This window comes from Thalassobacillus devorans MSP14 (assembly GCF_000496835.1).
Classification (GTDB): Bacteria; Bacillota; Bacilli; order Bacillales; family Halobacillaceae; genus Thalassobacillus; species Thalassobacillus devorans_B.
Genome location: NZ_KI543238.1, coordinates 1 through 56,893 on the forward strand (window position 1 = coordinate 1; position 56,893 = coordinate 56,893).

At 42.0% G+C, this 56,893-nt stretch carries 58 protein-coding genes, 2 tRNA genes, 1 rRNA gene and 2 pseudogenes; 30 read left to right on the top strand and 33 right to left on the bottom strand.

From position 1 onward, the window contains the following. Positions 1-62: 62 nt before the first annotated feature. The 8 genes from rrf to tsaD all read left to right on the top strand — a co-directional run bounded on the left by rrf (position 63) and on the right by tsaD (position 4,516). A 5S ribosomal RNA gene (gene rrf, locus P855_RS0116155) occupies positions 63-176 on the top strand. A 190-nt stretch (positions 177-366) separates the two neighbouring features. Further along, a tRNA-Met gene (locus P855_RS0116160) sits at positions 367-443 on the top strand. 187 nt (positions 444-630) lie between these two features. Further along, positions 631-707: transfer RNA gene (locus P855_RS0116165), tRNA-Asp, on the top strand. A gap of 200 nt (positions 708-907) precedes the next feature. Beyond that, positions 908-1,891 (top strand): thiamine-phosphate kinase, encoded by a 984-nt coding sequence (gene thiL, locus P855_RS0116170; protein WP_028784545.1) that lies wholly within the window; start codon positions 908-910, stop codon positions 1,889-1,891. A 5-nt stretch (positions 1,892-1,896) separates the two neighbouring features. Continuing rightward, the gene (gene tsaE, locus P855_RS0116175; RefSeq protein WP_028784546.1) at positions 1,897-2,352 is read left to right on the top strand and encodes a tRNA (adenosine(37)-N6)-threonylcarbamoyltransferase complex ATPase subunit type 1 TsaE; all 456 of its coding nucleotides are present in this window, start codon (positions 1,897-1,899) and stop codon (positions 2,350-2,352) included. Further along, the gene (gene tsaB, locus P855_RS0116180) at positions 2,349-3,035 is read left to right on the top strand and encodes a tRNA (adenosine(37)-N6)-threonylcarbamoyltransferase complex dimerization subunit type 1 TsaB (RefSeq protein WP_028784547.1); all 687 of its coding nucleotides are present in this window, start codon (positions 2,349-2,351) and stop codon (positions 3,033-3,035) included. The genes tsaE and tsaB overlap by 4 nt, the downstream gene beginning before the upstream one ends. A gap of 1 nt (position 3,036) precedes the next feature. Further along, on the top strand, positions 3,037-3,495 hold the full coding sequence (gene rimI, locus P855_RS0116185) for a ribosomal protein S18-alanine N-acetyltransferase (protein WP_028784548.1): 459 nt from the start codon (positions 3,037-3,039) through the stop codon (positions 3,493-3,495). After that, a complete protein-coding gene (gene tsaD / locus P855_RS0116190) occupies positions 3,482-4,516 on the top strand; it encodes a tRNA (adenosine(37)-N6)-threonylcarbamoyltransferase complex transferase subunit TsaD (protein ID WP_028784549.1) in 1,035 nt (344 codons plus the stop codon). Before rimI ends, tsaD begins: the two co-directional genes overlap by 14 nt. Before the next feature lie 653 nt (positions 4,517-5,169). On the opposite strand, the gene P855_RS0116195 is transcribed toward tsaD, so the two are convergent. From P855_RS0116195 to P855_RS0116215, 4 genes are all read right to left on the bottom strand, one after another. Beyond that, a complete protein-coding gene (locus P855_RS0116195; protein WP_028784550.1) occupies positions 5,170-6,243 on the bottom strand; it encodes an NAD(P)H-dependent flavin oxidoreductase in 1,074 nt (357 codons plus the stop codon). A gap of 12 nt (positions 6,244-6,255) precedes the next feature. Further along, a complete protein-coding gene (locus P855_RS0116200; protein ID WP_028784551.1) occupies positions 6,256-7,650 on the bottom strand; it encodes a sensor histidine kinase in 1,395 nt (464 codons plus the stop codon). After that, entirely contained in the window at positions 7,628-8,338 is a 711-nt protein-coding gene (locus tag P855_RS0116205) for a response regulator transcription factor (protein ID WP_028784552.1), read from the bottom strand. Before P855_RS0116205 ends, P855_RS0116200 begins: the two co-directional genes overlap by 23 nt. Positions 8,339-8,492: 154 nt before the next feature. Continuing rightward, positions 8,493-10,424 (bottom strand): ABC-F family ATP-binding cassette domain-containing protein, encoded by a 1,932-nt coding sequence (locus tag P855_RS0116215; RefSeq protein WP_028784553.1) that lies wholly within the window; start codon positions 10,422-10,424, stop codon positions 8,493-8,495. Positions 10,425-10,591: 167 nt separating this feature from the next. Between P855_RS0116215 and moaC the strand changes: the two genes are divergently transcribed. The 3 genes from moaC (at position 10,592) to P855_RS0116230 (ending at position 13,312) form a co-directional block, all read left to right on the top strand. Next, a complete protein-coding gene (gene moaC / locus P855_RS0116220) occupies positions 10,592-11,086 on the top strand; it encodes a cyclic pyranopterin monophosphate synthase MoaC (protein WP_028784554.1) in 495 nt (164 codons plus the stop codon). 5 nt (positions 11,087-11,091) lie between these two features. Next, positions 11,092-11,751, top strand: a complete 660-nt coding sequence (locus tag P855_RS0116225; protein WP_028784555.1) for a redox-sensing transcriptional repressor Rex — start codon at positions 11,092-11,094, stop codon at positions 11,749-11,751. 142 nt (positions 11,752-11,893) lie between these two features. Beyond that, positions 11,894-13,312: an MDR family MFS transporter gene (locus tag P855_RS0116230; protein ID WP_028784556.1), complete on the top strand. Its 1,419-nt coding sequence runs from the start codon at positions 11,894-11,896 to the stop codon at positions 13,310-13,312. A 35-nt stretch (positions 13,313-13,347) separates the two neighbouring features. On the opposite strand, the gene P855_RS0116235 is transcribed toward P855_RS0116230, so the two are convergent. Genes P855_RS0116235 through P855_RS0116245 form a run of 3 tightly spaced genes read right to left on the bottom strand, consistent with a single transcriptional unit; the run spans position 13,348 to position 14,861 of the window. After that, on the bottom strand, positions 13,348-13,884 hold the full coding sequence (locus P855_RS0116235; RefSeq protein ID WP_037986369.1) for a GNAT family N-acetyltransferase: 537 nt from the start codon (positions 13,882-13,884) through the stop codon (positions 13,348-13,350). Positions 13,885-13,944: 60 nt separating this feature from the next. Further along, positions 13,945-14,145 carry a YdiK family protein gene (locus P855_RS0116240; protein ID WP_028784558.1) on the bottom strand — a complete coding sequence of 67 codons (201 nt, stop codon included), beginning with the start codon at positions 14,143-14,145 and terminating at the stop codon, positions 13,945-13,947. Continuing rightward, positions 14,142-14,861 (bottom strand): CPBP family intramembrane glutamic endopeptidase, encoded by a 720-nt coding sequence (locus P855_RS0116245; protein WP_037986372.1) that lies wholly within the window; start codon positions 14,859-14,861, stop codon positions 14,142-14,144. The genes P855_RS0116240 and P855_RS0116245 overlap by 4 nt, the downstream gene beginning before the upstream one ends. Before the next feature lie 252 nt (positions 14,862-15,113). Here P855_RS0116245 and groES point away from each other — a divergent pair, with 252 nt between their 5' ends. Then, positions 15,114-15,398, top strand: a complete 285-nt coding sequence (gene groES / locus P855_RS0116250; RefSeq protein WP_028784560.1) for a co-chaperone GroES — start codon at positions 15,114-15,116, stop codon at positions 15,396-15,398. Positions 15,399-15,454: 56 nt separating this feature from the next. Then, positions 15,455-17,092 carry a chaperonin GroEL gene (gene groL / locus P855_RS0116255; RefSeq protein ID WP_028784561.1) on the top strand — a complete coding sequence of 546 codons (1,638 nt, stop codon included), beginning with the start codon at positions 15,455-15,457 and terminating at the stop codon, positions 17,090-17,092. An 89-nt stretch (positions 17,093-17,181) separates the two neighbouring features. Here groL and P855_RS0116260 read toward each other — a convergent pair whose 3' ends face one another. The 10 genes from P855_RS0116260 to P855_RS0116310 all read right to left on the bottom strand — a co-directional run bounded on the left by P855_RS0116260 (position 17,182) and on the right by P855_RS0116310 (position 23,656). Then, positions 17,182-18,360 carry a tyrosine-type recombinase/integrase gene (locus P855_RS0116260; protein WP_028784562.1) on the bottom strand — a complete coding sequence of 393 codons (1,179 nt, stop codon included), beginning with the start codon at positions 18,358-18,360 and terminating at the stop codon, positions 17,182-17,184. Between the two features lie 2 nt (positions 18,361-18,362). Continuing rightward, on the bottom strand, positions 18,363-18,875 hold the full coding sequence (locus tag P855_RS0116265; protein ID WP_028784563.1) for an ImmA/IrrE family metallo-endopeptidase: 513 nt from the start codon (positions 18,873-18,875) through the stop codon (positions 18,363-18,365). A gap of 374 nt (positions 18,876-19,249) precedes the next feature. Then, positions 19,250-19,474: a hypothetical protein gene (locus P855_RS0116270; protein WP_028784564.1), complete on the bottom strand. Its 225-nt coding sequence runs from the start codon at positions 19,472-19,474 to the stop codon at positions 19,250-19,252. Positions 19,475-19,491: 17 nt separating this feature from the next. Continuing rightward, the gene (locus tag P855_RS0116275; protein ID WP_028784565.1) at positions 19,492-19,803 is read right to left on the bottom strand and encodes a hypothetical protein; all 312 of its coding nucleotides are present in this window, start codon (positions 19,801-19,803) and stop codon (positions 19,492-19,494) included. Between the two features lie 16 nt (positions 19,804-19,819). Further along, positions 19,820-20,014 carry an SHOCT domain-containing protein gene (locus P855_RS0116280; RefSeq protein ID WP_028784566.1) on the bottom strand — a complete coding sequence of 65 codons (195 nt, stop codon included), beginning with the start codon at positions 20,012-20,014 and terminating at the stop codon, positions 19,820-19,822. A gap of 34 nt (positions 20,015-20,048) precedes the next feature. After that, positions 20,049-20,441 (bottom strand): hypothetical protein, encoded by a 393-nt coding sequence (locus P855_RS0116285; RefSeq protein ID WP_028784567.1) that lies wholly within the window; start codon positions 20,439-20,441, stop codon positions 20,049-20,051. 28 nt (positions 20,442-20,469) lie between these two features. After that, entirely contained in the window at positions 20,470-20,664 is a 195-nt protein-coding gene (locus P855_RS21180) for an SHOCT domain-containing protein (RefSeq protein WP_051353281.1), read from the bottom strand. 82 nt (positions 20,665-20,746) lie between these two features. Beyond that, positions 20,747-20,980, bottom strand: coding sequence for an SHOCT domain-containing protein (locus P855_RS0116295; RefSeq protein WP_037986375.1), 234 nt, complete (start codon positions 20,978-20,980; stop codon positions 20,747-20,749). A gap of 615 nt (positions 20,981-21,595) precedes the next feature. Beyond that, on the bottom strand, positions 21,596-22,267 hold the full coding sequence (locus P855_RS0116305) for a response regulator transcription factor (protein WP_028784570.1): 672 nt from the start codon (positions 22,265-22,267) through the stop codon (positions 21,596-21,598). Positions 22,268-22,270: 3 nt separating this feature from the next. Beyond that, the gene (locus P855_RS0116310) at positions 22,271-23,656 is read right to left on the bottom strand and encodes a sensor histidine kinase (RefSeq protein ID WP_028784571.1); all 1,386 of its coding nucleotides are present in this window, start codon (positions 23,654-23,656) and stop codon (positions 22,271-22,273) included. Positions 23,657-23,970: 314 nt separating this feature from the next. Here P855_RS0116310 and P855_RS0116315 point away from each other — a divergent pair, with 314 nt between their 5' ends. Further along, a complete protein-coding gene (locus P855_RS0116315; protein WP_028784572.1) occupies positions 23,971-24,357 on the top strand; it encodes a DUF302 domain-containing protein in 387 nt (128 codons plus the stop codon). Positions 24,358-24,696: 339 nt separating this feature from the next. Here the strand turns inward: P855_RS0116315 and P855_RS0116320 are convergent, their stop codons facing one another. Continuing rightward, a complete protein-coding gene (locus tag P855_RS0116320; RefSeq protein ID WP_028784573.1) occupies positions 24,697-25,407 on the bottom strand; it encodes a hypothetical protein in 711 nt (236 codons plus the stop codon). Between the two features lie 267 nt (positions 25,408-25,674). On the opposite strand from P855_RS0116320, the gene asnB reads away from it, so the two are divergent. Further along, on the top strand, positions 25,675-27,561 hold the full coding sequence (gene asnB / locus P855_RS0116325; protein ID WP_028784574.1) for an asparagine synthase (glutamine-hydrolyzing): 1,887 nt from the start codon (positions 25,675-25,677) through the stop codon (positions 27,559-27,561). 106 nt (positions 27,562-27,667) lie between these two features. Here asnB and P855_RS0116330 read toward each other — a convergent pair whose 3' ends face one another. Further along, entirely contained in the window at positions 27,668-28,789 is a 1,122-nt protein-coding gene (locus tag P855_RS0116330) for an ArsR family transcriptional regulator (RefSeq protein ID WP_051353282.1), read from the bottom strand. A 139-nt stretch (positions 28,790-28,928) separates the two neighbouring features. Between P855_RS0116330 and P855_RS0116335 the strand changes: the two genes are divergently transcribed. Next, entirely contained in the window at positions 28,929-30,374 is a 1,446-nt protein-coding gene (locus P855_RS0116335) for an MATE family efflux transporter (protein WP_419177283.1), read from the top strand. A gap of 185 nt (positions 30,375-30,559) precedes the next feature. Continuing rightward, positions 30,560-30,940 carry a cupredoxin domain-containing protein gene (locus P855_RS0116340; protein WP_028784577.1) on the top strand — a complete coding sequence of 127 codons (381 nt, stop codon included), beginning with the start codon at positions 30,560-30,562 and terminating at the stop codon, positions 30,938-30,940. 253 nt (positions 30,941-31,193) lie between these two features. Here P855_RS0116340 and P855_RS22570 read toward each other — a convergent pair. Continuing rightward, positions 31,194-31,268: pseudogene (locus P855_RS22570) on the bottom strand (YjcZ family sporulation protein); the annotation flags it as partial. Positions 31,269-31,811: 543 nt separating this feature from the next. Between P855_RS22570 and resA the strand changes: the two are divergent. Further along, positions 31,812-32,363 (top strand): thiol-disulfide oxidoreductase ResA, encoded by a 552-nt coding sequence (resA, locus tag P855_RS0116350; protein WP_028784578.1) that lies wholly within the window; start codon positions 31,812-31,814, stop codon positions 32,361-32,363. Continuing rightward, positions 32,356-33,066 carry a cytochrome c biogenesis CcdA family protein gene (locus P855_RS0116355; protein WP_028784579.1) on the top strand — a complete coding sequence of 237 codons (711 nt, stop codon included), beginning with the start codon at positions 32,356-32,358 and terminating at the stop codon, positions 33,064-33,066. The genes resA and P855_RS0116355 overlap by 8 nt, the downstream gene beginning before the upstream one ends. Before the next feature lie 280 nt (positions 33,067-33,346). Here the strand turns inward: P855_RS0116355 and P855_RS21890 are convergent, their stop codons facing one another. Beyond that, positions 33,347-33,661 carry a four-helix bundle copper-binding protein gene (locus tag P855_RS21890; protein ID WP_084315764.1) on the bottom strand — a complete coding sequence of 105 codons (315 nt, stop codon included), beginning with the start codon at positions 33,659-33,661 and terminating at the stop codon, positions 33,347-33,349. 189 nt (positions 33,662-33,850) lie between these two features. On the opposite strand from P855_RS21890, the gene P855_RS0116360 reads away from it, so the two are divergent. After that, positions 33,851-34,510, top strand: a complete 660-nt coding sequence (locus tag P855_RS0116360) for a DUF4396 domain-containing protein (RefSeq protein WP_028784580.1) — start codon at positions 33,851-33,853, stop codon at positions 34,508-34,510. Between the two features lie 86 nt (positions 34,511-34,596). Next, positions 34,597-34,908: a hypothetical protein gene (locus P855_RS21590; RefSeq protein WP_051353283.1), complete on the top strand. Its 312-nt coding sequence runs from the start codon at positions 34,597-34,599 to the stop codon at positions 34,906-34,908. Positions 34,909-34,992: 84 nt separating this feature from the next. Here P855_RS21590 and lgt read toward each other — a convergent pair whose 3' ends face one another. From lgt to P855_RS0116395, 6 genes are all read right to left on the bottom strand, one after another. Further along, a complete protein-coding gene (lgt, locus tag P855_RS0116370) occupies positions 34,993-35,805 on the bottom strand; it encodes a prolipoprotein diacylglyceryl transferase (protein ID WP_028784581.1) in 813 nt (270 codons plus the stop codon). A 227-nt stretch (positions 35,806-36,032) separates the two neighbouring features. Continuing rightward, entirely contained in the window at positions 36,033-36,554 is a 522-nt protein-coding gene (locus P855_RS21190) for a potassium channel family protein (RefSeq protein ID WP_084315739.1), read from the bottom strand. A gap of 175 nt (positions 36,555-36,729) precedes the next feature. Continuing rightward, positions 36,730-37,830: a multicopper oxidase family protein gene (locus P855_RS0116380; protein WP_084315740.1), complete on the bottom strand. Its 1,101-nt coding sequence runs from the start codon at positions 37,828-37,830 to the stop codon at positions 36,730-36,732. A gap of 339 nt (positions 37,831-38,169) precedes the next feature. Continuing rightward, positions 38,170-38,847: a response regulator transcription factor gene (locus P855_RS0116385; protein ID WP_028784583.1), complete on the bottom strand. Its 678-nt coding sequence runs from the start codon at positions 38,845-38,847 to the stop codon at positions 38,170-38,172. Then, on the bottom strand, positions 38,822-40,231 hold the full coding sequence (locus P855_RS0116390) for a sensor histidine kinase (RefSeq protein WP_028784584.1): 1,410 nt from the start codon (positions 40,229-40,231) through the stop codon (positions 38,822-38,824). Before P855_RS0116390 ends, P855_RS0116385 begins: the two co-directional genes overlap by 26 nt. Positions 40,232-40,259: 28 nt before the next feature. Beyond that, positions 40,260-40,991, bottom strand: coding sequence for a sulfite exporter TauE/SafE family protein (locus tag P855_RS0116395; RefSeq protein WP_028784585.1), 732 nt, complete (start codon positions 40,989-40,991; stop codon positions 40,260-40,262). A 238-nt stretch (positions 40,992-41,229) separates the two neighbouring features. Here P855_RS0116395 and P855_RS0116400 point away from each other — a divergent pair, with 238 nt between their 5' ends. After that, a complete protein-coding gene (locus tag P855_RS0116400) occupies positions 41,230-42,222 on the top strand; it encodes a F510_1955 family glycosylhydrolase (RefSeq protein WP_028784586.1) in 993 nt (330 codons plus the stop codon). Between the two features lie 45 nt (positions 42,223-42,267). Next, on the top strand, positions 42,268-42,885 hold the full coding sequence (locus tag P855_RS0116405; RefSeq protein WP_028784587.1) for a class I SAM-dependent methyltransferase: 618 nt from the start codon (positions 42,268-42,270) through the stop codon (positions 42,883-42,885). Between the two features lie 160 nt (positions 42,886-43,045). Here the strand turns inward: P855_RS0116405 and P855_RS21195 are convergent, their stop codons facing one another. Next, the gene (locus P855_RS21195) at positions 43,046-44,578 is read right to left on the bottom strand and encodes a multicopper oxidase family protein (RefSeq protein WP_051353284.1); all 1,533 of its coding nucleotides are present in this window, start codon (positions 44,576-44,578) and stop codon (positions 43,046-43,048) included. A 383-nt stretch (positions 44,579-44,961) separates the two neighbouring features. On the opposite strand from P855_RS21195, the gene P855_RS0116415 reads away from it, so the two are divergent. Continuing rightward, positions 44,962-46,272: an APC family permease gene (locus P855_RS0116415; RefSeq protein WP_028784588.1), complete on the top strand. Its 1,311-nt coding sequence runs from the start codon at positions 44,962-44,964 to the stop codon at positions 46,270-46,272. 168 nt (positions 46,273-46,440) lie between these two features. On the opposite strand, the gene P855_RS0116420 is transcribed toward P855_RS0116415, so the two are convergent. Continuing rightward, positions 46,441-47,331 carry a plastocyanin/azurin family copper-binding protein gene (locus tag P855_RS0116420; protein WP_028784589.1) on the bottom strand — a complete coding sequence of 297 codons (891 nt, stop codon included), beginning with the start codon at positions 47,329-47,331 and terminating at the stop codon, positions 46,441-46,443. 276 nt (positions 47,332-47,607) lie between these two features. On the opposite strand from P855_RS0116420, the gene P855_RS0116425 reads away from it, so the two are divergent. Beyond that, positions 47,608-48,732, top strand: coding sequence for a cytochrome D1 domain-containing protein (locus P855_RS0116425; RefSeq protein ID WP_028784590.1), 1,125 nt, complete (start codon positions 47,608-47,610; stop codon positions 48,730-48,732). Positions 48,733-48,824: 92 nt separating this feature from the next. Then, a complete protein-coding gene (locus P855_RS0116430) occupies positions 48,825-49,154 on the top strand; it encodes a four-helix bundle copper-binding protein (RefSeq protein WP_028784591.1) in 330 nt (109 codons plus the stop codon). A 268-nt stretch (positions 49,155-49,422) separates the two neighbouring features. On the opposite strand, the gene P855_RS0116435 is transcribed toward P855_RS0116430, so the two are convergent. The 3 genes from P855_RS0116435 to P855_RS0116445 all read right to left on the bottom strand — a co-directional run bounded on the left by P855_RS0116435 (position 49,423) and on the right by P855_RS0116445 (position 53,115). Then, positions 49,423-51,570 (bottom strand): heavy metal translocating P-type ATPase, encoded by a 2,148-nt coding sequence (locus tag P855_RS0116435; RefSeq protein WP_037986379.1) that lies wholly within the window; start codon positions 51,568-51,570, stop codon positions 49,423-49,425. Between the two features lie 20 nt (positions 51,571-51,590). Next, positions 51,591-51,827 (bottom strand): SHOCT domain-containing protein, encoded by a 237-nt coding sequence (locus P855_RS0116440; protein ID WP_028784593.1) that lies wholly within the window; start codon positions 51,825-51,827, stop codon positions 51,591-51,593. Positions 51,828-51,990: 163 nt separating this feature from the next. Continuing rightward, positions 51,991-53,115, bottom strand: coding sequence for an MBL fold metallo-hydrolase (locus P855_RS0116445; protein WP_028784594.1), 1,125 nt, complete (start codon positions 53,113-53,115; stop codon positions 51,991-51,993). Positions 53,116-53,483: 368 nt separating this feature from the next. Between P855_RS0116445 and P855_RS22420 the strand changes: the two genes are divergently transcribed. The 3 genes and pseudogenes from P855_RS22420 to P855_RS21595 all read left to right on the top strand — a co-directional run bounded on the left by P855_RS22420 (position 53,484) and on the right by P855_RS21595 (position 54,675). Then, positions 53,484-53,654 carry a hypothetical protein gene (locus P855_RS22420; RefSeq protein ID WP_200865967.1) on the top strand — a complete coding sequence of 57 codons (171 nt, stop codon included), beginning with the start codon at positions 53,484-53,486 and terminating at the stop codon, positions 53,652-53,654. A gap of 36 nt (positions 53,655-53,690) precedes the next feature. After that, positions 53,691-53,965 (top strand): annotated as a pseudogene (locus P855_RS21200) (glutaredoxin family protein). Positions 53,966-54,252: 287 nt separating this feature from the next. After that, a complete protein-coding gene (locus P855_RS21595) occupies positions 54,253-54,675 on the top strand; it encodes a hypothetical protein (RefSeq protein WP_051353285.1) in 423 nt (140 codons plus the stop codon). Between the two features lie 46 nt (positions 54,676-54,721). Here P855_RS21595 and spoIIP read toward each other — a convergent pair whose 3' ends face one another. Continuing rightward, positions 54,722-55,885 carry a stage II sporulation protein P gene (gene spoIIP / locus P855_RS0116465; RefSeq protein ID WP_051353286.1) on the bottom strand — a complete coding sequence of 388 codons (1,164 nt, stop codon included), beginning with the start codon at positions 55,883-55,885 and terminating at the stop codon, positions 54,722-54,724. A gap of 454 nt (positions 55,886-56,339) precedes the next feature. Here spoIIP and P855_RS0116470 point away from each other — a divergent pair, with 454 nt between their 5' ends. Then, complete coding sequence (locus P855_RS0116470; RefSeq protein WP_028784596.1) at positions 56,340-56,858, top strand: hypothetical protein; 519 nt, start codon at positions 56,340-56,342, stop codon at positions 56,856-56,858. Positions 56,859-56,893: the final 35 nt, after the last annotated feature.

Sequence of the window (56,893 nt, forward strand, 5' to 3'; positions counted from 1 at the left end):
AAAAAACTCTTGCATTTTTAGCGGAAAGTTAATATAATTAATCTTGTCGCTAATATAAAAGGTCTAGTGGCGATGGCGGAGAGGTCACACCTGTTCCCATGCCGAACACAGCAGTTAAGTTCTCCAGCGCCGATGGTAGTCGGGTTTATCCCCGTGAGAGTAGGCCGCTGCTAGGCTGTCAATTTTATACTTATAGTAAGTGCTCAATGCATTTACACTATCGCGGGGTGGAGCAAAACCGTAAACTTCTTGGAACTACATCTGAGTAGGTTTTGTGAGGAGTGAAACTTCTCTGAATTCACTTTCAACACGACGAACAGTCGTACACTATTATCGTAGGTGCGCAAAATAACGCATTTACACTATCGCGGGGTGGAGCAGTCTGGTAGCTCGTCGGGCTCATAACCCGAAGGTCGCAAGTTCAAATCTTGCCCCCGCAACCAAATTATTTCAAGTCCCTACGTTGAATAATCTTCTTAGCTAGTTGAAAATCGTGTACTGCAAAGTGCAACCAATTTATTTTCACTTGCAACGTCGATTAAGCATCCTTGCCAGTGAAAGATAGTAGTACTGTAAGGTGCAACCAAATTATTTCAACTAAATTCACTTACATAATTGTTTTGATAAAATGGTCCGGTAGTTCAGTTGGTTAGAATGCCTGCCTGTCACGCAGGAGGTCGCGGGTTCGAGTCCCGTCCGGACCGCCATTATAAATTCGATATAATAAGCCTTAGGTAAATCCTAAGGCTTTTGTTGTGTCTTCATTTAATAGAAATATTTTTAAGGCTAATATATATGAAGTGCACTAACGCTTCGGCATTCGCATTTGTTAGGCATTTTTTTTACTTTGGACAAGTTATTGATATAATGAACTTATCTTTTTACGAACGTAGGAGGCTCGCTATCTATGGATGAATTTACTTTCATCGATTCCATCAAGCAGGAAGTTTATCACCAGCCATCTTTGTTGAAAGGCATTGGTGATGATGCAGCTGTGTTTCGAGCGAATAACCAGGATATTATCACAGCGGTAGATACCATGGTAGAGGGTGTGCATTTTTCCAGGGAGACCATGGACCCTTTCCATGTCGGTTATCGTGCTCTTGCGGTCAATATCAGTGACTTAGCTGCTATGGGGGCCGTTCCTGCCTTTTTTATGGTCTCCATCGTTATTCCCGATGAATGGTCTGCTGCTGAAATTGATGAGGTTTATTCGGGCATGAAACAGCTTGCTAAGGAATATCGGATGGATTTGATTGGCGGCGATACGGTGTCAGGAAAAGAGCTGGTCGTTTCTGTGACGGTATTTGGTCTTGTACCCCCTGGAAAAAGCAGGTATCGCAGTTCGGCTAAACCTGGGGATGTGTTATTTGTGACTGGCACATTGGGAGATGCACAGGCTGGATTGGAGTTATTATTAGGCAAGCATCATTTCGAAGATGAAGCAGCTGCCTATTTTATTGGTCGTCACAGGCAGCCGGAGCCACGTGTGGCGTTTGCTCTTCAGCTTCAGTCACTGGAGCGTGTTGCCCTGAACGATGTCAGTGATGGGATCGCCAGTGAGGCAAATGAGATAGCTGCAGCTTCCGGTGTCGATTTACATATCAATTATGAGGACTTGCCTAAAGTCGAATATTTGGGCAAGCTGGACAAAGCGATTTGTAAACCATGGGTGTTATCAGGAGGAGAAGACTTTGAGCTGCTTGGAACTGCCCCGGAAAAAGATTGGAAGGCCGTTCAACAGGCTGCAGAAGCTTCTGCCACACGCGTAACGAAAATAGGTACGGTATTAGAAACAAACGATGCAGGACCATTTGTATATCTATATGAAAAAAACAAAAAGTCACTGTTGACGAAATCAGGTTATATACATTTACGACAGGATAGGTGATAAGGGTGAAATCTTTTAAAATCACGTCAACTTCTGAGGAACAGACAATGAAGCTGGCCAGAAAGCTTGGCGAGCGGTTACAGGCTGGCGATGTATTGACCCTGGAAGGGGATTTAGGCGCTGGTAAAACCACGTTTACAAAAGGGCTGGGACAAGGACTTGATGTGAAACGGACGATCAACAGTCCGACGTTCACCATAGTAAAAGAATATGAGGGACGGCTTCCTCTTTATCATATTGATGCTTATCGTTTGGAGGATAGCGAAGAGGATATTGGTTTTGAAGAATATTTTCAGGGAGATGGGGTTACGGTAGTGGAATGGGCGCAGTTCATTCAGGAATACTTACCTGAAAGAAGGCTGGATCTCACTATCACATACCTCGATGAGAGCGGTCGATTCATTGAAGGGAAGACAGAGGACGCTTATTTGGAAAAGATATGCGAGGAGCTTTTTTTATGAACGTATTAGCCATGGATACATCTAATGAGATATTAGGAGTCGCTGTAGTAAAAGATGGAGAAACAGCTGGTGAACTGATTACTAATATAAAGAAAAATCATTCTGTTCGATTGATGCCGGCTATCGATCAATTGATGAAGGAAACAGCAATGACTCCTTCTGATTTGGATAGAATAGTTGTAGCAAAAGGACCGGGTTCCTATACCGGTGTTCGAATTGGTCTTACAACAGCCAAATCAATGGGTTGGGCATTGAATATCCCTGTAGTCGGCGTATCAAGCTTAGAAGTATTGGCTTATCAAGGAATGTTTTTCGATGGCTACATCTGTCCTTTCTTTGATGCCAGAAGAGGTTTAGTGTACACGGGTCTATATAATCAGGAGATGCAGCTTGTGAAAGCAGAAACGAATCTGCTGATGATAGACTGGCTGGAAGAGCTTAAAGCAAGTGATAAGCCTGTACTATTTTTAAGTCCGGAAATAGAAAGCCACCAGGAAGCCATAGAAGAGATAATGAACGATAAGGCGGTAATACCTCCTAAGACCTTGCATGTACCTCGTCCAAGTGCTCTGGCATTAGCAGGGAAGGACAAAGAGGCCGGTCCGCTGCACGCCCTGGTACCTAACTATTTGAGAATGGTAGAAGCAGAAGCGAAATGGCTGGAACAACAGGGGAAGAAGTAAGATGGAGAGCGTATCAATCAGGGAAATGAGTGCAGATGATATTGATCAGGTCTTACAGATAGAAGAAGCTTCCTTTGCTATCCCCTGGAAACGGGAAGCATTCGTCGGAGAAATCGAGCAGAATGAATATGCGGAATACTATGTGATTGCAGATGATAACGGCATATTCGGCTATTGTGGATTATGGATGATCATTGATGAAGCGCATATAACCAACATTGCGATTTTGCCGAGCTATCGTGGCAAAGGCTATGGTGCTTTATTGTTTAATCATGTCATCGAACAAGCCGTCAAGAGGGGCGCGATTATGCTATCACTCGAAGTTCGCATTTCTAATACGGGAGCACAGCATATGTATCGTAAATTCGGTTTAGTACCCGGTGGAATCCGGAAGCATTATTACACGGATAACGGAGAGGACGCATTAGTAATGTGGGTGAATTTTCATGATAACAGATAATTATATACTGGCAATTGAAACGAGTTGTGATGAAACAGCTGCTGCAATTGTGAAGAATGGCCGGGAATTGGTGGCGAACGTAGTCGCCTCTCAAATAGAAAGTCATAAGCGTTTCGGTGGAGTTGTTCCGGAAATAGCTTCCCGTCACCATATTGAGCAGATTACAATTATTCTGGAGGAAACATTGTCCCAGGCAGGGATGCAGCTGGATGACATGGATGCCATTGCAGTAACGGAGGGGCCGGGACTTGTCGGTGCCTTGCTTGTCGGTGTGAATACCGCTAAATCACTGGCGTTCGCTAAGGACAAGCCACTGGTTGGTGTCCATCATATTGCCGGACATATCTATGCTAATCGACTAGAGAAAGAGTTCGAGTTCCCATTATTGTCATTAGTGGTTTCCGGCGGACATACAGAATTGATCTTGATGAAAAATCACGGGTCTTTTGAAGTCATCGGGGAAACAAGAGATGACGCTGCCGGTGAGGCTTACGATAAAGTTGCCAGAACGCTGAAGCTTCCTTATCCAGGAGGACCGCATATCGACCGTCTTGCTCAAGAGGGAGAAGAGACCATTGATTTTCCTCGTGCCTGGCTCGAAGAAGGTTCCTACGATTTTAGTTTCAGTGGCCTGAAATCAGCAGTTATCAACAAGCTCCACAATGCCAAGCAAAAAGGGGAAACGTTAGAAGAAAAAAATGTAGCAGCAAGCTTCCAGGCCAGTGTGGTGGATGTGTTATCCACAAAAACTTACCAGGCTGCCAGGAAACACAATGTGAAGCAGGTGATAGTGGCTGGTGGAGTAGCTGCCAACCAGGGGCTTAGAGCCGCATTGAAACGCAAGTTTGAGGGGGAAGATATTGAATTATTGATTCCTCCGTTAAAACTGTGCACAGATAATGCAGCCATGATTGCTGCAGCAGGTGCGGTCGCATATCAACAAGGCCATCGTGCCGGGTGGGATTTGAATGCTGATCCCTCGTTAAGCCTCGAACGCTATGCGAAAAGGTCGCTTAAATAATAGCAAGGAGACTCCCCTCGATACGGGGAGTTTTTTTGTTGTCTTTGAAATTATAAAATTTTGTGATTGTGAATATCTGTTGCAGCAGGCTACATCCAGCTCCGATGCATAGCTTAAGCTTGTCGGGGGTGAGCAAGTTCTCAGAATAATTTGTGTATAACTTCTTGTGGAAAACAAACAAGTTACACACAGATGCATAAATATACTGTGGATAATCATGGTTTATTTCCTGCTCTATAAGATTTGATTATACCTGTGTAATTTGTGGATAATTTCGCTTTGTTCTGTGGATAATGTGAGTAAACCTGTGCAAAAGTATTAAAATAGCTATTTACCTGTGAATAACTATGTGGATGGTGTGAGCTTTTGAAGAGGCTGCATGTATAAAAGAAACGTCTGCTGCTTTGCAGTCGTTTCTTTTGTTATAACTCTATTTTTGATTGGTATTGCCACTATTATCATCGTTGACTAGTTCATGGTTGTCATTGAGTTCACCTCTCATCCTTGTCGTTAGTTTTATTGTAGATAGAGAGGTGAAAGATCAACTGAGACAAATATCACGAAAAAATGGTCTTCATATCTTCTTTATAAGTTAGCCATGAAGTAGTCATAATTAGGCATAAAAAACTGCCATGAGCTGCTCATGGCAGTTTTTATAAAAGTGATCGTTTGCTTTGTATTTTTATGTCTTCGACCAATTGTTTTATTAATTGTCCGGCAGATATTTCTTGACTGAGTGAGGCGCTTTGGCCTGCCCAGAGTGACATGAATTCAGGCCGGTTCCGGTTCCCGGCTGCTTTCCTTATTTCTTTTGTCAATGTATTCATTACTGGGTAGGCGGGAAGGTTGTGTTCATACAGGCGTAAGTAACGAATGAATGCATTTTCGATGCCCCTGGCAGGTTTACCGCTGAAAGCGGTGGTGATAACTGTATCATCACCGTCACTTTTTAGTATCGCTTTTTTATGCGCAGGTTTAGCACCACTTTCCCGTATAGTTAAAAAAGCCGTCCCCATCTGTACGCCTTCAGCTCCAAGCACGGTCGCGGCCAGTATGCCTCGTGCATCCATGATGCCGCCTGCGGCAATGACGGGGAGAGACACGGTATCCACTACTCGTGGAACTAATGACATCGTACCTACGGAGGATTGTTCAAATGAAGCGTCAAATGTCCCTCGATGTCCGCCTGCTTCACTTCCCTGGGCAACCACCATATCCATCCCTGCCTGCTCGTTGAGCACTGCTTCCTTCACTGTTGTAGCAGTACCGATCAAGCGGATGTCATAGGATTTCAAGCGGTGGATAGTGGCTTCAGAAGGTATTCCAAACGTAAAACTGCAAACCGGTATCTCTTCTGCAATGATGACATCGATTTGTTTTTGAAAAGTCCCCGATGAGTGGCTAGCCTTTTTCGTGGGTGGAACCTCCAATTCCCGGTGGAAGGGTTGTAATATCTCATTTGCAGCATCAATCTCGGATTCCATAACACGGACATCCTCCGGTACAAAAATATTTACCCCGAACGGTTTTGCTGTAAGCTGTTTTGTGGAGCGTATCGCTTGCTTCAGGTCTTCTTCACTCATGTATCCGGCACCAATTGTGCCCAATCCCCCTGCATTGGAAACAGCAGCGACCAATTCAGGAGTAGTGACACCCCCTGCCATTCCGGCTTGAATGATAGGGTGATCGATATTTAGTAAGGATCTCACATTATTTTTTTCCCGCATCGTATCTTCCTCCTAGGTAGTGGATGTTCCCTTGTCTTTAGGGAGTTGTACGATTATTTTTGTGCCTTTTCCTGCTGTGCTTTGTACGTTGATTTGCCCGTGATGTGCCTGGACGAGGGCTTTTACGATTGCCAGACCGATACCTGCGCCTCCCGTCTTACGGGCACGTGATTTCTCCGCCCGGTAGAACCGGTCGAATATATATGGGAGATCTTCGGGCTCTATTCCGATGCCATTATCTGCTACTGTGATGTATACATTATCTTCCGTTTCGTTTGCTTTAATAGTAATAGTCCCATTTTCCGGTGTATACCGTACCGCATTGGATACAAGGTTCAACATAATTTGCCAGAACCTGTCTTTATCGCCTTGGAAATAGATCGGCTTTTCCGGTACCTGTAAATCGAGATGAAGGTGCTTTTGTTTCGCGTCTACATAGAAGTGGTCATAGATATATCCTAGTGTTTGATTAGCATTCAATTTTTCATGTTTTAAGGTCATATCAGGATTTTCCGCTTCCAGCAGTTTTTCGAGGTCATTGACCATTCTGACCAGACGCATCAATTCATTATGGGTGTTTGCCAATCGCTCCTGTGTCGGCTGCCAGATGCCGTCCTGAAATGCTTCGATCTGTGTTTTTAAAATGGTGATTGGAGTACGAAGTTCATGGGCAATGTCTGCGGTGAATTGTTTTCTTATTACTTGTTGACTATTTAGCCGGTCAGCCAGTACATTGTAAGCATCGGCTACTTGCTGGATTTCTTCGGTGAGTTTTCCTCTCGTGACCCGAACGGTCATATCATTGTTGCTCAATGCCTGGACGGCATCCTTGACCCGCCGCAAACCTGCCGTCAATTGATTGCTGAACAAAAAACTCAGCCCGAAGGATAGACCGAATATGCCGAGTGCTGAAACAGCAATATATTTATTGATCCTTGTCTTAAATTGGAATTCGCCTCTTTCATAGCCGCGGTGGTAATTGACTTCGATAGTACCTATTTTTTCACCAGCATACGTCAATTCCTTTGTTTCCTGGGTATAATCCATATCCTGGTAATTTTGAGTGTTGTTTTGTTCCGCTTTCAGCGTGGCAATTTCGCGTATAAGATCCGTAGAGTCGAGGACAAGTTCGCCATTGCTGTCATAGATCCGATAGAATAAGCTTTCGGTCATTGCCTGGTAGGGAAGCATCGAAACAACACTTTCACCGGTGATTTTGCCTTGTTGTGCGTATTCATTTTCCAGGAAACTGGTCACTCTGTTTACTTCTGTTGCCCGTTTGTCATCCAAGTAATCACTGAAGCAATCCTCAAAAGCATATTTGAAGGCTCCACTGATAAAAACAACACCGATTAAAGATATAGCAATGAATGCAGTTAAGGTTCTAGCGCGCAGGGTTCGGAACATCTGCTTTCCCTCCAAATCGATACCCGGTACCAAAAACGGTTTGAATATATGTCGGGTGTTTTGTATCTTCCTCGATTTTTTTACGGATGTTTTTGATATGGACATCTATATTTCGTTCATAGCCTTCAAAGTAGCCGGCATCCTGAATCGCCTTCAATAATTCTGCACGCGTGAAGGCATAGCTGGGCCGGTTGGCCATTTGTGTGATCAATTGAAATTCAATCGGTGTCAATGTCACCGGTTCATTATGGATATAAACGAGTTTTTGGGCAGGGCAGATGGCCAATTCTCCGTTATTGAATGACAAAGAATCTTCGACTAAGTGGGAGCCTGTCCTTTTTAAAATTGCCTTCATACGAACGATGACTTCTCTGGGGCTGAAAGGTTTGACAATATAGTCGTCTGCTCCGATTTCGATTCCATGGATCCGGTCATTTTCCTGTCCTTTAGCAGTCACCATCATCATTGGCACGTCAGACGTGTCACGAATTTTTTCGCAGACCGTTTCCCCGCTGAGGTCCGGCAGCATTAGATCTAATACAATGAAATGAGGGTGGACATGATGAAACTGCTCTAAGGCCTCCTGTCCATTTTCAGCTAAATAAACATCATAGCCCTCTTTCTGCATATAAGCTTCTAAAACTTCCAGTATCATAGGCTCATCATCGACAATAAGCACCTTTAGCATAACCAACACTCCTGTTCTATTACATACCTTAAGCTTACCATAGGAGGTATTAGTAATTGGAAACTATTTTTCAAAAGATAATAGGAAAAAAGGAAGAAACGGGTAAAAAAATAGCTTTGCTGATTTTAACAATCAGCAAAGCTATTACAAATATTCATTCCGTATGAAGTTCTTCCCATTCTTCCATCAATTGCTCCAGCCGCGTGTTCAATTGTTCATTGGCTGACGTCAATTCTAATGATTTTTCATGATCCTGATAGATATCAGGATCGCATAGAAGTTCCTCGTTGTTTTCAATACCAGCTTCAATTTCCGCAATTTCAGTTTCGATCTCTTCAATCCGCCGCTGCCGTTTCCGTGCTTCGCGCTTTTCAGCCTTGTCCTGATGGAAGGTTGTTTTATTGTCTGGAACGGGCTGTGTTTCTTGCTGACGCTCCTGGGTTTCCAGCTGTTCCAGCTCATATTCCTCTTGTTTTTTACTTTTATAATAATCGTAATCACCAAGGAACATCCGGGAATCCTGTGGTGTCATTTCAAAAATCTGGGTGGCGATTTTATTAATAAAATAACGGTCGTGGGAGACGAACAGGATCGTTCCCGGGAAGTCTACCAGTGCCGCTTCCAATACTTCTTTACTGTCCAAGTCAAGATGGTTGGTCGGCTCATCCAGAATCAGCAGATTGGCTTCCTGCATCATCAGTTTAGCCAGGGCAAGACGGGCTTTTTGGCCGCCACTTAAGGAAGATACAGGCTTTAAGATATCTTCACCAGTAAATAAGAAGTTTCCGAGAATCGTCCGGATATCTTTTTCATTTTTCGTCGGATAATCATCCCAGAGTTCATTCAGGACGGTTTTAGTAGAATTCAGTTTTGTTTGTTCCTGGTCATAATAACCTACTTGAACATTCGTACCGATTTGTATCGTCCCCTGATGAACTTTCAAGTCGCCTATAATCGTTTTAAGGAGTGTCGTTTTGCCGACCCCATTCGGTCCGACAAGAGCAATGCTGTCACCGCGATTAACGTCCAGATTGACTTGTTCGAATACATTGTCGCTGCTTTCCCGATAACGGAAAGCAAGGTCACGGATACGGAGCACATCATTCCCGCTTTGTCTTGAAATGCGGAAGGAGAACTTGGCCGAATGATTATCGTCTTTTGGTTTATCGACACGCTCCATCTTTTCCAATTGCTTCCTTCTGCTTTGCGCCCGCTTACTGGTCGTGGCTCGTACAATATTTTTCTGAATAAAATCTTCCATTCGTTTGATTTCTGCCTGCTGTTTTTCGTAATGCTTCATTTCCAGCTCGAAATCTGCTTCTTTCTTTTTTAAATAATCACTATAATTGCCATGATACTTCTTCGACGATTGAAAGGCGATTTCGTAAACAGTCGTCACGATTTTATCCAAAAAGTAGCGGTCGTGCGAGACGATAACCACAGCACCCTGATAGCCCTGGAGGTAGGTTTCCAGCCAGCTTAGTGTATCGATGTCGAGATGGTTGGTCGGCTCGTCCAAAATAAGGACATCCGGTTTCGACAACAGCAGTTTACCGAGCGCTAACCGGGTTTTTTGGCCACCGCTCAATGTATTGATCGGTGTAGCGAGATCGAAGTCATGGAAATTCAAACCGTTCAATACAGCTTTGATATCTGCTTCGTAATGATACCCGCCTTCGATCTTGAATGTCTCCTGTTTGCTGTCATATTCCTTCAGCAGCTGCTGGTATTGTTTATCATCCGCAATCAAATCTGGATCAGCCATGCGGCTTTCCATAGAACGAAGCTCCTGCTCAAGCTTCTTCAGGTGGCTGAAGACCTTCTCCATTTCATCCCAGATTGTTTGATCGGATTCCAGTCCAGTGTTCTGGGCAAGATAGCCGATCGAGACATCTTTCGGTTGAAACACCTCGCCGCCGTCATGGTTCAGCTCGCCGGCCATGATTTTTAATAAAGTGGATTTACCGGCTCCATTTCGCCCGACAATCGCGATCCTGTCATTCGTTTGTACTTCTATTTTAATATTCGATAGAATGAGTTCAGCACCAAATCGTTTTTCAATTTGATTCATTTGCATCAGAATCATGTTTGTTCACCTCAATGAATCAAGTGTATCTCACATCAAAGTGAGCAGGCAAGAAGCATGATGGATGATTGTGAAAAACTTAACGACTATCTTTTGCATTTTTGGTAAAATACAGTTAATGTAAAGTACACACAAAGGTATGATTCTGCTTCAAAGGAGGCTTTACTTTGTCAGAGTTCACTCACTTCAATGAACAGGGAAGGGCACGGATGGTAGATATTTCAGAAAAGGATGTCACCGTCAGGACGGCAACCGCTGTTACCAGTGTCCAGGTCAACCATGAAATATATCGAAAAATCACTAATCAGGAGATTGCCAAAGGGGATGTACTGTCTGTCGCGCAGGTTGCCGGCATCATGGCAGCTAAAAAAACTCCCGACTGGATTCCGATGTGTCATCCTTTGCAGTTAAAAGGAGTAGATATCAACTTTGATTGGAAGCAAGAAGGGGAAGATGACTATCATTTGATGATTGATGCTTCTGTAAAAACTAAAGGAAGCACCGGCGTCGAAATGGAAGCGCTCACGGCGGCTCAAGCGACGGCACTGACGGTGTATGATATGTGTAAAGCCGTCGATAAAGGGATGGTCATCGGTCCTGCGTATTTAATGGAGAAAACAGGCGGGAAAAGCGGGGACTTCCAGAGAGAAAGCAAGGAGTGAATGAAATGGATATCGAGCAACATAAAATACCACAAGCTACAGCAAAGCGTCTGCCATTATATTACCGGTTCATCAATAACCTCCATAGTCAGGGAAAACAACGGGTTTCCTCTAAGGAGCTCAGTGAGGCGGTTAAAGTAGATTCTGCAACCATCCGTCGTGATTTCTCTTACTTCGGAGCACTTGGCAAAAAGGGCTATGGTTACAATGTCGAGTATTTGCTTTCTTTTTTCCGAAAGACACTCGACCAGGATGAGATCACGAAAGTGGCCTTAATAGGGGTCGGTAATCTCGGTACAGCATTCTTACATTATAATTTTATGAAAAACAACAATACCAAAATCGAGTATGCTTTCGATACCAATGCTGAAAAAATAGGTACAGAAATTGGCGGGGTCCCCGTCAAACATATCGATGATCTCGAGGATATCGTAAAAGGGGATATCACGGCTGCAATACTTACCGTTCCATCGTCCGCTGCCCAGGGGATAACCGACCGGCTGGTGAAGTCGGGAGTTTCCGGGATTCTCAATTTTACACCAGCGCGAATTACCGTGCCGGATCATATCCGTGTCCACCATATCGACTTGTCCATTGAACTGCAGGCCCTAGTGTATTTCCTGAAACACTATCCGTTGGAAGAGAATACGGAACAAGAAGAATAGAAGGATGACCGTAATGGTCGTCCTTTTTTGTTTAAGCAATGAGCAAAACGTGTATAGCTTTGTGGAAAGAATTCGTGCATGGAGTTATGCTATAGTAGATAATAATTCGGGTTTCGAAATAGATTGACAGGAGGGGAGCAGTATGGGTAATTTACCTTCCAAATGGCTGGTAGTCGTTTCTGTACTCTTTGGAACATTCACCGTCATATTGAATAATAGCATGCTGAATCCGACGCTTCCCCGTTTTATGGAAATCTTTGATGCGAGCGCCGTAGATGTCGGTTGGATGCTGACGATTTTCATGGTATCTATGGGGATGACAATGCCGCTGACCGGATATTTTGGGGACCGGTTCGGTAAAAAGAAAGTGTATTTGACAGGGTTGAGTATCTTTATCATTGGTTCCATTTCCGGATCTTTATCCCCGTCTTTAGGGATGATCATTCTTTCTCGTGCAATACAGGGAATGGCTGGGGGCTTGATGATGCCAATTGCCATGGCCTTAATATTCAACGCCTTTCCCCGGAATGAACGTGGACTTGCGGTAGGAATCTACGGAATTTCAGTGATGGTTGCCCCGGCCATTGGTCCGACAATCGGGGGAGTCATCATCCAATATTTTGCCTGGCCCTGGTTGTTTTTGTTCAATATTCCGTTTGGCTTGCTCGGAATCATATTGTCCAGCAAGTACCTGAAGCCGACCAAGACTAAGCCGGATTTGAAATTCGATGCGGTTGGATTTGTTATCGTAACAGCAGGGATCGGCGCTATCCTTTATGCCCTTGGCAGGGGAAGGACGCTGGAATTATTGATGTCTCCGCTTAATATGGTGCTGATTGTCGGTGGTATCCTTGCACTTATAGCCTTTGTTTTCTATGAGAACCGGCAGGAGCAGCCATTATTGAACCTGTCCGTTTTCAAGGTACCGACTTACTCGATATCGATTCTGGTAACATCAGCGGCTTCCATTGGGCTGTTTTCTGGTATTTTCCTATTGCCTTTATTAATTCAGAATGTCTATGGTTTAGGGGCAATAAAAACAGGTCTGTTATTCCTGCCGGCAGCGGCTGCCAGTGGTCTGTTCATGTCGCTTGGAGGGAGGCTGCTGGATAAAAAAGGCCCTAAATTTGTTGTGCCACCTGGATTGGCAATCATGGCAGCAGCAACGCTCGGGTTGAGCTTTTTAAGTCTGGATACACCTTTCTGGTGGATTTTGCTACTGAATACGATCAGAGGAATGGGCATGGGAATGGGAAATATGCCCGCAACAACGTCGGGGATGAATGCTATTCCGGAGCACCTTGTCGCCCAGGGGTCTGCGATGAATAATATCCTTCGACAGATATCTTCGTCTTTAGGAATCGTCTTTTTCTCCATTTATTATGAAGTAAGACGAGCTGCTATCGAAGCTTCTACCAGTCTGGATACACAAGCTGCCACGTTGCAGACATTGAATGAAGCTTTTCTGGTATCTGCGATTATCCTGATTATTGCGGTTCCGTTCTCTTTCATATTAAAAGGGGTAGAGAGTGACAATAAGGAAAAACAAACAAGCAACTGATGCTGCGACTCAGCGGGAAGCTGAGTCGCAGTGTCTTATTTTGTCCACTCATGATTTAAAAGTCCATAAAGGTGCATGTCATAGGCCTGACCGTCCCGGAGGATGAACTCCCGGTGCGTACCTTCATTTTTAAAGCCGAGCTTTTCATACATCTGAATCGCCGGGATATTATAGGAAAACACCGTCAGCTGAAGGCGGTGGAGGCTGCATTCATAGAAAGCGAAATCGATCAGCAGCTGCATGGCTTCTGCACCGTAACCTTTACCCTGGTGTTCATCCTCACCGATGGCGATGCTGACCCAGCCATTCCGGTGGATCCATAAAATACTTTCCAATTCTACATATCCAATGAAAACATCGTTTTCATCACGAATCGCAAACGTATATTGATTGTTGGATTCATTGGATTCATCCAGCCAGGATTCTAAATGTTCGACTGTTCTCGGAGCGGCAGGAAGGGCGTCGAACCTTCTTGAGAAGTCAGAGTTACCATACCAGGAAGCGATGGCCGGCAGATCGGATTTTGTCACTTGGGTCAAACGCACCCGTTCTCCTTGCAATAATGTTTTCATGTTTATGTATCCCCCTTTTACACAGAAAGAGACCTGGTGTGACAGGCCTCTTATGACTGATCATTTCTTATTTGTATTTTTGAGCCTGAAATGAAGATTGAATAATCGAATCGAAACGGCAAAATCAAACGTGGCAAGAATGGCCAGGAAAATCGTAATGAAATTCCATATCGTATCTTCGACAGTTTGAGCCGCTATATAGGTAAAGACAACCCCCATTATAAAATAAAGGAAGGCCATGAATAGCGGTGATGTTCTCATATAAAGAAGCCTCCAATAATGGTTTGTAGCTGATCGAATTGCTCTTGCATCCGCCTGAAATCCTCTTCCGATAAACTGTATTGCCCCAGTACGACCACCGTGTTCATGGCCATGTGGGCAATGATCGGGGTAATGATGCTTTTCGTTTTCACGTACAAGTAGGCGAACACGATTCCCATCGCTGTATATACCACCATATGCGTGAAATCGAAATGGGATGCGGCGAATGCCAGCGCTGAAACAAGAACAGCGACAATGAAATTTGTCCGTTTATAAATCGTACCGAAAATGATTTTTCGGAAAATGATTTCTTCTAATATCGGAGCGAACAGAACCATGACAATGATGAACACCGGTGATATCCGGGCAAACTCCATCAAGTTCTGTGTGTTTTCCGATCCTGGCTTGATGCCGAGGAGAAAGGTTTCAATCAGTATCGCAATCATTTGGGCGAAGTAAGCAAGAAAAACACCGAGGAAAGACCATAAGGCGATATTTCCTGCACTTGACCGTTCCCGTTGCTCCGATGCTTGTTTCATATCCGGCTTCAGCATGAATACAATGAGGAGAGTGGCGACGAAAAAGCTGAACACGGCCCAGCTGGTAATCGCAATTTCCTTTTCCATGCCGACCATCATTAATAAGGGAACACCGATAACGGATGACAACTGTGCTGCAATGTATATAGCAATGATAAACCAATATCTCGATGGCAAGGTCGAACGACTCCTTTGTATACATTTTACATTTTTCAATCACTCTCCGTATTTTAACATAGTTTGAAAATACAGCGTAACGATTAGGATTTACACGACATTTTTCACCAATCTTTTTCGAAAAAATTTACAGATCTCACTTGCAAAATAAAAATGAATTGATTATTATAATAATTGTGTTAGCACTCATTGATGTCGAGTGCTAATAAACCATAATTCAAGAATAGAATCACATTGAGGAGGGTGTCCGAATTGTTAAAGCCACTTGGTGATCGTATTGTGATTGAAATTGTAAAACAGGAAGAAAAAACTGCAAGCGGAATCGTTCTTCCAGACTCTGCGAAGGAAAAGCCGCAAGAAGGTAAAGTAGTCGCAGTAGGAACTGGACGAGTTACCGATAATGGTGAAAAGGTAGCGCTTGAAGTAGCTCAAGGCGACCATGTCATCTATTCTAAATTTGCAGGTACAGAAGTGAAATATGAAGGCAAAGAATACTTAGTGATTCGCGAAAGCGACGTATTGGCTGTCATTCAGTAATTCCTTAGTTTCAAATAAATACGTACAGTTACAAGTTTGATAAGGAGGGCATTTTCATGGCTAAAGAGATTAAATTTAATGAAGAAGCACGCCGCGCGATGCTTCGTGGTGTAGATTCACTTGCTAATGCTGTCAAAGTGACACTTGGACCAAAAGGACGTAACGTCGTTCTTGAGAAGAAGTTCGGTTCTCCATTGATCACGAATGATGGTGTTACTATCGCTAAAGAAATCGAACTGGAAGATCATTTCGAAAACATGGGTGCACAGCTCGTTTCCGAAGTAGCTTCTAAAACAAACGATGTCGCTGGTGATGGTACAACCACTGCAACTGTCCTGGCACAGGCAATGATTCGTGAAGGGTTGAAAAACGTAGCATCCGGTGCTAACCCGGTTGGCGTACGCCGCGGTATTGAAAAAGCGGTAAACGTTGCTACAGAAGAACTTCGCAGCATCTCAAAGCCGATCGAAGGCAGAGAGTCTATCGCACAAGTTGCTTCCATCTCTGCTGGTGACAACGAAGTAGGTCACTTGATCGCAGAAGCAATGGAGCGCGTGGGTAACGATGGTGTCATCACAATCGAAGAATCCAAAGGGTTCAATACCGAACTTGAAGTAGTAGAAGGTATGCAGTTCGACCGTGGATACGCTTCTCCATACATGGTTACTGACCAGGATAAAATGGAAGCTGTTCTCGAAGACCCTTACATTTTGATTACTGATAAGAAAATCGGAAATATCCAGGAAGTATTGCCTGTACTTGAGCAAGTCGTACAACAAGGCAAGCCGCTTCTAATGATCGCGGAAGACGTTGAAGGTGAAGCTCTTGCAACACTAGTTGTAAACAAACTTCGCGGTACATTCAACGCAGTAGCTGTCAAAGCTCCAGGGTTTGGTGACCGTCGTAAAGCAATGCTTGAAGACATCGCTACATTGACTGGTGCTGAAGTTGTAACAGAAGACCTTGGTCTTGAGCTTAAGAACACTGGCATCGAGCAATTGGGCCGTGCTTCCAAAGTGGTAGTTACAAAAGAAAACACTACAATCGTCGAAGGTGCAGGAAACGCTGAGCAAATCGCTTCCCGCGTCACTCAAATCCGTGCACAGGCAGAAGAAACTACTTCTGAATTCGATAAAGAAAAATTACAAGAGCGTCTTGCTAAACTCTCTGGCGGCGTAGCTGTTATCAAAGTCGGTGCTGCTACGGAGACAGAATTGAAAGAGCGCAAGCTTCGTATCGAAGATGCCTTGAACTCTACTCGTGCTGCAGTCCAGGAAGGTATCGTAGCCGGTGGTGGTACTGCATTTGCTAACATTTACGATAAAGTAGCGAGCCTTGATCTAACTGGCGACGAAGCTACCGGTGCGAAAATTGTCGTACGTGCCCTCGAAGAGCCAGTACGACAAATCGCACACAACGCCGGCCTTGAAGGTTCCATCATCGTAGAGCGCCTGAAAGGTGAAAAAGTCGGTATCGGATACAACGCTGCAACTGGCGAGTGGGTCAACATGGTAGAAGCAGGTATCGTAGACCCAACAAAAGTCACACGTTCCGCACTACAAAACGCAGCTTCCGTAGCAGCTATGTTCTTGACTACAGAAGCAGTCGTCGCTGATCTTCCAGAAGAAGACAACAACGGCGGTGGCGGCATGCCAGACATGGGTGGCATGGGCGGAATGGGCGGCATGATGTAATCATACCCCCATAACCCTTGATATCAAGGATTTAGCTTCACCCCTAAAGTCAAAATGACATACTTTTGACATACCTTGCAGGGAAAACACTATAAATCTAATGAGCCTCTCATAAGTTCACTGAACTTTTGGGAGGCTTTTTCTTCCATGTTTTCAGTAATGTGCGCGTATATATTCATAGTTGTGTTTATATCTCCATGACCTAATCGTTGTTGAATCTCCTTAACACCTACTCCTGCTTCAATTAATAGGGAAGTGTGGGTGTGCCGTAAGGAGTGAGGGGTAAGTTCCTTATCGATACCACTAATTTTTAACAAACGTCTCATATGAGTGTTTGCGGTCTTTAAGAATTCAGGGTATCCAAGATTCTGAACTTCCTTAGCAAAAACAAAATCCAGTTGAGTATATTCGTTCTTCATTTTTTCGATGAGATCATCCTGATGTTCTTTATGTTTTTCGAGGACCTGAATGACTCCGGCGTCCATTTTTAGTGTTCTGATTGATCCTTTAGTTTTAGGGGTCAATAATTGATATTCTTTTGTACTATTGTTGGGGTTGTAATAAGTTTTGGTTACTCTTAGGGTTTTTTTATCCATATCTATATCCGACCATTTTAATGCGATAAGCTCACCTACTCGTAATCCACTATAAGCAAGTGTCAAAAACATGGGGTAGTCTTTATCGATGCCACTTTCCTTTGCAGCATTAAGAAAACGAATAAGTTCTTCTTTTTCCATGAATTTAATTTCACCGTTACTGCTCTCTACCTCCTCAACGGTTTCCACTTTGCGTGGAATTTTTGCAAAGTCGCTAGGACTGTCCTTAATTATGTTAAATTCCACAGCTTTCCTAAAAACCATTCTACCTGTTGCATGAATGCCGTCCAAAGTATTAAATGCGTAGCCTTTATTATGCAACGAAGTAAGCATGGCTTGATACTGTTTACGCGTGATATCTTTTATTTTCTTATTGCCAAAAAATCTATTTAAGTGATCCAAGTTTTGCTGGCGGTTTCTCACAGAACTAATTTTGGCGGTTTCACGATAAGTTTTAATCCACTCTAAAGTAAATTCTTGAAAGGTAATATTCTGTTCTTGAACATATGTGTTTTCATATACTTCCTTTTCTACTTCAACTGCAGCCATCTGAGCTTCCTTTTTAGTCTTAAATCCTCCTTTAGATGTGAATTTCTTTCTCCCAGTGGATGGATCTATACCGGTATATATTTGAAAGTACCATTTACTCCCTCTTTTTCGGAAATTAGCCATATTTATCCCTCCTTTTTCATGTTAAAGAATTGAGATTTAAAAGATGGTACAATTCGACTCTTAATTTTTTCTAAGCGTTCTATACAAACGTTCTTTGGAATCATAAAATCACGTGACAACTGGTCAATAATTGCTGGGTTAGCAATGTTATATTCATTAATCATATGGGTGGGAAGTGAGGCATAAAGAGTAAAGTGCCTAGCGTCTCTTTCCTGAAGTTCGTAAAAAGGATGAGGCATGGTAGATTGGCGCCCTGCATGCCTTACCGCGTGGCAAAGCTCATGGAAAAATTGCTCTCGTTGTTGTATATATGGCAGGCGACTATCCAATACAATTTCTTGAAACTTCCCCACTTTCATGTAACTAGCTTGAGTAGGTCTACAAGTCACCAAGATTTGTGACTCTGATCCAATGCTGTAAACATTTAAATCCTTCGGCTCTTTAAATTTGTGTTTTTTATACCACTGAGTTATTAGGTCTTCTAGAATTGTCGTTGTGTAGTAAGGAAACCTCAAACTAATCACCTTCCTTACAAGCATTATACGAACGTATGTTCTATTAATCAATATTTAATTACACTAAATGGTTTGAAATGAAGCGTAAAGGTAATTTAGATTTCTTGTTCTGTAAAAGCCTGAAGTATAGGAATTTATCTCCAGAACCATAATGAAATTAAGATTTATATTTTTGGAGAGTGATAGAAAATGTACCTATCAGAAGCATGAATAGACTAGTTCTTGACTGGGCGGAGGATGTTCGCTTGGAATATTAAGTTGGTCTGAGTCTTCTTCATATCATCAATCTCAAATAAATCTGCCAATCTTTTATAAAGCAACACAGTGAAAAGACCAAACACCTGGATAAAACACAGTTGTCTGGTCTTTTTTAATTATAAATTTTTTGCGATTTGCTCATAATCGTGTTTGCTTATTTCTCCTTTTACATATCGCAGCTTCAAGATTTCCAATGGATTATCATCGTTTTCCTTTGATTCTTTCTTAAAGGCAAGTAAGAGATCCACCACAATTTTCTTTGCCATCTTGATGAGTTTGAACAAATCTCCTGTCTTCACCAGGTAATAAAAAACAATTGCTGATAAAACGAAGTTTAGCATGTTTTCTACCACCTTTTTTAAGAACGGATTGTGGTGATGATTGATTGATATTGTTCATTCGTAATTTCGCCTCTTGCATATCTTAACTTCACAAGCTCTTCTGCTTCAGAGTTAGAGTGAAATAGTGCCGGCTCTTGATTAACCGCTCCATTTGCCGTCTGCTTCTTCTTAAATACGACATAAGCTGCAATTGCAAGCAATGCGAAGAGCAAGATCCAAGTCAGGTCCGGCCCTGCCATCCAGCCTCCGTTACCGAAACCGTGCGGTGACATTCCACCCAAATTGCCAAATCCTCCAAAATTACCTGGTCCCATATATCCTTGCATCATTTGCAAGACCTCCTAACTATAATAAGTTTTTAATTTTGGTATATTCTTCTGATGTGATTTCCCCGGAAGCATAACGCATGTCCAATGATTTTCTGGCTTCTGCACCCAGATCTTTGTTATCGTGAGCATTCACGTTTCCAAGTACCCTTTGCAGGTCGCCGGTTGAGTAAAAGTAAATCCCGATTCCAAAGAGTAACAGTAGTAAAAGCATGTGTGTCCCCTCCTAATAGGATTAATCAAAACAATTAATAATTGTTCATCATACCTTGAAAGTTATTACTGTTGGATGATCCTCCTGTACCATGCATCCCTTTATAAAATTCCTCGAGTTCTTTATTGGATAAATCAGGGTGCATCTGCTCCATATAGGGTTTCATCTGTCCGAAGTTGATGTTTTGCTCGTTCATGAATTGCTGCATGTCTTCAAAGTCACCTTTTTGCATGACTTCATTCATTTGATCTACGCTTACCCCAAGGTCTCCCATTAAGTTCCCCATGTCACCAAAATTGAATTCCCGATTCTCCGTTCCTACGCCCGGATTATCAGTTGTGTCATTCGCTGAAGCAGTATAGATACCGGTAATGCCAGTGCCAATCAATCCTAATGCCAACGCTCCTGCAATCAATGTTTTACTCATATTCAATCTCTCCTTTAATTTGTCATTTTTATGATAAGTTTTTCTTGATTTGCTCAAATTCTTCGACCGAAATCTCCCCCTTGGAGAGACGGTCTTTTACAATGTCGAGAGCTTCTGAATCTCCTGAAGATCGTCGTGCGACAAAAGCTGGTTGTCCACTTCCATTTTGATTGACTTGTGTGTAAATGAGAAATGCAATGAAAAGGAACAAGATGATCATCATGGTTGATTCACCTCCTTCACTTGTGTTGTGTTCCTTATACTTATACTATAAGGGGTATATGTGGAGAAAGTATGAAGTGAGATTATTTGTTGATTGTTTCCTTGATTTGGTTAAATTCTTCTTTTGTAATCTCTCCTTTTGCGAGTTTTTCCTTTAGTAAGGGCAACATCTTAGTATCGTTATTCCTATTGGTATTTCCGGCAGCATGATTCTTTCGTTTCATTAAATAGAATAGGATGCCGAAGATCAAGATGCCAAGGAATAATCCGATAAAACCACAATTCTCCACGCCATTACTATATCCCGGTCCTAACATGTCATTTTCCCTCCTTACCAGTTGTTGTAATTTCTATATTCTCAATATAAAAAAGAATCATGTAGAAAGTATGGAGGGGGGGAGGAGTCATACAAGGGAGAGTAGGAGGATTATTCCAGCTATCTGATTTTCAGTCTTCTTATATCCGTGCATGAAAATCATTCCGCTTTTACGGAGCTGTTTGCAAATGATTTTTATAATCTTTTATCCATTATCCAATGACGGGTAAAAAAATACTGATCCGGTAAAGTACCGATCAGTATTTTATATTCTTTAATTGCATTCCGTTTTGTTAAAGGAAAAGAGTATAAGAAAAAAACTGCTTGTCGCCAGGTCCTAACGGCGGAAGCCAAGTTTTTCAAATCTGCAATTTTATTTGATTTTCGACCAAATAAGCCACACTAGGAAGATGATACCGAAGATAATCAGGGAAACCCAAATCATTTGCCCAAACCAGAATGACATATGATGGAACATCATTTGTCTTCCCATCATCATGCCCATCGAATTAGGCGGGAACCAAATCATTTGCACAACAAATATAAGAAAAAATATTCCCAACAAAACCAAAAGGGTGAGTATAATTATAGGCCATAGTCGTTTCATATTATCACCTTATTCCGCTTTATATCCGATGCCCCAAACTGTTTTGAGATGAGTCTTGTCAAATCCTGCTTTCTGCAATTTTTCCCTTAGATTCTTGACATGGGAGTCGACTGTCCTGTCCTCTCCAATGAAGTCGAGGCCCCAAATATGTTCGACCAGCTGTTCTCTTGATAAAGCCTTCCCTCGGTGGTGGATGAGAATGTCAAGAAGGTCGTACTCTGTTTGTGTAAGGTTGATTTTCTGACTATCATAGATTACTTCACGAGCTGAAATATCCAAAATGAGCCCGTTGTATCTGATGATTTCATCTTTAGATGATGAAGGTTTTGTTCGTCTGAGTAACGCCTCGATTCTTGCCATTAATTCTGCTTCCTCAAACGGTTTGACAAGGTAATCATCTGCTCCTGTTGAAAACCCGTTCACCTTATCCTCGGTGGAACCCTTAGCTGTCAGGAAGATGATTGGTAGATCGGATATTTTTCTCACTTCTTCGATTGTCTGCCATCCGTCCATATGAGGCATCATGATATCCAGAATCATCAAATCATAATCGTCTTTTCTAATCTTTTCAAGGGCTTGATATCCATCCTCTGCTTCACTCGTTTCATAATTTTGCATCAGGTATAATCGTAATAATTGTCTCATTTCCATTTCGTCATCTACAATTAAGATTTTTCTCATCTCTTATTCTCCTATTTCCTCTATTTTAGCTTTTTTCAAGATCACTCTAAAAACGGACCCCGCATTTACCTTGCTCGTTACATGGACTGTTCCATCATGAGATTCGATTATCTTTTTTGAAACATACAGTCCCAGGCCTGTTCCACCGGATTTTCTCGTTCTGGATTGCTCGACCCGATAAAATCTATCCCATATTTTAGGGAGGTCCTTTTCAGGAATGCCGATTCCGGTATCCTCTATTTCAATTGCGATGAAATCTTCTTTGGCAAAAGCCCGAATTGACATCTTACCTTCATTGGAATATTTGATTCCGTTTTCTATCAAATTGTAAAATACTTGTTCCATTCTCTTCACATCGATTTCCACTGGTGGCAAGTCAGGTTGAAAGTCAAGAATGACACTGATATTCTTTTTGGTTGCTGCAGGTTTCAAGTTGTTCACGACTTTTTCTATCACTGTCTGAATATCAGCAATTTCCTTATTCAATTCAAATTCTCCAACCTGCAGCTTGCTCATTTCGAATAGATCATTCACCATGAATGTGATCCGTTGTACCTCTTTTTTAATAATATCCAGATAAACTTTCTGATCCTCTTTGTCTATATTGCCTTTGCCTAAAATATCGCTGTAGCCTTTGATATAGGTAAGTGGAGTTCTAAGTTCATGGGAAACAGCTGCGAGAAAGTCATTTCGACTGTCTTCAAAATATTGCAACTGATCACCAAGTGTCTGAATTGATTGGCTGAGCTCTGCAATCTCATCTTTACTATTGACTGTAAAATGTTGTTTGTATTCCCCTTTAGCCATTTTCTCTGTGGCCTTTTTCATTAACTTTAGAGGCCTTGTTATCCGTTTTGATGCCAGACCAATCAGTCCGAATGCCAACAAAAGGATACCAATCCCTGTAAGGATAAGTAGTACACTTAAGACAAATACAATTTCTCTTAAGTTGCTTGAAGGATAATACATATAGACATATCCTGTTCCATCTCCAATTGTAGATGCAGAAACCAAATAGGGTTCGTTATACCAATCATCTACAAGAGTACTATCGCCTGGCGGTAAAGATTTATCAAGGATACTTGCTTTCATTTCATTGGTAGGTACGCTTGAAGAGCCGAGGATTTTTTGATTGGCATCTGTAATCAACACCTCCGTTGCCACGCCTTTTTCCATTTCCGTCACATGATTGATTGCTGACTCTGTGAACTGTTCGTTTAATATTCGTGCGTGGTTGTTTCCTCTTAACACTAAATCCTGTTTAATGTAATCAATCAGGACATTTGTAAATGCACCATACAAAATTACTCCCAAAATGATTAACAAGGTGATAAATAAGGAACTGAACAACAATCCAAGTTTAAAAGAAATACTTTTGAATTTTATCAAAGTGTCTCACCAACTGTCTTCTCGTAAATTGTTAACTTGTTGTATGCATTATACAGGATGTCTATCCTATCTTTTCATAAAAAAATTGAGAAAGTGTGAAGAAGGAGTAATTAATGAACCTGTTTTTATCCACTATGCTACAGGATGTTCTCATTTCATAAATAAGTTTGAGGTATTGTAGGAAATAATAAATGAGGAAATGAACTTTGTTGGAACAAGGTTACAATAACTATTATTTCTAAAGTTTTGTTTATACATAACGGGGTAAGTGTATAATACGTGAATGTAATAATAAATAAAAAGAGGTGGATATTATGGAATTTGATTTCACACGAGAAACATCTAAAACTGTTGATGAAGTTATTACTTCTCTAGAGGATTCCTTACAAGAAGAGAAGTTCGGGGTGCTTTGGAACTTTGATTTAACTGAGAAATTGCAGGAAAAAGGGATGGGATTTAATACTCCATACAAAGTCTTAGAGGTTTGCAATCCAAAAGAAGCGGATCGCGTCCTTCAGGAGAACAAAATGGTCGGGTATTTTCTACCATGTAAAATAGTTGTATACGAAGATGAAGGAAAGGTGAAGGTAGGCATGCCTAAACCGACAACTTTAATAGGATTAGCTGATGATAAAAAATTAGCTGAAATTGCCACTGATGTAGAACAACGTTTACAAACATCCATTGAAAAAGCCATTTAATTAAAAATTTTCATATATAAAGAGCCGCTCAGTCAAAAGAGTGGCTCTTTATATAGGAAAAAATTTAAAAAACTCCGCACATTTTACAATTTATTTTAATCTCAAGCATCTTTCAGGGAGTAATTACTGCATGTGAAGTTAATTGACTTTAATTGATTCATCTTGCGTCTGAGGAAGAGTGGGTAATGAAAGTAGAGGAGCGCTCCCTTTTTTTGGTCGTAAATATCCTACGTGGAACTTTATTAACTCCAACATAACAACTAAATGAACTGAAATGTAACCGTCAACGTTAAGTAGTATGTGGCGACGAGTAATACCATAAGATGCTTTTCTGCATTTTTATCTAGATTTAATGGATGCATCATCACCCTTCTCGATTGCAGTGGAGAACAATGTGGTGGCATACGTCTGATAGTATCTTTTTGCTAAGGATTTACGTACTAGCACGAGCCAAAATGGAAGGAATAAAAGGCTGACACCGATGGATAGGACAGCTTTCCCTATCTCTACCGGAGAGAAAGGATGGTAAGTACTATATATTAAATACCCATTTAGCGTTATCGACAGCATTGTAAGGGAAACCCCTATGGGTTTTATCCCAACCATATTCCTCCAGAAACCATAGTTTAGATAATTTTGGTGTAAGGCAGGATAGGCGCTGGTATTCTTTGAATGAACCGTCACCTTAGTTATCTCTGTGGTGGCAGGATTTGACCGCAACTCCCCCTGTGTTGTGTGTAGTTCAGAAGGAAGAGGAAGGTTCTTTGCTTTCGTAGAATGAAGTTTGCCGTACCGATGAAAAGTAGTTGAAGAAAAATTACTATGTATTGGAAACAACTTATTTTCCAGCCTGTAACCAATAATTCTTGTGAGGGCCATTAAGGTAACCCATATTAAAGCAAGACCAGGTATGATCCAATTACTGAACTTAAAGTGGTGAATTTCGGATGGCCATATTAGGACGGTTACCAGGAGAGGGGCCATTCCGATTAAGGCAGGGAGTGAACTCAATTCTAATCTGCTATAAGGGTCTAGCTTTTTGTCGTACATTAGGCACACCTCTTATCTATAAGAGAACTGAAATACACACATATTTTAACATACATGGAAGGAAGAAGGGGGATTATCCTTGATGATCCTTCCCCGACCTTTAAAGGGATACTATTTCAGGTAGATAGCGATACTGTCCTCTCACATTCAAAAAACTCGATACTTTCTTCATAATTTATGGGTATACTAGTAGTTATCTCTTATTAATACAAGGGAGATTCTTAACAGTATTTATAACATAAGTAATAAAACAGGCAGGTGTTTTGAATGTGCGGATTTGTTGGATGCATACATGAAAACCAACAGAATACCAAGAGAACAAAAGACAAAGTTTTTAGAGAAAGGAATGCTTTAATCACACATAGAGGTCCTGATGAGGAAGGATATTATACGGATGAATATGTTCAGTTCGGTTTTAAACGGTTAAGTATTATTGATATCGAGAACGGCCATCAGCCGCTTTCCTATGAAAATGAACGATATTGGATAATTTTTAATGGTGAGATTTATAATCATACGGAACTTCGAAAGGAATTAAAGGCCAAAGGGCATTCTTTTGCCACTGATTCCGATACAGAAGTAATACTTGCTTTGTACAGCACCTTAAAGGAGCGGTGCGTTCAAAAACTTCGGGGGATGTTCGCTTTTGTCATATGGGACAAAAATACACAGACCTTATTTGGCGCTCGGGATCATTTTGGCATTAAGCCATTCTTCTATATGGAGAAAGATGATATTACATATTTGGCTTCAGAGAAAAAAAGTATCATTTTAGCACAGGACGGTGGACTGGATTTGGATTCACTCCAGTATTACCTCAGTTTTCAATATGTACCTGAACCCGCCACCATGACCAAACAAATAAAAAAATTGCCCGCCGGTCATTTTTTTATAAAGAAAACGGGAAAGCCATTAATAATTAGGTCCTACTGGAAGCCTGCGTTTCAACCTATATCGTCATCTGAATCCCGAATCGTAAAAGATATTCAAAATGTGCTTACCGATTCAGTGAATGTTCACATGCGCAGCGATGTGCCAGTTGGTTCCTTTTTGTCCGGGGGAATTGATTCTTCTTTTATCGTCTCATTGGCTAAACAAGTAAACCCAGATATCAAAACGTTTTCCGTTGGTTTTGAACGAAACGGGTTTAGTGAAGTTGATGTAGCGAAAGAGACTGCGGATGCACTGCAACTGGAAAATTATAGCTACACCATTACACCGGAGGAATTCATTCAGGAACTTCCTAAAATTATCTGGCATATGGATGACCCATTGGCAGATCCGGCTGCTGTCCCTTTATATTTTCTTGCTCGTGAAGCTAGAAAACAGGTAAAGGTGGTGTTGTCTGGAGAAGGGGCCGATGAGTTGTTCGGAGGTTATAATATATATCGGGAACCACATTCGCTGCGGATGTTCCACTATATCCCTGACCCGATGAAAGCACTGCTAAAAACATTCAGCCACATCCTTCCTGACGGGTTTAAAGGGAAAAATTTTATTGACCGCGGTTCGACTCCGTTGGAAGAGCGTTATATTGGAAATGCCAAGATGTTCGAGGAGAATCAGAAACAGTCGTTACTTGCTTCTTATCGCCCGGGACTTTCCTACACTAACATCACCAGACCGATCTACAGCCATTCTCTGGGATACGACGAGATAACAAAAATGCAGAACATCGATATTCATACGTGGTTAAAAGGTGATATTTTATTGAAAGCTGACAAAATGACAATGGCGCACTCCCTTGAATTGCGTGTTCCTTTTCTTGATAAAAAAGTGTTTGAAGTGGCCTCAAAGATTGCTGCAGATCAAAAAATAAAAGCAAATACAACGAAGTATGTGCTTCGAAAAGCAGCAGAAGGGATTGTACCTGACCACGTGGTGAACCGTAAGAAATTAGGTTTCCCTGTGCCGATTCGCCATTGGCTAAAAGAGGAGTTATACGATTGGGCCAAGGGGGTTATTCATAATAGCCAAACCGATTATATATTCAAAAAAAGTGAAGTCTTCCGTTTATTGAAGGAACACGTGGAAAGTAAAAAAGACAATAGCCGTAAAATCTGGACAATCCTTATTTTTATGATTTGGCATCAGATCTATATAGAAAAAGATTACGAAAATTTTCAGCAACAAAGACAAGTCGTTTCCTTATAAGTTGAGTTTCAACTTCCTTGAAGTTCAGTAGGTATACATTTAGAGAAAAGGGGCTGTCCCAAAGAAGTCGTTAAGTAGACTTGCTGGGACAGCCCTTAGTTATTGACTAATGATGATCGCCATCTTCCTTTTCTATTTCTAACTTGCTGTCGATGATTCCTTGTGTATCATAGGAGAGATCATCAAGGCTGCCGACGACAAACCCGTGATTATATGGTCCTTCCATCGGACTTTCTTCAAAGGTTGGCTTTACTTTTGCCAAATATCTAGCCATATTTTCTGTCAATTTCCCCTTCTCCAGGATCAGCAATGGTGCATGCTTGCCTAAGTGAGCCAGTGGGGCTGTGACTAAAGCGAAATTCGGTGTTTCAGATGATAGGAATGAGAAACCGTGTCCTGGGTCATCGATACCCCAGCCGAAGTCGCTTTCTTCATCTTTGAAAAGGGTGAAGGCGATCGAAGCTTCACTTGGATTCTTTCCGTCGATTCTTGTGACGTTTCCTAACTCGTTTAGCTGTTGTTCCACTTGCTTTGAAATGACAGAGTCTGGACCTAGAATATACAGGTTGGGGTTATCCCGCTTTTTAATAGCCTCGATTGTTTCATCAGGGATGTCGTTTTCGGTAACGTACAATACAGGTTCCGGCATATGTGCAATCCAATAGGTAGCGATTACTGAAAATTCCTTGGCCTTATCCTCCGAAGAAACAATAATGATGCTTTCCGGTAGTTCTCCGGAGACTTCCGCGTAAAAACGGTCGATTTCTGCTGCGAAGCTGGCTGGGTTATCGTCGTTTATTTGATCGATGGTGTAGTCTGCGAGTGCTTCCAAAACTCTTTCTGAAACATTTCCCATCACCTTCACCTGTGTTCCTTCACTGTTTCCTTTCGGCTGCAGGCGGTTAATTTCATTCATTGTTGATTCCGGAATCAAATCATCATTGATTAATAAAATCGGACCGTTATTAGGATGGTGGATTAGGTCTGCACTCGCCAACGTCAGCTGCCAGCTGTCCACGGCGGATAAAATAATGGTTCCTGGCCGTGTTTTCTCATGAGTGGCCGGCCAGATCAGCTGGGAGGTCATGACGGCCAGTTCTACTGGATCGCTTTCATCGAGCCTGGTAATATTCTTGGTGCTTAAATATTTCAGGTTTTCTGTTGCACGTTCATTATTCTTCTTTGGCATGGTTGCAAAGTGCTCTTTCTTATTGTCTAATTTAATCATCTTATCACCTCTTAGTTTTTGAAATGTATAGATATACATAACCATTAATGTGATTTATAAACATTAAGGACCGTTTACATATCTCATTCAGGGGAACGATTAGACTAGAGAATAGTGGAAGGAAAGGAGCAGAAAGCAAGTGACGACTCATATTGAGAATTATCGCATTGAAGCCGCAGATACGAATAAGAAAAAAATGAAAATCATTCTGATACTGGCACTACCTGCAGTTGTTGAAAACTTCTTCCAGACAATACTTGGCTTTGTCGACACGTATTTCGTTTCCCAAATCGGGCTTGCCGAGGTTTCAGCAGTAGGAGTCACCAATGCTGTGCTGGCAATTTATTTCGCTTTATTCATGGCACTGGGGGTTGCGGCGAACGTTTATATTGCTAATTTTATTGGAGCTGAAAAGGTGGAAAAAGCAAGGCACATAGCTCAGCAATCGATTGTTGTGGCAGCGGTTCTTGGCCTGTTAACCGGGTTGGTTACTTTGCTGTTTGCTGAACCATTGTTGCAACTGATGGGAATAGAGGAAAATGTCTTAACAGCCGGGGCTCTATATTTCCGGATTGTCGCCATTCCCTCGATTTTTATGGCGCTTATGTTTGTTCTCAGTGCAATTTTGCGAGGAGCTGGGAATACCAAAGCACCCATGTATGTAGCTATTGTGGCAAACCTGGTTAACGCAGGACTCGATTATTTACTAATCTTTGGAATCTGGATTTTTCCTGAGTGGGGAATTGCCGGAGCAGCGGTTGCCACGGTCACTTCCCGTATTCTAGGTTCTGTCGGTCTGTTCTGGTATATCCAAAGAGCCGATATGTTGCGGGTGCGACGTGATTATTGGCGTTTGGACAAAGAGCATTTGAAGGAGCTGTTTGTTCTTGGAAGCCCGGCAGCCGGTGAACGCTTGATTATGCGGGCGGGCCAAATCGTTTACTTCGGGTTAGTTGTAGCATTAGGGACCAACGTGTTTGCAGCCCATCAAATTGCAGGAAATATTGAAGTCTTCTCCTATATGCTCGGTTTCGGGTTTGCTACTGCTGTTACGATTCTTGTCGGACAGCAGATCGGAGCAGGGAAGTATGAGGAGGCCAAATCGTTTGCAAAATTGGGTGTTTTCCTTGCTTTCGGAATCATGTCTCTGTTTGGTGCCATTCTCTTCTTTTTTGGGGAATGGGCTGGTGCCTTTTTCACAGAGGATGAAACGGTTATCAATAATATTGGTACAGCCTTAAAAGTCTCCGGTGTATTCCAGCCGTTCTTAGCCGTGGTCATTGTGCTTACCGGGGCATTCCAAGGAGCCAATAATACCAAATTCCCGATGTATTTGACCGGAGTTGGCATGTGGGCAGTACGTACATTATTTGTATATCTGTTGGGTATCAAACTTGGCTGGGGATTGCTCGGTGTTTGGATTGCCATTGGAATGGATATCACATTCCGGGCGATCGTATTGGCTATTCAGTTTTCCAGGGATAAATGGGTCGCTCATAAGGATGAACCGGAAGAAGATCCGGAATCTGAGTGTCATCCTCAAACGACCAAAGATGATTTACCTTCCTGCGTTAACAGTTATTAAAATAGCATTTTGTAGACAAGACGGTGTTAAACCGTCTTGTTTTTTATATGGCGAAGAAAGAAAATCTCTATACAGAAAATTATTCTATGTCTGCATAAAATCTTAATATATGTATGGTATAACAATCGTATAGATGAATTCGTCCTCTTTTTTTTGAGACATTATTTTATGGGAGGGAATGAGTAATGAAAAAGTTTTTAGGTTCGATTGTTTTGGTAAGTCTCTTAGTTATACTCGCTGCTTGTGGAGGAAATGAAAATGGGGCGGAAGACAACCAACAGGAAAGTACAGAGGAAGAGGCATCCGGTGAAAAGCTGGACATTATAGCAACAAATTTTCAGTTCAATGAAAACGAGTACACTGTGAAAGCCGGCGAACCTGTAACCATAAACTTATCGAATGAGGAGGGACAACACGGGGTTGCCATAGAAGATTTTGATGTGAATATCCAAGGGGATGGTGAGAGTACATTTACTCCTGAGGAACCCGGGGAATATACCATTTATTGTAGTGTTCCTTGTGGGGAAGGCCATAGTGACATGACATCTACGCTTGTTGTCCAATAACCGATAAGCTCATAGGTAAACCACCTTGAGTCTGTAATTTTGTGAAATGCTTTAACTTAACGGTACATCCATAAGCATTATTGGAAAATTGGTATATTGGGATTTGCAGACAGACTGTGCGAACAACCTCTATTTCAAGGATGTAACTGTTTGAAATAAGCGGAATTTTTGGCTGAGTCGAAGATAATAATTACGGATACCGAGAGGAGGTAATCGGTATCCGGTTCCCATGCGTACTATTTACCCTTCAATTTTAGAACCAAGCAGCTCCTACGATAATCAGAAGAATAAATAGAACAACAATCAACGCAAAACCACGTCCATAGCCGTATCCACCATAGCCCCCGTAGCCATAACCGCAGCCATAACCACCGAAACCACCATATCCAAAGCCCATATTTTAACCCTCCTGACTATAAGGAGTTTGGAGTTAATAGCAAAAGGAAGAACTATCCTGTCTTCCTTTTCCTAATACTGTATGCTCAAGAATGATATTGGTATGGACCAATATCCATCTCAGTTATTTTTAGACTGTATCAATTATTTTGAATTAGCTTTTAAAGCAATAGGACAAACCAGGCAGCGATATTTTAACTGTCTGGATGTCCTTCTTTGCTATGGGTTAGGTTGGAGTGATGGTTTATATTATTTTCTTACCAGTAGAACAGTTCCAAATCCATTAAAAGTAGTTGGGTGACTTGTTTTATGCTGCTATTACAGGCCAACGACATGAAAGAAAAGGTAAGCCCAAAGTATTTTCATGTAAAAAACTAAGTATCTGCATAAAATCCCCATATTTTTCTGTTACCATAACCATGTTTCGAATTTCGCAAATTTAGAGGTATGCGAATAAGAAAGAGAGGGAAGTACAGTGAAGAAACAGAAGAAGCGTTTTATTATGCGGTCAACCATCCTGGGGCTGTTTGTTCTTATCATTGGATTCATCATTTATCAGAACGTTATGAAGGATGCTGACGTCGTCAATGCCGGCGATCAGGCACCGGACTTCCGGTTAGAAACCCTGTCTGGAGATACTGTTCAGCTCAGTGACTATCGTGGGCAAGGCGTGTTTCTAAATGTATGGGCGACTTATTGTAAACCATGTGAAGAAGAAATGCCTTACATAGAAAGCCAATATCAAAAATTCAAAGATAAAGGTGTCGAAGTGCTGGCAGTGGATGTGGGGGAACCAAAGCTTACGGTACAAGCCTTTGTCGATCGAAAAGGGATGACTTTCCCCGTTTTATTAGATAAAGATTCTCAATTAATGGATGCTTATGGAATCAGTCCGATTCCAGTCACTTTTTTGATTGATGAAAACGGCAAAGTGGTCGACCGGATTACCGCAGGCATGACGGAAGAAGAAATCCGCGGATATATGAAGCAGATCCAGCCAAGTGATGGGAACGGTCCGAATGGCTGATATTAATATCTTCCTGGCATTCGGAGCAGGTTTCTTATCATTCATCTCTCCGTGCTGCCTGCCCCTCTACCCGGCGTTTCTCTCGTATATTACAGGTATATCCGTCGATGAATTCAAACAAAAGAATGCTATGATGCAAAAAGCTCCGTTGATGCACACATTATTTTTCTTACTTGGATTTTCAATTATATTTATTGCCATTGGATTTTCCACCTCCTGGATTGGGAATTGGTTCATGCGTTATGATGACTTAATCCGCCAGCTTGGAGCCGTATTAATTATTGTTTTAGGCCTTATCACCTTAGGTGTATTCAAGCCCGGTTTCTTGATGAAGGATTACAAGGTTACATTGAAAAATCGCCCCCCGGGTTATATTGGATCCAGTGCAGTAGGGATGGCATTTGCTGCCGGGTGGACGCCTTGTACGGGGCCGATTCTTGCAGCTGTCATAGCGCTTGGAGTATCTGCCCCTGATCAGGCAGTAGTTTATATGATCGCTTATGTATTGGGATTTTCTATCCCATTCTTTACGATGGCATTTTTTATCGGACGAATGAAATGGATTAAGCGGCATAATCGGAGAATTGTAAAAATAGGCGGGTACACCATGATATTCATGGGGGTTTTCCTATTATTCGGCTGGATGACCAGTCTTACTTCTTTCATCACCAATCAATTTTTTGGGGGATGGACCGGTTTTTAAATAATTATAGGTGATGAGCTCAGAGGATATCTTTCCTTTGAGCTTATTTTTTGCTCAGGGTGTATGAATTTCACTTGCTACTCGTAAATAAATACAGCGGAAAACTTTGAGTTTTCCGCTGTATTGTGAGGACTTCTGCAGTCCTCAAGCATAAAGGGGGGGTACTTTGCACTTTCCTGCATGGTTAGAGATTGTTCACTATGTGAACATATTTAGAATAACAATCAAATGTTTAGATTCTGTGCATTTCAGCAATTTTTCTTCAATTATTTTTTCTTAGTTAGCTTGCCATTTTCCGGCATTCTTCTGCACATTTGCGGCAAATTTGTGCACATTCCTGACAATGCTTATCCTGGAAGCTTTCACACTCCATGGCGCACTGGTCACAAATAGTTGCACATAGTCCACATAACTGTGAAGAAAATTCACTGTTTCGTGACATATATTGTGTTGCTTGTCCACATATCTCTGCACAGTCATTTAAAGTTTGGATACACTTGACCCTTGCTTGTATATCTGGTTCTTGTAAGCAGGCTTTTATACACTCCTCACAAGCACGTAAACACCGAAGACATTCTTCGATGCATGAATCCATATTTGTTGAGGATGTCGATAGCACGCCCAATCTAAATTCCTCCTTTATTTTATTCTTCCTTACTTTTCCCGTATAGGACGATTACATACGCATTTTTGGTAAAGCAATTGACCTTTCTTCTGAACAATAAAGTTTATCAAAATACTGTAGTGGGGTATTGTGTTATAAGTTATTGTAGGAGGTGGAAATATGTTGACAGCTATATCATGGATAGCGTTAGGGTTAGGTTTATTAAGTTTTCTTATTATCCTCATTGATGTGATTAGACATCCACAACAAATGATGGTGATGAACCTTGTCTGGCCCATTAATGGCTTGTTTTTTGGACCACTTAATTTATGGGCTTATTATAAATGGGGGCGTTTGAAGGCAAAAGGAATCAAGAAAGATGATAATAGAAAGTGGCCGGCAAAAGTATTTGTATCAACTAGCCACTGCTCATCGGGTTGTGCCATTGGGGATATCATAGGGATTCCTATTGTTGCGATTACAGGGATGACAATTGCAGGAGCTACGATATTTGCCGACTTTACCGTTGAATTTATCCTGGCATACCTATTCGGGATTTTCTTTCAATTTTATGCGATTTATCCAATGAACAAGGAAAAAGGAGTATTTCAAAATTTCAAAGATGCAATCAAGGCAGACTCTTTAGCTCTCATCGCATTTGAAGTGGGGATGTTCGGATGGATGGCGCTTGTCCACTTTATCATTTTTGCCCCCAATCCACCTAAACCGCATGAACCGAGCTACTGGTTCATGATGCAAATAGCCTTGATCCTGGGCTTCTTCACAAGTTACCCGGCCAATTGGTGGTTGGTGAAGCGGGGGATCAAAGAAGAAATGTGACTTGTCATTAAACCTTCATACTTTCTCGATGAATTCTTGATAGTTTAACTTTATGATGAAATTATCATGAAAAGGAGCTGATAGATATGAAATCATTCATTATTGGAGCATTGTCTATGGGGTTTATAGTAGCCGGCGGTGTTTCTGGTGTACAGGCTGCAAGCGACGAGATGGAAATGCCTGCAGAAGGAAGTGAACAAATGATGGAAATGGATGAAATGCATCAAGAGATGCTTAATTCAAATGCTGTCATTAATTTTGGGCAGGCGAAGAAGTTGATGGAAAACATGCATCCGGAATGGACTAAGGAAGAAATCAAAAACATGTACCAATCCATGCACGGCACAAATGGAGCAGCACCTAGCGCGAATTTTAAAGAAATGAATAAGAGTAACTAACGCTACTACAAAAGCTGGCTCGGATTCCGGGCCAGCTTTTTTCATGCAAATATCTTTATAAAAGGCTCATGCTTGCTGAAGCTATTACTCTCCGTATGGCGGCAAAGATTTGTAACGTTTTCTGCGGTACCACCATACAATCAAGCTCATCACAATGAGGAAAACGGATAATAACTGGGCAACACGAAGCGATGGGGCCAGCATCAGGCTATCCGTCCGCATCCCTTCAATGAAAAATCTCCCGAACGAATACCATATCACATAACTAAGAAACAATTCTCCGCGCTTAATCTTGACCTTTCGCCTTAGTACCAGCAACACGATTAACCCGGTTATATTCCATAAAGATTCATATAGGAATGTCGGATGGTAATAGGTACCACTAATGTACATCTGGTTGATGATCCAATCCGGAAGCCAGAGATTCTCAAGGAAGCTTCTAGTCACAGGACCGCCATGTGCCTCCTGATTCATAAAGTTTCCCCATCTGCCAATCGCCTGTCCAACAAGCAGTCCAGGCGCTGCAACATCGGCCATTTTCCAGAAAGGGATCTTTTTCTTCTTCGTATAAAAGTAGGCCGTCAAAATGGCGCCGATTAATGCGCCATGGATGGCGATTCCGCCTTCCCATATCGCAATGATATTTCCAGGCTGGTCTTTATATCGTTCCCATTCAAAAGCGACGTAATATATTCGTGCAGATAATATGGAAACCGGTATAGCGTATACCAGCAGGTCTGTGAAATGATCTTTATTGATCCCGACGCGTTCACATTCCTTAATGGTGATGAGATACCCCAATAGTGCACCAAGAGCAATGATGATACCATACCAATAAATGGTAATAGGGCCGAATTCAATCGCTATACGACTAAGTGGTTGTATTGAAGATTCCATGACGTCTATCCCTTCCATTGTAGAGTAGGGTGTTTCCCATGATTTATATTAGCAAGATTTTGTGAAGAAACCGTGCATATCTTTACGTCACATTTGACGGTTTTATGACAACCTTTGATTAAATATGTGCACTTGGAACCATTCCATCATAGATTTAGCCATGTAATCTTTAAGTATTCTTGCCTGTTAGTTGCAGGGTATAAAAGAATGGATAAGGGAAGCTTGCATTAAGATAATACACAAGTATCGTAAGTCCAGCGTCCTGATGTGCATTCTCTTCGTATACCTCTACAAGATTGCTGAAGGAAAAGAGTACCAAGCATCGATTGAGTTCGCTCTTTACTGTCGTCGTCTGAGCGGTTTGAAGAAACGAGTGCTTTCATAAAATAGGCTGTAGGCAAAAGAACTCCAATACTTGATTCAAGCACAGCAAAGAAACGAGCTACTCCAATAGGTACTATATCCCCGTATCCGATTGTTAGCAGGGTAACCCCGCTAAAGTATAAAAGGTTTAGAAAGGTAGGGTCAACCGGCTTTCTCGACTTGATATTTTCCACCAGAACTACTTCATTTAAAGAAAGTACGTAATAGAGGAAGGCAAACCCTACCAGGACCCCCGTTAGTACAAAGAATAACTTTAAAAATAAAGCTGTACTGAACTTGCTTTTCCGGTAGGTTTTGTTCGTAAAGAAGTAGACAAGATTGGCAGCGATAAATACAATAGTTGCACCGAATAAGAAATTAGCCATATTATCACCTTTCTATGTTTTTGTAGAGCATCTATCATTCATTACTTCCTCGGAGGTTATTTTGGTTTTTGGGGTTTTAGGGATATACTTCCGTCACGAATAGAGGTGCTTTATCTTCCTTTTAAATAAAATAAGCTGTTGAGAAAGCCTCAACAGCTTATTTAAGCTTAAGGGATTATTCTACAACTTCTATTACCGTAAACATGCCGCCCGTGTCACCATTTGCATTCATGGTGTGATGGGGTTTATGACAATGGATTGGCCATTTACCTACGTTTTCTGCAGTGAATTCAACATCCCAGGTTTCCCCTGCAGCCACATTGATGGTGTTCTTGGTAAGCTGTGCGGATGCATCAATACGGTTGCCATCAGCAGCCACCACTTTAAAGTCATCCCCATGCATGTGCATGGGATGAGAATTTCCGCTGAGGTTAGTAAATCTCAAGCGTACAGTTTCCCCTCTTTTTACCTGAATCGGTTCTGTATCTGGATAAGATTTTCCGTTGATCGTGAATGTATTCGGTTCCATCCCCATCGGATTAATTTCGTAGGCGCCCGAATCATCGCTTGCTTTTGCCGTCATTCCTTCCTTTTCTGAATGTTCTTCATCATTTGCTTCTTTATCGGAAGATGGCATAGCCATTTCCATATCGCCATGGCCTCCAGCACCTTCAAGTGTCCATTCCTGAAGCATCATGACGATGTCCCTGTCCACTTGTTGATTCTGTTTTTTCGGCTGGATGACGAAAGCTCCTCCTAGTCCCATTAATTCCTGTTTGGAAACATTGGTGTGCGAGTGATACATATAGGTACCAGACTGTTCGAGTGTGAAGGTATAAGTAAAGGATTCGCCAGGTTCGATGGTCGGTGTATCCTGGATAGAGGTTACACCATCCATGTCATTCGGAACCTTCAAGCCATGCCAGTGGACAGATGTTGCTTCTGGGAGGTTGTTCGTCACCGTAATTTCAACCTTATCGCCTTCTTCCGCGACCAGTGTCGGACCCGGCGTACTGCCATTGTATCCCCATGCCTTTCCCTGATAGCCACTGGTGAATGTCTGTGTCACCGGCTCAGCTGTCAATTCAAAACGTTTGACTCCGTCTTCCTCTTCGCCGTGCAAAGTTTCTACTCCTGGCGATTCGATTGGAGCTGATTTGGATGCTGGTGCAGTTACACCGGTATCGGATGTCGAAGCCAGTGTCAATTGCTGGTATATAAATGTAGAACCTATCGCGGCTAAGGCAACTAAAGTTATAATCCATTTTCTTTTCATAGTACTCTCCCTTTAATAAGTTTTAGTTCTTTAAATTTAGCAGGTATTTATTGAGAAATTGTGCATTATTTCCAGAATATATGTGATGATTTTGTGACATCATGACAAATTGGGCAATATATCAAAGAGAAGTTTTGTAATCGAATCCTTTTATAGGACCGCTACGGAATAGAATTCGTCGGTTGAGCATGGCACAGGGAGTACTAAAAATGAATGATATCATCCAATAGCTATCAGCTTACGTATGCAAAAAACGCTTGAATGTTATTTTCATCCAAGCGTTTCAACTAATTAAACTATATTTATTAAATGAACCAGATTACTATCAAGATTTCTATTTTATGATCGAGGCTGCACCCACTTGTAACCGATGCCCCACACCGTTTGAAAGTAATCATCGATCGGGAATCCGGACCCCCTGACTTTTTCCCGCATATTCCGCACATGGGAATCAATGGTACGTCCTTCTGTCTCCGAATCAAGTCCCCAAATCAACTCGATCAATTGATCGCGGTTATAGACACGATTAGGGCGCTTCATCACATAGCCGATGATGGCGAATTCTTTCGGGGTCAGTTTGATGGGTTCCTCATGGTAGGTAAGTTCATGGTTGACCCCATCCCAGGCAAGTCCATCGATTTCAATACGATCCCTCTTACCTGTTCTTCTTAACACCGCCTTTATTCGTGCTATCAGTTCATCCCCATCAAAAGGTTTTGTAACATAATCATCTGCTCCAAGCTTCAGCCCTTTGACGATATCCTCTTTTTGTTCCCGTGCGGTAATCATGATGACAGGTACCTCGGAGGTTTCCCGTATAGACTTACAAACCTCCCAGCCACTCATCTCCGGCATCATGATATCTAACAGGATGACGTCGTAAGTGGTGTGTCTTACCTGTTTGATCGCTTCCTTTCCGGATGTCGCTTGCTCACAGTGAAAGCCTTCCGGCTTTAGGTATAAAGCTATCAAGTCAAGCATCCGTTGTTCGTCATCGACTATTAACGTTTTGATCATCTGTATCTCCTCCTGGAAGAGCAATGGTAAAAGTCGTCCCTTCATCGAGGCTGCTTTCCACGTGTATATGACCTTCATGCAGGCGAACGATTTCCTTAACAATTGCCAGTCCTAACCCGGATCCTCCACTTGATCTCGAACGAGATTTATCTACCCTGTAGAGACGATCAAATATATACGGGAGTTCTTCTTCCGGGATCCCGCTTCCTTCATCGATAATCTTCACTTCTGCACCGGGATGCTGCGATCTGGCAACTACTTGTATCTTCGTCTCCGGTGGTGAGTGTTTCAATGCGTTATCAAGCAAATTGAGAATAATTTGCTGAAAACGCTCGGGATCCACATAGGCTGTTACATCCACCGGACAATCCAAATGCAGTTGGATTTGTTTCTCTTCGAAAACAGGGCTCAATCGGCTGACCACCTTCTCCAAATAACCACATAATTTTACTTGCTCTGGCATAATAGCAAATTGATTCTGATCCATCCTGGCTAATGCAAATAAATTCTTTACCAGCAACGTCAATTGTTCCGTTTCCTCTTTTAAAATCGTTAAATAATGGTACCGTTCTTCCTGCGATAAATTCGTGCGACCGGCTATGTCCGCATACCCTTTGATATAGGTGAGCGGGGTCCGTAATTCGTGGGCAATATTGGCGAGGAAATCGTTCCGTTCGCGCTTCAAATGGTCCAGGTCACGCGCAAGTGTCTGAATGGAGATAGCCAGATTACCTAACTCATCTTTCCGGTTGATAGTTTCAAGCGAAATGTTCGTTTCTCCAGCGCTCATGCGTTCGGTCACTTGTTTCATATGGAGCAGCGGGAAAGTTAAGAAGCGCGACAATATAAATATCGTGATGATGGTTAATAAAATGGTGAACAGCCCTATAATGACAAACTGCCGGGTCAATTCTGTCACGACACGCTGGACGACATCAGATGGGGAGAACATAAAGACATTTCCCATTCGTTGCCCGTCAATGACAATCGGTGATCGTGTCGCAATATAGGGGGCAATTCTCCACCGGTCCTCGATAATCCTGCCTTCATGGGCGATATCAGCAGTTCTGTTATTTTCAATCAGCCGAACAATTTCTTCACTAACAGTAGTCGATTTTGATAGCACTTCTCCATCGCTTCCGGTGATAACCACATCGGTGACTGCTTCTGTTTCCATGAGAGCTACATGCTGCAACGTGATATCATCAAAGTTTTTTTCAAGCACGTCCCGGTGACTGCTTCCACGTGCGAGTAACCCTTCTAAAACTTCATCGACCTGACTGGTCACCAGGTTGGTATACAGGACGGAAAAGAGTAAAATCTCCACAATCGCAATGAAAAGAAAAAATAAGGACGCTACTTTCCATGATAGTTTATTGAACATGATATCAAACCTCGATTTCTTTCTGTATCTACCAATATGTCAACGTGTCCAGCACTCCGATAATAATCAAAAGCATACCTGCAGTACGCTGGACGATGGTCCCGGCGCGGCGTCCTTTCTTCATGAGGTTGCCACTCAGCCCGAAATAAGCAATCAGTCCGATGAATAACAACAAAGGAATCGACGTCCCAATCCCGAATACCATCGGCATGACTGCACCATAAGGGGTTGCTACGACAATTGGCATCAACGTAAGGAAAAACAAAACGAACATGGTGGGGCAAAATGCCAGTGTAAAACTAGATCCAAGAAAGAAACTGCCCCATGGGGATTGCTGGGAGGATAACCGCTCCGGTACTTTAAATAAAGTCACGGTCTTGTTAAACTTTATCACTCCCACCAAGTATGCCCCAATAATGACCAGCAATGGGCCGATGGCTTTTCTCAACCATGGGAACATCGATTGGAGCTGCTGGAAGACATCTTTACCTAACAGCCAGAATATCAACCCTAATAATGAAAATACGACCAGCTTGCCTATAATGAACATCCAGATATGCAGCCAAGGGATTTTTTCACGGAACGACCGGGAACCATAAAGTGTCATCGCTCCTATGTTCCCTGTCAACTGACAGGGAGCAGCAGCTCCTACAAGACCGAGAACCATGGCATAAAACAACGGCCATTCCTGTACGCTGTAGGAGAGTTGTATCACCGGCTCCATCACTACTCTGCTGAGCCAATTCAACACTTCGTACATAGTCTTTGCCTCCTTTTCATGACACTACTAGAGTAATAGTTATTTTTGCAGAAAACGTGCAGTTTTTCCGTTTCACCTTCCCACCAGGGGAGAATCGGTGGGGAAGGTGTATTTTCTCGTAGATGGAATATAAGTCGGAACCTTTATGCATTTATGAATAGATTGTGTAACCTTCACAAAATCTCCATAAAAATAGGATATAATGGTGAACAGACATTTTATAGAGGAGTTGCTTTAGATGAACAAGTTATTACTTATCACTTTGCTCAGTGTGGGCGTCATTATCGCTGGGTGTAGCCAAAATGAAGAGGAGACAAAGACAGAGGATAGCGGTCAATCGGAAACAACCAAGTCAAACGAGTCAAGTGATTCGCCTTCTAATACTTCAGATTTCCTTCAGCCGTTTGAAGGGTCTACCGACCATATCCATGGTGTGGGATACTTGCAACAGGAAAACGGAATCGCATTCGCTTCCCATACCGGGCTTAAATTTTATAAAGATGGCAAGTGGATGGAGACAACAGGCCAAAACAACGACTACATGGGTTTTACAGCTGTAGATGAGGGTTTCTATACATCAGGCCATCCCGGAAAAGATTCCGATTTGCCGAATCCGTTAGGGCTTAAGAAAAGTACGGATGGTGGGAGGAGTCTGGAAAATTTGGGATTTGAAGGAGAAAGCGATTTTCATACGATAGGGGTTGGTTATGAAAACCACGCCATTTATCTATTGAATATGCAGCCGAACTCGGAGCTAGATGCCGGGTTTTACCGAAGTTTCGATGATGGAACATCATGGGATGCGGTGGAAGCAGAGGGATTGAACAATTCCCCATTTGCCATTGCCGTTCATCCGACCGATGAAAATATAGTTGCAGTATCAAACGAAACCGGGGTCTATCTAAGTGAAGATGCGGGAAAGACCTTTGAACCTGTCAAAGAGAACGTTCAAGGTACTGCTGTATATTTCGAAGGGGACAGGTTGTATTACGCTACGTATGATGGGGAATCCAATTTAGCAATCATGAATCTAGAAAACCGCTCCTCTGAAACGGTGGAGCTTCCTGAATTAACGAATCAAGCCATCTTGTATCTAGCGAAGAATCCTGCGAACGAAGCAGAAATTACGCTACTAGCCAGCGATGGGGAGAAGGAAGCTGCTTATATCACGAAAGATAACGGGGAAAACTGGCAGCAAATTATTAAGCAAGGCACAGCAGTCGCTGAGTAATTTTGGTTTTTCTCTCATCAGCTAATAAAATAAGGGGAGACCTCTATGGAGAAAAATAACCAGACCGAAACCATCAAGCAAAGGTATAACAGGATTTCCGGTGTATTCGACTTGATGGATCGGATGATCCGTGAAAAATGGCGGGAAGACCTGATGAAACATGTGAATGGAAACGTATTGGAAGTAGGTGTCGGAACAGGCTCAAACCTTAAGCACTACCCTCTTGATGTGGAGGTGACAGGAATTGATTTCAGCCCCGGAATGCTTCAAAAAGCGAGAGAAAAAGCTGACAAGCTGCCTCAGCATGTGGAGCTGATGGAAATGGATGCCCAACAGATGGACTTTCCTGATAATACGTTTGACACGGTTGTTTCTACCTGTGTTTTTTGTTCTGTACCTGACCCAGTACAGGGCTTCAAAGAAATCCGCCGGGTCACAAAACCGTCAGGGAGAATCATTATGTTGGAGCATATGCGGAGTGATCATGAACTTAGAGGGAAAGTAATGGATTTTTTGAATCCAATCGGTTTGCATATTGTCGGGGCAAATATCAACCGCAAGACTATGGATAATATTAGGCAGGCAGGGATGAGAGTGGAAAATGAGGAATTCCTGATGTCTTCGATTATGAGAAGATTGATTCTTTCGCCTAAAAAAAAGTGAATGGATGAAGTACATGAGTGGAAACCGTGCGCTGTTTCACCAAAAATCAAAAGTCAAAGTAAACTAGTTGTTTTCAAAAACTTATACTATAGGTAATGGTTGATCAATAAAAGCTGAGCCGTTCACACCCACTGTGAACGGCTCAGCTTTTTGTTAACGATCAAGGCTGGTTGTCATATTTTTCGCCGATTTCAAACGGGGAATATACACCCTGATAATCGACGATCGTTACCATGCCGCGATCTGCATGGTTATTATCATGACAGTGGAACAGCCATTCTCCCTTGTTGTTTGCTTCAAAATAAATCGTATATTCTTCTCCAGGCTTCACATGAATCAAGTCTTTGACGATCGGGTTCTCATAAGCACTGCCATTTTTAGAAGCAACCTGGAATCGGTGGCCATGCAGGTGCATCGGGTGATTCATGCGCCCGGAATTCGTAATGTTCACCTTTACGATATCCCCTTCTTTTACTTGAATGGGAGGGGTGTCGGGAAAAATCTCATTATTGATTTGAAAGGCCATTCCCTGTCCCATATTCATTCCCATGCTCAAATCCATATTGTAGGTAACATCAGGATCCGGCGTTTCTTCAAAAAGTAATTTTTCACTGCCATAAGAAACCCCGTTCGCTATATCCGTGCTTGCCGCGACATCCATATCAGACGTCGGATTATCTGCATTTTCTTTTGTAACTACTGGAATTCTCATATCTTCTGCATTTTCTACATCTGTTTTTTGTGCGATGACTGCTGCATCCCTTGTCTGTTTGGTAAATTCTACGTCAATCCGTTCTCCTGGTGCAATTTCCATTACATTCGTGGAACCTTGTTCGCCATTGACTTTTTCGGCATCATTGGCGATCACTTTCATGGAACCTTTCGGGAAAACCAATTGGTGTTGCTGGAAACCCGCGTTCACGAAACGTAGTCGAGCTGTTTCCCCTTCTTCCATCACAAGCGGTTCAATAGCTTCGCCAGTCTTTCCATTTACGGTGAAGGTATCGTACATTTGCTTCGTATCTGCTTCACCGTCACCAGACATGCCTCCCATCATCATCCCCCCCATATTGGATAGGTCTCTTTTCTCTTGATTGACAGCCCATTCGTCGAGGATGAAGAATTCATCCTGTTCATACTCTTTTTCTTTTTCTTCAATAACCAGAGACCCGTACAAACCTTTATCTACCTGTTTGGAGCTGTGCTGGTGGGAATGATACCAGTACGTACCTGCATCATCAGCGATATACTCGTAGGTGAATGACTCACCTGGCTGGACCGAATTCTGCGTCAGCCCTGGCACCCCATCCATTTTATTAGGTAGCAATACACCATGCCAGTGAATGGTAACCGGGACTTCCAACTCATTTTTTAAATTGATTCGCACGTATTCCCCTTCAGTTACGCGCAACGGTTCCCCAGGTACGGTCCCGTTATAGGTCCATGCATTCACGGTCTCTCCATTGCCTATTTCCCATTCTGTCTCCTGGGCTGTGAGGTTGAACGTTTTGACCGGGCGGTCTCCCGCTTCCTGATTTCCCACTTCCATAATACTCGTACCTTCCCCTTCGGTCACTCCATCTGGTAAGGATTGAGTGTTATTGTTGTTATAAAGAGGAGAGTTAAAAAACATAACTACCCCGATTCCTAAAAGAATGATGATCATGATTGATCCGATAATTTTTCTGTTCATCTTTGCTTCACCCCATAATTTTTATACCCTGTTATGTATACCCCAAAATATTGCAGGTATTGTGCAGATGATGTAAAGAAAATATGAAAGTGTAGCAGAATAAGGTCATTTTTCACTCCCCGTATCGTTGTAAGCGAAGAGTTCTTTAATGATTCCAACTATCCCAAAAACTCTCGTAGAATAAGGCTGATCGTTTTAGTTTAGACTAGGATTGAACAAAAGCCGTTGAATATTTCTTACTTGCAGCATTCTCTCTTATGATGTAGGTACATATAGTAAACTTCGCCTATTTGTGTGTTTTTATAGTAATTATTTTCAATTGCATAAAAACTGCACAATTAAAGGGGAAAAGGATAAGAAATATAACTTTTGGGGTGAGAACAATGGGGCAATACAAAAAGAACAGCCTCTCCCTTATAGGTGCGATAGGCCTGGGGACAGGTGTGATGATCAGTGCAGGGATATTTGCATTGTTGGGACAAGTTGCTGAGCTGGCAGGAACATGGTTTCCTGTTATGTTTATTATTGGCGGGATTGTTACAGGGTTTAGTGCTTATTCCTATGTAAAGATGAGTAACGAATATCCTTCTGCAGGTGGAATAGGAATGTTCCTTGTAAAAGCTTATGGCAAAGGAACCATAACGGCCTCCGCAGCGATGCTGATGGCCGTGTCAATGGTAATAAATCAGAGCCTGGTAGCCCGTACTTTCGGGACCTATACCCTTCAGATTTTTAACATTGATGATTCCAGTTTCCTTGTACCTGTGTTAGGGGTCGGTTTATTAGTTTTTGCTTTCCTTGTAAACATATCAGGCAACAGATTTATTCAAACGTTCACTTCAATAGTCTCTCTTCTCAAGATACTAGGATTAGTCATTTTTGCCATGGGAGGACTATGGGTAGCCGGGTTTTCCATTACACCTGCTGAAGGGGGGAGCGGGACGGCGGATTCTACCATCCCCAGCATGGTAGCTGCGGTCGCTTTAACGATTTTATCTTTTAAAGGGTTCACGACGATCACCAATAGTGGTTCTGAGATTGTCAAGCCTAAGAAAAATGTAGGCAGAGCTATAGTAGCTTCCATATCCATCAGCTTGATTGTTTATTTATTGGTAGCCTGGGCCGTTTCCAGCAACCTCCCATTAAACGACATCATTGAAGCGAAAGATTACTCTTTGGCTGAAGCAGCTAGACCGGCGTTCGGAAGTTATGGCCTGTGGTTCACCGTAGGTATTGCCATCATAGCAACGATTTCCGGCATTATAGCAAGTGTTTTCGCTGTTTCTCGAATGCTTGCCATGTTGACAGATATGAAGCTTATCCCGCATAGCCATTTTGGAATGCCGGGGCGTATCCAAAGGCATACATTGGTTTACACCGTCGTACTAGCGATGGTACTGGCTGTTGTTTTCGATTTGAGCAGAATTGCTTCTGTCGGAGCGATTTTATATCTTGTGATGGATATGATCGTCCATTGGGGAGTGTTCAAACATTTACGTAACAAAGTTCAAGCGAACAATGGTATTGTGTTGACAGCTATTATTCTCGATGCCATTGTTTTGGTGGCGTTCATCTGGGTAAAGATTGTTCATGACTGGTTGATAGTAGCAGTTTCCCTTTTGTTTATCATTGTCATTTTTATTGGCGAGCATGTTTTCCTTCAAAATGTTAATGACGAAGAAAAACATCATTGATTTATGTTACGGGATCTTATCCATATGAGCTTACTACTGAATAAGCTGAAGGCTTTTATGCCTTCAGCTTATTTTTGATAAATTAAATGAAAAGTGAGCGAGTGCTTTGAGAGATTGGTATTAAGTTGAATGGCATTCGAGCTTCGTAAAATTTGTTTCCTTTATTGTTTATGAAATGGTGAAAGTACCAACCATTCCCGCCTCTTCGTGTCTAGGCAATGTACATACAAACTGATATATGCCGCTTTCAGCAGGTATGAATGCAATTGTTGCTTGTTCCCCCGGTGAGGCATGCAAATGGAGATTTTCGGTTCCATGTTCATGCGCCGGGTCATTAGCATGGGACTCGGTTGTAGTAAGGCCTATAATTTCCAGGTCATGATCAACTTCACCTTGGTTTTCTAACGTCAGGATCACTTTCTCTCCCGAACGAAGGGTGACGTTAGAAGGGCCAAAACTGAAATCTTTTGTTTGGATGGTTACCTTGTTTTCCTCTTTAGCAGGAAGGGAATGTTCCTGATCTAACAGAAGAGGGTCAGGAAACATTGGCCCGAACTGGTGGAAAATGACAGAAAACAACACAAACAGACCCATGGCTAGCAGCGGATAGTTGGGAAGGGGTTCATTTTCCTGACGCCGTTCCAAATGAATAAGCTGGAGAAGCAAGGAGAAGACTGCCACAAAGAAAAGAAAAAGGATTTTCACCATGGCCTCCCGATAATCACTTGGTATCATTTCTCCAAGCATGGCTCCCATCATCCCTCCCATTAGCCCCGACAGCATCCCGTCTAATATGGCTACTACACTTAATGGCAAACCAGCAAATAAGCCGATTATGATCCCTGCACCCATTCCCCATATTGTGGATGAGAACAGGTTACCGACCAGAAGTATGCCGAAAACCACACCAGCAATCAGCCCTACTCCCATCCCTAGTGTCATGGCTGTCATCATTCCGGTCATTCGGGAAATATCCTCTTTATTATGATGAATCTTCTTTATCGTTAACAAGCATAGTGACAGCAACGCAAATAACAACATGTACAACGAAATCCCCATCTTCATACCCCTTTCGCCTTGTCCTGTTACAACACTATATGTCTACTTGTAGTAAATAAGTATAAATAGATAGACATACCCCAGTGGGGGATAAACACAGAGGCGATGGATAAATAAACAGAAGAAATTATTATAAATAGAATTTATGCACATAGTGTGCAGGTTCACGAAATTGTACGTATTTACTATTGAAATTTTGCAGTAGTGCGATTTCTCACACCCAAATGAGCGTGTGTTCTTTTATGATGAATTCAAATTAGCAAGGAGGAATCAGTCATGAAAAAAAACATGCTTGGAATACTTTCGGGTTTGGTTCTATTCATCATTATTTTAGGAGGCTGTGGTACTTCCACACCGAGTGATGAAGCAAGCGAACAGAATACAGTGAAAGCAAGTGAAAACCAGGAGGTAGCAGGAAAGGGAAAGAGACGTTTTTACTTTACAGCTGACGAGGGAGGGAGTGTCACAAAAATTGATGCTACTGACAATACGGTAGTGGATTCGCTATCCGTAGACGGAACGGTCCACAATGTGCAAGTTTCTCCGGATGGCAAAACCCTTGGTATGACGGTTATTCCTGGCGGGGAGGGCCATGACAATACAACTGAGGGAGAAGATAAACATTCGGATACGAAGGCTGATACTCACGAGAATGATGGGATGAACGGGGTGGCTATGTTTTATGATTTGGAGGAGGATCGTTGGATTGAAAAAGTAGAGGTTGGCAGCCACCCGGCTCATATTGATTTCACAGGGGATCAACGATATGCTTTGGTAACCAATAATGAAAGCAATACAGTATCTATAATTGACACATCTAATTATCAAGTAGTCGACACGGTTGACACGGGGAAAGGACCGCACGGATTCCGTATTGCAAGCGAAGGTTCTATTGCGTATGTAGCTAACATGGGAGAGAACACTATCAGTATCATAGATTTGAAAACCATGAAGGAGGAAAAGCGGATCCAAGTAGGGGGTGCCCCGGTTACGACAGCTATAACTTCCGATGGTAAGACACTTGTCACCACCCTTCATACAGAAAATAAAGTTGCTATTGTGGACCTGGAAACTGATGAAATCATTAAGACGGAAGTCGGTGAGGGGCCGGCCCAGGTGTACATCCAATCCAATGATCAATACGCTTTTATCGCGAATCAGGGTTCGGAAAATGCTCCAGCTGATTCAGTGACAAAAATCGACCTCTCCACAGGAGAAGCAATAGCAACCATACAGACAGGAAAAGGAACGCATGGTGTCGTGATAAGCCCGGATGACCGATATATCTATGTGACAAACATGTTCGAGGATACGGTTTCTGTTATCCAAAACGAAAAAAATAAAGTCATTAAAACTATTGAAGTTGGCTCTATTCCGAATGGAATCAGTATCATGCCTTAAAAAATAGGTTCATTCTATATCACTGAACTAGTTTCATTCATCACCTTAAAGGTTATGTAGTCTATGTAAGATAATAAAAGGAGGTATTATTAATGAGTCATGAAAAGTATGCCAGTGTAATTGAGGCCTTACATGAATGTATGGAGGCATGTAATCATTGTTTTATTTCGTGTCTGCAGGAAGAAAACGTTAAGGAGATGGCCGAGTGTATCCGATTGGATCGAGAGTGTGCTGACATTTGTGCCTTTTTTGAGCAATCCCTGACTCGTGATACTCCGTTTGTAAATGAACTTGCCCAATTATGTGCAAAAGCATGCCGTGATTGTGGAGAAGAATGCGGGAAGCATAATCATGACCATTGCCAGAAATGCGCAGAAGCTTGCCGCAAATGTGCCGATGAATGTGAAAAATTAGTATCTTAATATTGTTCTTCACGAAAAAACTCGGGCTTTGCTAAGTTAAGTACATGATTCCTATAAAAAGGAACACTCCAATACATATTTGGGGTGTTCCTTTTTTGATAGAAAATATCAGGTCTGCTTATATCACTATTAACTCCATTAGAAATACTTGGCTTGTCGCCAAGAGCTTATGGCGAAAGCCTTAGTTTTTTTATACTTAATCATTTAACAAAGTTAAACTTTCTTAAAGTATAAAAAAAGAATAGAGGGTTCTTCCCCTCTATTCTAATCAAGCTTTTAGAAGTTTAGCATTAATAGCGACAATGACGGTGCTAAGGCTCATCAGTACTGCTCCGACAGCCGGGCTCAATATTAAACCAATGGATGCTAACGCGCCAGCTGCAAGTGGGATGGCAACTATATTATACCCTGCTGCCCACCATAGGTTTTGAATCATTTTACGGTACGTTTTCTTGGATAAATCCATGACACTGACAACATCCTGAGGATTGCTTTTCACTAATACGACATCCGCCGTTTCCATCGCTACATCGGTTCCACTTCCGATGGCGATCCCTAAGTCGGCGGTCGCAAGGGCCGGCGCGTCATTGACACCATCCCCTGTCATAGCCACTTTCCAGCCTTTCTGCTGGATTTTTTTTATTTGATCCGACTTATTATGAGGCAGAACTTCTGCATAGACCTCTTCGATTCCTATTTGCTCTGCTACCCAATCAGCGACCTTTTGATTATCCCCCGTCAGCATAATCGGGTGGATATCCATTTCCTTCAGTTTGGCAACCGCATCTTTCGCAGAGTCGCGGACCATATCTGCTAGTGCAATCATACCAACCAGTTCTTCATTCACGAGCACAAAGACGACTGTTTTCCCTTTTTCGGAAAGAGCAGTGAATTCTTCTTTGTCATATTCGAAGGAACGCTCATTCACATAGCCGGGGCTCACAACCAGCACTTCTTTTCCTTCCACCGTTCCTTTCAATCCTTTTCCTGTCATCGACTCAAAATCGGATACTTCTTTCAGCTTCAATTCCCTTTCCTGAGCTTTATGAAGCACACCCTCTGCAAGTGGGTGTTCCGAGTTTTGTTCGGCGCTCGCAGCCCAGAGTAAAACTTCCTCTTCATTATGAGAACCTTCCGGAATGATGTCAGTTACACCGAATTCCCCTTTGGTGAGGGTGCCAGTTTTATCAAATACTACCGCATTCAAGTTACGTGCACCCTCAAAATTGGTTCGGTTTCTGATCAGCAGTCCTTTCTTAGCGGAAATGGAAGTCGAAACAGCTACTACTAATGGCGCAGCCAGTCCCAGGGCGTGCGGACAAGTGATTACCATGACGGTTACCATCCGCTCTAATGCCACATCGAATGCGTAACCTAGTGAAAGCCAGATGAACAAGGTGCCAAACCCTGCGGTCAATGCGATATAGAACAACCATTTTGCCGCCCGGTTCGCCAGGTCCTGGGCTTTGGACTTGGACTCCTGAGCCTCTTTTACCAAGGTGATGACCTGGGAAAGATAGGTATCGTCACCCGTTTTCTTTACTTCAATAGTGAGAGAGCCTTCCTGGTTAACCGCACCACCGATGACTTCTTCATCGACCTTTTTTTCGACCGGCATAGATTCCCCAGTGAGCATCGATTCATCGATGGCTGACTTTCCTTCGGTAATGATACCATCTACGGGAATTTTTTCCCCTGGTTTGACAAGAACACGGTCACCAGTATTCAACTCTGTTACTGGTACATCTTCGGTTTCACCATCCTTCTTGACCCGGTGAGCTTCATTGGGCATCAATTTGACCAGTTCTTCCAGCGCGTTGGAAGCTCCCATGATTGAACGCATTTCAATCCAGTGGCCCAGGAGCATGATGTCGATCAGGGTAGCCAATTCCCAGAAGAAATTCTTTCCGCTCCATCCAAAGACGACAAGCGAGCTGTAACCATAAGCTACAAAGATCGCTAATCCAATTAATGTCATCATGCCCGGGTTCTTTTGTTTCAGTTCACTGATACCGCCAGTCAGGAATGGCCAACCGCCATAGAAAAAAACAATGGTGGAAAGACCGAATAAGATCCATTGATCAAACGGAAATCTCCAATCCACTCCTAAAAAACCTTGTATCATAGGAGATAGTATCAAAATCGGGACCGTCAGTAATAACGAAATGTAAAAACGCTTTTTGAAATCAGCTACCATATCCCCATGGTCGTGCCCTTCATGCCCATGATGTTCATGGCCACCATGATTACCATGCTCATGACCTTGGTGTTCATGGTTGCCATGATTGTTTTGATCATGGTCTTCATGATGTTCATGCTCTTGGCTGTGGTCGCTATGTTTATAATCTTCATGATGACCCTTATTATGGCCTTCATGATTACGAGTGGTATTCTGGTCTTGCTTATCTTCAGCCATCATGATCCACCTTTCGCTTTTTATTCATTCAGTTTACGTTTCATCCGGTCATATTCTTCTTCAGAAATTTCACCTCTTGCTAATCTTTCCTTCAATGTATCAATTGACTTATTACTGGAAGGATTCTTTGGTTTACCATTTGAACTCGGCTTCATCATCCATACAAGGATTGCAATAATCGCCAACATAATGATGATACCGATAAAACCGAAACCGAAAAATCCACCTCCCATTCCACCGCTCATGCCACCGTTCATACCTTCGTTCACTCCTTTTTCAGTTGCTTTAATCTTCTTATATTAACCAATCTTCTCCATTGTTCTCTTATAAAAGAAGAAGTGCATACGTGTGAGTACTAATAGAAGGAGGTCCAACCTGAATACGGATTGGACCCCGTTATTCTTCTTCTCAACCATAAAATTAGACGGCACACCGGTTTGGTCCTACTTCCATTTCTCTCCGTTCATCTTCTTCTGGGTTATTCTTTCCCATATTGGTCTTTCTGATTTCTTCGTGACTATTTGGCTGTGGTGGTAGATTATCCGTCACAAGGTGCCTGAATTTTTCTTCATCCTCTACCTGCAAGCGGTCATTTTTTTGATAGATGTTTTCCAGCTTGTCTTGTACGGTACCATCATCATTAATTTCTTTCATTTCTCCAAAATGAGCAGGAAGAACAATGAAGTTTTGCGATAAGTCTTCATAACGACCATATAAGGTCTGACGAAGGTCATCTACCCAATCTTCTGCTTTCCCTGCAAGGTCTGGCCGTCCAATGGAATCAATGAATAAAATGTCTCCCGTCATCAGGTATTTGTTGTCTAGGATAAAGCTTGTACTCCCGATCGTATGCCCAGGAGAATAAAAAGCATTGATCTCCACAGACCCTCCAACGGTGATTGTTGTTCCGTCTTCCAGCTTACTATAGTTAAAGGTCAACCCTTCATCATCCTTAGGTGGGAAATAATATTCAGCATCCGTTTGCTCCGCTAATTTCTTACCACCTGAAATATGATCCGCATGAAGGTGCGTGTCTAAAACATATTTAATGGCTGTATCCTTTTCTTCTGCAAAGTTTTTATAGGCATCAGTCATCCTTACCGGATCGATAACAGCTGCTTCTCCATTTGTCATGACCATGTAAGAAAGACAGCCTTTCCCGATCCTGATAAATTGATAAAGTTCCCCGCCGTTTGATAGATCGCCTATTTTCATTGGTTCAATGTGTTCGCTCCAGGCTGTCATTCCACCCTCAAGGTAAGTGATATCATTAACTCCTGCCTCTTCTAAAATTTCTACACCTTTTTGAGAAGAGATTCCTTTTGCGCACACCACATAGATCGTTTGATTTTCAGGGAGCTGTTTTTTTATGTCTTCCGTTTCGTTTTCCAACTGTTTAAATGGAATATTCATACTATTAACATTCCGCCCTTGGATAGACCAATCATTATAGTCTTCTTCTTTGCGAATATCCAACAGGAATACATCTTCGTTTGCGAGTATTTTTTTAGCAAGTTCACTAACGGTAATCGGTTGTAAAGCCATAATAATCCCTCCATTAAAATTTTGAATATATCTTCCTGTCTGGACTGAACGTACGATACAGTCAAACAAGAAGATTAACTAAATTAAGTGCGTTGAGCAATGGTTATCTTCCTAAGCTTGCAACTTTCTAATATAGTATTTGTTTTCCATCCCGTTTAATACTCCAATGGCTTTATACTCTTCTTTTCATGAAATGTACTGGATAAATTAAAAATAAGAATGTCCTCCTTTCAACTATTTGACACCATACCCCGATAAGGTATTTCGTTAAACATGAGTTCTGCGAAAAGCGGAAGATGTGATAAGCGCAACCTATACACAAAAACGATTACAAGTGTAATGGAAATAGACGGAGGGATATCAGAATCATGGATGAAAATCACCGAATTAGAATTGGAAGTCATGCGAGTTGTCTGGACACTCGACAGGTAGGAATCGACCGTGTGTTATGCGAGGAATTGCCAGAAGATAAAGCGTCCGAGGTGAAGAAACTGCAAGAAGAAGGAAAATCGTTATGGTCGGGGAATGAAGGCGATTGAGTATAACCGAATGATTGAGCAAGAGGGGGTGTTGAAATGAGCGAAAACAAACTTAAGCTTGAACTTTATACAAGACAGACCTGTTCCGACTGTCAGGAGGCGAAACATTATCTGGAATCAGAAGGTATCCCTTTTCAGGATAAAGATGTTGATGAGAGACCGGGTCTGGAAAGTGAGATGAAACAGATTTCTGGTAACCGGATTGTTCCCCTGTTCGCCTTTTATAAGGCAGAAAAAGAAAGCTGGTAAAAAGCTTTATTGGTTTTGAAGAAAATAAAGATGAAATCAAAACTTTGCTAAGCATGAAGTAAACCGTCATTTCCTCCTCCATATATTAGATGGAGGAGGAATATTTATATGATTGAGTCATAATTGGTATCTTTAAGCAGACCTAACCACATTGTTATTATAAAAAAGGTTGCCTGCACATTCCGCAGGTTCGGGCCCGTTATGGGTGACCAAACGAAGTCATATATCTGTGCAAGTCCGTATAAAAAGACAACCTGTCTTAATCCAATAGGATTGGCAATAATGAAAAGCATTCATATGATATAAATAAAGTTGCATTAGTGCAAAAAACAACCAAAAGTTAAAAGGTATGGTGCAATACAAAAGGGATGGCACTATAATCTGCCGAATTAACTTACTAGCGGAAGCGGTGATTATCATTTGTATATCTACTAACTTTATCGAACAGGAAGCATATAAATACTATGAAGAAATACAAAAAAACTCCCTATATGAATTGGTGAATGCAAATAGGGCCGAAAGTAATTATGCTAGGGAAACAGACGGTGTCTACGCAGTGATAACTAAAGTAACATTAAAGGGCGAGGACGGTGCCTTTTATCCGATCGCCCCTAATCCGAACGGTTTAAAATTTGCCAAAAAAGAGATCACCTACAAAGAATATAAAAAACTGCAAAATAAAGAAACCCGGAACGCTTTTATAACTTTCGCTGGAATAGTTTTCTTTTTAGTTGCTGTGATGGTTACAACAGCGCAGTACTTTACTTGGTAAATAAAAAAACTGGAGGGTGTTATGAAAAAACAACCTCCAGTTTTCATCAATTGGACCTTGCATCGACTGGTTCCGCATCTCCATAATAGTACTCGGAAAATACCTCAGCAAATGCTTCGATGGAATTATATAATTCGGTGAGGTTATTATCAACTCCTCCAAACTCCAGTAACATCGCCCGCTCAGTTAAATCCTGGTTGTAAACACCGTTGCCTTCCATCTTCGTTTTAATAAATACCCCGCGACTGATTCCTGGGTAATGCCGTTCAAGTTCGGTATTGATTTCTGTTGCTATTGCAAGGTTTTTTTCAAAGTTCTCATTTTCTTTTCCTACGATAAAAAAGAGACGGGCATAATCGACACCATTGATCGTTTCTGTTGTTATCTTTTTCGGCTGAGAGTCCCGATGAATATCAATCAGATACGTCAAACGGTCATCCTGGGAAATGGTCTCCTTTACAAGCTCACGCGAGAACTTATAGGAGTGATTATAATTCCATCCTCTATCTTTTAAGCCTTTGGTCACATCCGTGGTATCATGTTCGACACCAACACCTCTCAGTTCCAGCTCCTGTTTCAGCTTACTGCCAACAGCAACCACATTAGCATTATTATTCGTGCTCGCTGCGTCACCGTTTACATCCCCCTGCAACAACGGGTTGAATGCTTCCCAGCTATGGGAGTGATAAATAAGAACCGATTTGTCTTCGATTGCCGGCGCTTCCCTTTCTTCCTTATCCTTGTCTTCCTTGGCAGCGTCCAATTCTTCCTGGTTCACTTCCCGACTGTTCAATTCTGTCTCACTTGGCGGAGGTGATTCAATCGGCAGGTTACTGATATTTGTCCCCTTCCCTGCAATCGCGATCTCTGTATGATAGTTTCCGAGACCCGGGATTTCCCTTCCCAGCAAAGTACGGATATCCCCCAGCTCCACATTCATTGCTGTTTTCAGTACATCAAATTCAGTAACTATTTTATCTGGATAGTGGGACCTCAATGGAGTGATTTCCTGGGCCATCAAAAAAAGAAATGACTCACTGGGAAGGGCTTCGGAAACCGATTGGACGATAGTAGAGGACAAGTACGTTTTAAGTCCGTTGTTTGTGACTAGTATAGATAGAAGAAATCCTGTGCAAACCATTGAAAAAAACAACCATATTAATACGCTCCCGCCCTCTCGGACATAATTACCAGGAATTTTGGGCAGCATTTTTTCATCTCCCACCATAACTTTTAATAGTCTAGCTTATGCAAATCTATTAAAAGACATTACTAAATGGTAGAGAGATTTTCCTGAATTCATAGAAAAAATAGTTTTTAGGATCATGAGCATAGAAGGTATAGGATCAATGGAAGAAATGATAGTGGTCAATAAGTTATTGTAGTTACGCCTCCACTTCTTATATGGAGGTGGACAGGTTTACTTTTTATTCACAACAAGGTTTGGCAAAAGCCTTATCTGTAACCGAGGGCTGGCCAGAAAGTCAAATTCACGAGATTGAACATCCCCAGCAGTAACATAAAATGACGAAATTTGTGTTCCGGCAATGCCTGGAAAAACCTTTGTTAAGAAGTTACATGAGTTAATTCAAACAGTGAAAACTTTTTTCAGTCATTATTCTATTTTCAAGGAGTAAACATAAAGGTAAGGAGGGATGATCGTTATGATTCTTAAAATGATAGACTTAAGTTTAATGGCTGAACACCTGCCTGTTCATAAAGCTGAATTGGATAAATTAGCGTCGTATATATGTAACATTCAAAACACAGAGGTCAAGCAAGTAGCGACAGAACAATACATGGTCATGCGAAACCATGTGAAAGTGATGGTTGCTCTTATGAACCCGGTTCAAAATGAAAACATCGGAGTTAATGATTTACATAAATGGGAGCCTGTTGAAATAAACTGTCATCAGAGCTCTATAGGAATCAGTCAGGATGATATGCTTATAGAACTTGCAGCTTCTGCCGAAACGATGGCTAATAAAAACTTCAATTCAGGATTACGGATGAAAGCTGATAATGTCCGTAATATTCATGTTCATATGGCTCTACAGCAAATGATGATCCTCAACCGTTATATAGCCTTAATGGATAAATTAACAAAAAATACAGCTCCGGAGAGTTCACGAATAGAGCAGGAGGAGACTTATCATACATTTAAAAACATGTTTAACTTTTAACAAGTAAAAATTTTTCACTTCCACGTACCCAAGCT

Bases quoted from the DNA above. Each gene is read 5' to 3' on its own strand.
- thiL (WP_028784545.1), top strand. From the start codon at position 908: ATGGATGAATTTACTTTCATCGATTCCATCAAGCAGGAAGTTTATCAC.
- tsaB (WP_028784547.1), top strand. From the start codon at position 2,349: ATGAACGTATTAGCCATGGATACATCTAATGAGATATTAGGAGTCGCT.
- rimI (WP_028784548.1), top strand. From the start codon at position 3,037: ATGGAGAGCGTATCAATCAGGGAAATGAGTGCAGATGATATTGATCAG.
- tsaD (WP_028784549.1), top strand. From the start codon at position 3,482: ATGATAACAGATAATTATATACTGGCAATTGAAACGAGTTGTGATGAA.
- P855_RS0116195 (WP_028784550.1), bottom strand. From the start codon at position 6,243: ATGCGGGAAAAAAATAATGTGAGATCCTTACTAAATATCGATCACCCT.
- P855_RS0116200 (WP_028784551.1), bottom strand. From the start codon at position 7,650: ATGTTCCGAACCCTGCGCGCTAGAACCTTAACTGCATTCATTGCTATA.
- P855_RS0116205 (WP_028784552.1), bottom strand. From the start codon at position 8,338: ATGCTAAAGGTGCTTATTGTCGATGATGAGCCTATGATACTGGAAGTT.
- P855_RS0116215 (WP_028784553.1), bottom strand. From the start codon at position 10,424: ATGATTCTGATGCAAATGAATCAAATTGAAAAACGATTTGGTGCTGAA.
- P855_RS0116225 (WP_028784555.1), top strand. From the start codon at position 11,092: ATGGATATCGAGCAACATAAAATACCACAAGCTACAGCAAAGCGTCTG.
- P855_RS0116230 (WP_028784556.1), top strand. From the start codon at position 11,894: ATGGGTAATTTACCTTCCAAATGGCTGGTAGTCGTTTCTGTACTCTTT.
- P855_RS0116235 (WP_037986369.1), bottom strand. From the start codon at position 13,884: ATGAAAACATTATTGCAAGGAGAACGGGTGCGTTTGACCCAAGTGACA.
- P855_RS0116240 (WP_028784558.1), bottom strand. From the start codon at position 14,145: ATGAGAACATCACCGCTATTCATGGCCTTCCTTTATTTTATAATGGGG.
- groL (WP_028784561.1), top strand. From the start codon at position 15,455: ATGGCTAAAGAGATTAAATTTAATGAAGAAGCACGCCGCGCGATGCTT.
- P855_RS0116260 (WP_028784562.1), bottom strand. From the start codon at position 18,360: ATGGCTAATTTCCGAAAAAGAGGGAGTAAATGGTACTTTCAAATATAT.
- P855_RS0116270 (WP_028784564.1), bottom strand. From the start codon at position 19,474: ATGCTAAACTTCGTTTTATCAGCAATTGTTTTTTATTACCTGGTGAAG.
- P855_RS0116275 (WP_028784565.1), bottom strand. From the start codon at position 19,803: ATGATGCAAGGATATATGGGACCAGGTAATTTTGGAGGATTTGGCAAT.
- P855_RS0116280 (WP_028784566.1), bottom strand. From the start codon at position 20,014: ATGCTTTTACTACTGTTACTCTTTGGAATCGGGATTTACTTTTACTCA.
- P855_RS0116285 (WP_028784567.1), bottom strand. From the start codon at position 20,441: ATGAGTAAAACATTGATTGCAGGAGCGTTGGCATTAGGATTGATTGGC.
- P855_RS21180 (WP_051353281.1), bottom strand. From the start codon at position 20,664: ATGATGATCATCTTGTTCCTTTTCATTGCATTTCTCATTTACACACAA.
- P855_RS0116295 (WP_037986375.1), bottom strand. From the start codon at position 20,980: ATGTTAGGACCGGGATATAGTAATGGCGTGGAGAATTGTGGTTTTATC.
- P855_RS0116305 (WP_028784570.1), bottom strand. From the start codon at position 22,267: ATGAGAAAAATCTTAATTGTAGATGACGAAATGGAAATGAGACAATTA.
- P855_RS0116315 (WP_028784572.1), top strand. From the start codon at position 23,971: ATGGAATTTGATTTCACACGAGAAACATCTAAAACTGTTGATGAAGTT.
- P855_RS0116320 (WP_028784573.1), bottom strand. From the start codon at position 25,407: ATGTACGACAAAAAGCTAGACCCTTATAGCAGATTAGAATTGAGTTCA.
- asnB (WP_028784574.1), top strand. From the start codon at position 25,675: ATGTGCGGATTTGTTGGATGCATACATGAAAACCAACAGAATACCAAG.
- P855_RS0116330 (WP_051353282.1), bottom strand. From the start codon at position 28,789: ATGATTAAATTAGACAATAAGAAAGAGCACTTTGCAACCATGCCAAAG.
- P855_RS0116340 (WP_028784577.1), top strand. From the start codon at position 30,560: ATGAAAAAGTTTTTAGGTTCGATTGTTTTGGTAAGTCTCTTAGTTATA.
- P855_RS0116355 (WP_028784579.1), top strand. From the start codon at position 32,356: ATGGCTGATATTAATATCTTCCTGGCATTCGGAGCAGGTTTCTTATCA.
- P855_RS21890 (WP_084315764.1), bottom strand. From the start codon at position 33,661: ATGGATTCATGCATCGAAGAATGTCTTCGGTGTTTACGTGCTTGTGAG.
- P855_RS0116360 (WP_028784580.1), top strand. From the start codon at position 33,851: ATGTTGACAGCTATATCATGGATAGCGTTAGGGTTAGGTTTATTAAGT.
- P855_RS21590 (WP_051353283.1), top strand. From the start codon at position 34,597: ATGAAATCATTCATTATTGGAGCATTGTCTATGGGGTTTATAGTAGCC.
- lgt (WP_028784581.1), bottom strand. From the start codon at position 35,805: ATGGAATCTTCAATACAACCACTTAGTCGTATAGCGATTGAATTCGGC.
- P855_RS21190 (WP_084315739.1), bottom strand. From the start codon at position 36,554: ATGGCTAATTTCTTATTCGGTGCAACTATTGTATTTATCGCTGCCAAT.
- P855_RS0116380 (WP_084315740.1), bottom strand. From the start codon at position 37,830: ATGAAAAGAAAATGGATTATAACTTTAGTTGCCTTAGCCGCGATAGGT.
- P855_RS0116385 (WP_028784583.1), bottom strand. From the start codon at position 38,847: ATGATCAAAACGTTAATAGTCGATGACGAACAACGGATGCTTGACTTG.
- P855_RS0116390 (WP_028784584.1), bottom strand. From the start codon at position 40,231: ATGTTCAATAAACTATCATGGAAAGTAGCGTCCTTATTTTTTCTTTTC.
- P855_RS0116395 (WP_028784585.1), bottom strand. From the start codon at position 40,991: ATGTACGAAGTGTTGAATTGGCTCAGCAGAGTAGTGATGGAGCCGGTG.
- P855_RS0116400 (WP_028784586.1), top strand. From the start codon at position 41,230: ATGAACAAGTTATTACTTATCACTTTGCTCAGTGTGGGCGTCATTATC.
- P855_RS0116405 (WP_028784587.1), top strand. From the start codon at position 42,268: ATGGAGAAAAATAACCAGACCGAAACCATCAAGCAAAGGTATAACAGG.
- P855_RS21195 (WP_051353284.1), bottom strand. From the start codon at position 44,578: ATGAACAGAAAAATTATCGGATCAATCATGATCATCATTCTTTTAGGA.
- P855_RS0116415 (WP_028784588.1), top strand. From the start codon at position 44,962: ATGGGGCAATACAAAAAGAACAGCCTCTCCCTTATAGGTGCGATAGGC.
- P855_RS0116420 (WP_028784589.1), bottom strand. From the start codon at position 47,331: ATGGGGATTTCGTTGTACATGTTGTTATTTGCGTTGCTGTCACTATGC.
- P855_RS0116425 (WP_028784590.1), top strand. From the start codon at position 47,608: ATGAAAAAAAACATGCTTGGAATACTTTCGGGTTTGGTTCTATTCATC.
- P855_RS0116430 (WP_028784591.1), top strand. From the start codon at position 48,825: ATGAGTCATGAAAAGTATGCCAGTGTAATTGAGGCCTTACATGAATGT.
- P855_RS0116435 (WP_037986379.1), bottom strand. From the start codon at position 51,570: ATGGCTGAAGATAAGCAAGACCAGAATACCACTCGTAATCATGAAGGC.
- P855_RS0116440 (WP_028784593.1), bottom strand. From the start codon at position 51,827: ATGAACGGTGGCATGAGCGGTGGAATGGGAGGTGGATTTTTCGGTTTC.
- P855_RS0116445 (WP_028784594.1), bottom strand. From the start codon at position 53,115: ATGGCTTTACAACCGATTACCGTTAGTGAACTTGCTAAAAAAATACTC.
- P855_RS22420 (WP_200865967.1), top strand. From the start codon at position 53,484: ATGGATGAAAATCACCGAATTAGAATTGGAAGTCATGCGAGTTGTCTG.
- P855_RS21595 (WP_051353285.1), top strand. From the start codon at position 54,253: ATGGTGCAATACAAAAGGGATGGCACTATAATCTGCCGAATTAACTTA.
- spoIIP (WP_051353286.1), bottom strand. From the start codon at position 55,885: ATGCTGCCCAAAATTCCTGGTAATTATGTCCGAGAGGGCGGGAGCGTA.
- P855_RS0116470 (WP_028784596.1), top strand. From the start codon at position 56,340: ATGATTCTTAAAATGATAGACTTAAGTTTAATGGCTGAACACCTGCCT.